This window comes from Actinomyces sp. B33 (assembly GCF_028437565.1).
Classification (GTDB): Bacteria; Actinomycetota; Actinomycetes; order Actinomycetales; family Actinomycetaceae; genus Pauljensenia.
Window position 1 is genome coordinate 288,358 of the sequence record NZ_JAMRYR010000003.1, and the last position, 57,671, is coordinate 346,028.

The following is a 57,671-nucleotide window of genomic DNA, read 5'->3' on the forward strand; positions in this document are numbered from 1 at the left end:
TCCAAGTCCTGCGCCCCCTCGACGAGGACGCGATCCGAGCGCTCCTCGACCGGGCGGTCGTTGATCCGCGAGGACTCGACGGGGACTACGGGCTCGCCGACGACGCGCGCGACGCCCTCGTGCGACTGGCCGGATCCGACGCGCGCAAGTCCCTCACGCTCCTCGAGGCCGCCGCCGGGGCCGCCGCGCAAGCCGGTGACGCCCTCATCGGTGTCGATCACGTCGAGACCGCCGCCAATCAGGCGCTCGTCCGGTGGGATCAGGACCAGCACTACGACGTCGCCTCCGCCTTCATCAAGTCGATGCGCGGCTCCGACGTCGACGCCGCCCTCCACTACCTCGCCCGGATGATCGAGGCCGGCGAGGACCCGCGCTTCATCGCCCGCCGGGTGATGATCAGCGCCGCGGAGGACGTGGGGATGGCCGCCCCCGAGGTCCTCGCGACGACCGTCGCCGCGGCGCAGGGCGTCGCGATGATCGGGATGCCCGAGGCCCGGATCCTCCTCGCCGAGGCCGTCGTCGCGGTCGCCACGGCGCCCAAGTCCAACGCCGTCTACCTGGGCGTCGACGCCGCCCTCTCCGACCTGCGCGCCGGCAAGGGCGGGCCGGTTCCGATGCACCTGCGCGACGCCCACTACTCAGGCGCCAAGGACCTCGGGCACGGCGCCGACTACATCTACGCCCACGACGCCCCCCACCACGTCGCCGCCCAGCAGTACCTGCCCGACGACCTCGTCGGCACGCGCTACTACGAGCCCACTTCCAACGGGAATGAGGCGATGCTCACCAAGCGTCTCGCCGCGCTCAGAGACCTCCTCGGCATGCGCTAGGCTGTACGGGCCGTCGAGTGACGGCGCCTGGGGTCCTAGCCGAAGGACGCGAGTCCGGGAGTCGACCCCATGCCCGCAGCGCCGTTGCGGGCATGACACGAGCAACAGGAAAGAAGAGCACAGAGCATGGCTCAGAACCGTTCCCGCAAGCAGGTGCGCGAATCGCGCGCCCTCGGCCTGGCCCTGACCCCCAAGGCCGTCCGCTACTTCGAGAAGCGCCCCTACGGCCCCGGCGAGCACGGCCGCTCGCGCCGCCGCCAGGAATCCGACTACGCCGTCCGACTCAAGGAGAAGCAGCGCCTGCGCGCCCAGTACGGCATCCGCGAGGCCCAGATGCGCCGCGCCTTCGAGGAGGCCCGCCGTATCGAGGGCCTGACCGGTGAGAACCTCGTCGAGCTCCTCGAGATGCGCCTCGACGCCCTCGTCCTGCGCGCCGGCTTCGCCCGCACGATCCAGCAGGCCCGCCAGTTCGTCGTCCACCGCCACATCCTCGTCGACGGTAAGATCGTCGACCGCCCCTCCTTCCGCGTCAAGCCGGGCCAAACCCTCCAGGTCAAGCCCAAGTCGCAGACCACCGTCCCCTTCGAGATCGCCGCGCAGGGGATCCATCGCGATGTCCTGCCCGCCGTCCCGGAATACCTCGACGTCGACCTCGAGCGCCTCAAGGCGACCCTGGTCCGCCGTCCCAAGCGCGCCGAGGTCCCCGTGACCTGCGACGTGCAGATGGTCGTCGAGCACTACTCGCGCTGACCCCTCAGCGACGCCCCGGAAGCCGAGGACTTCCGGGGCGTCGCCGTCTCCGCCCCCGCCTTCGGGCGCGATGTGCTTTCGCCCCCGGGGCCCGACTACGATGAGGCCTCATGCGTACCTCTGAGATCCGCTCCCGCTGGCTCGACTACTTCGCCTCGAAGGATCACGAGATCCGTCCCTCGGTCTCCCTGATCTCCCCCGAGCCGTCGATCCTCTTCACCGTCGCGGGAATGGTCCCCTTCATCCCCTACATCCTGGGGACCGAGCCCGCCCCGTGGCCCAGGGCCGCATCGGTGCAGAAGTGCATTCGCACCAACGACATCGACAACGTCGGCAAGACCACCCGGCACGGGACGTTCTTCCAGATGAACGGCAACTTCTCCTTCGGCGACTACTTCAAGGAGGGGGCCATCGGATACGCATGGGAGCTGCTGACCTCCCCTCAGGCCGACGGCGGCTACGGCTTGGACGGGGACCGCCTGTGGATGACGATCTGGGAGAACGACCAGGTGTCCTGGGACCACTTGACCCGAGTCATCGGCGTCCCCCCCGAGCACGTCCAGAAGCTCCCCTTCGCCGAGATCTCCTGGTCGACCGGGCAGCCCGGTCCGGCCGGGTCGTGCTGCGAGATCCACTACGACCGGGGCCCCGACTACGGCCCGGACGGCGGCCCCGTCGTCGACGTCCGGGGCGACCGCTTCCTCGAGATCTGGAACCTCGTGTTCGACGAGTTCGTCCGCGGAGAGGGCGAGGGCCACGACTTCGAACTCATCGGCACCCTCGACCAGACCGCGATCGACACCGGTGCCGGCCTCGAGCGCCTCGCGTTCGTCATGCAGGACAAGCCGAACATGTACGAGATCGACGAGGTCTACCCCGTGATCGCCGCCGCCCAGGAGATGAGCGGCAAGACCTACGGACTGGGCGCCGCCGGCCCCTCGGCCGGTGACGCCTACATGGACGACGTGCGCATGCGCGTCGTCGCCGACCACGTCCGCTCGGCCCTCATGCTCATCGGCGACGGCGTGCGCCCCGGCAACGACGGGCGGGGCTACGTCCTGCGCCGTCTGATCCGCAGGGCCGTCCGCTCGATGCGCCTCCTCGGCGTCGACGAGGCCACCCTACCGACGCTGCTCACCGCCTCCAAGGAGTCGATGAAGCTCTCCTACCCCGAGCTCGAAACCGCGTGGCCGACCATCAGCGATGTCGCCTTCGCCGAGGAGGACGCCTTCCGGCGCACCCTGAGCTCGGGGACGACGATCCTCGACGCGGCCGTCGCCAAGGCCAAGGAGTCCGGAGCCCCCGTCCTGCCCGGTGCCTCGGCGTTCTCCCTGCATGACACCTACGGGTTCCCCATCGACCTCACCCTCGAGATGGCCGCCGAGCAGGGCGTCAGCGTCGACGAGGAGGGCTTCCGCGCCCTCATGCAGGAGCAGAAGGACCGGGCCCGCGCCGACGCCCGGGCCAAGAAGAGCGGGCACACCGACGTGCGCGTCTTCCAGGAGATCGAGAAGCAGGCGGGCGCGGGAACGGACTTCCTCGGGTACACCGAGACCGCCGCCGAGGCCAGCGTCGTCGGCCTCCTCGTCGACTCCTCCTCCGTCCCGGCGGCCAGTGCCCCCGCCGAGGTCGAGATCATCCTCGACCGGACCCCGTTCTACGCCGAGATGGGCGGACAGCTCGCCGACCACGGGACCATCCGCCTGGCCGACGGCGGGGTCGTCGAGGTCCACGACGTCCAGGCGCCGATCAAGGGCCTGTTCGTCCACCGCGGGACTCTCACCGAGGGGACGGTGACCCTCGGATCCAAGGCCTACGCCGAGATCGACTCCGAGCGGCGGCTCGCCATCGCCCGGGCCCACACCGCCACCCACATGGTCTACGCGGGCCTGCGCCGCATCGTCTCGCCCGATTCCGACCAGGCGGGCTCGGAGAACTCCCCGTCGCGCCTGCGCTTCGACTTCACCCACGGGCAGGCCCTCGCGTCCTCCCAGCTCAGCGACATCGAGGCCCTCGTCAATGAGAAGCTCGCCGAGGACCTGGCGGTCACCACCGAGATCATGTCGCTCGACGAGGCGCGCGCCAGTGGCGCTATCGCCCTCTTCGGCGAGAAGTACGGCTCCAGGGTCCGCGTCGTCACCATCGGCGACGGGTTCGACAGGGAGCTGTGCGGCGGCACCCACGTGCCGACCACCGGTCACATCGGCCGCATCGCGATCCTCGGAGAGGGGTCCATCGGCTCGGGCGTGCGCCGTATCGACGCCCTCGTCGGCGACGGCGCCTACGAGTTCCAGGCCAAGGAGCACGCCCTCGTCTCCCAGCTGTCGACGATGATCGGCGGCCGCCCCGAGGATCTGCCCGCCCGCATCGAGGCGCTGATGACGAGGCTGCGCGACTCGGAGAAGGAGCTCGAGAAGATCCGCACCGAGGTCGCCCTGTCCCAGGCCTCCGACCTCGCCGCGCGGGCCGTGCGCCTCGGGCCCGCCCTCGTCGTCGCCGCCCCCGTCGGCGCGATGCCGTCGGCCGACGCCCTGCGCACCCTCGCCCTCGAGATCCGCGACCGGCTCGGGCCCGACCAGCCGGTCGTCGTCGCCCTCGTCGGACTCGTCTCCGGCAAGCCGTCGATCGTCTCGGCGACGAACGAGGCGGCCCGCGACCGCTCCCTCAAGGCCGGCGCGCTCGTGCGCCTCGTCGCCCAGCGCCTCGGCGGGGGCGGCGGCGGGCGCGACGACATCGCCCAGGGCGGGGGGAGCGACCCCTCCGGGATCGACGCTGCCCTAGAGGCCGTGCGACAGGAGATCGACTCGCTGTGAGCCCGCGCCGAGGAGTCCGCATCGGCGTGGACGTCGGAACGGTCCGCGTCGGGATCGCCCGATGCGACCCCGACGCCATCATGACGTTCCCCGTCGTCACTCTGCGCCGGCGCGACGACTGGTCCGACGTCGACGAGCTCGCGCGGATCATCGACGAGCACGAGGCCATCGAGGTCGTCGTCGGCCTGCCCCGGCACCTGCGCGGCGCGGAGGGCGTGTCCGCCAAGGGGGCGCGCCGTTACGCGCGGCGCATCAAGGACTTGCGCCCCCACATCCGCGTCGCGATGGTCGACGAGCGCCTAAGCTCGACTCAGGCCCATCAGCGCCTGCGGGAATCCGGAGTGGCCGAGCGGGATCACCGCGCGGTCATCGACCAGGTCGCCGCCCAGGTCATCCTCGAGCACGCCCTCGAACTCGAGAGGATCGGCGGGCGCCCGCCCGGATCCACGATCGACGCCACCGACCGGAAGGACAGCCAGTGAGTGGTTCCGCCCACCAGCCGCCCAGGCGCCCCCGACACGGAGCCCCTCGCGGAGGCGACCGCACCCGCGTCGCCGGACGCTCCTCCGTTCATATGCTCCCCGGCTCCGCGCCGGAGACCTCGGGGATGAGGGCGCGCCGTCTGGCCCACGAGCGCCGGCGCGCCCGCAAGCGGCGCTTCTGGAAGCGCGTGCGGGCCTTCATCGTCCTCCTCCTCGTCCTCGGGCTCGTCGGCTCGGCGGCGTGGTTCGCGTGGACCCAACTGACCGGGGACCAGACGCAGAGCGCCCAGAGCAGTGACGACTACCCGGGGCCGGGCGTCGATCCCGTGGACGTGACGATCGAGCAGGGCCAGTCCGGCGCCGATATGGGGCAGATCCTCGTCGATGCCGGCGTCGTCAAATCCGTCGACGCCTTCATCCGCGCATTCCAGGCGAATAAGGCGGCCTCGTCGATCCGGCCGGGCACCTACACCCTCAAGACGCAGATGAGCGCCTCCCAGGCGGTCGCGGCCCTTCTCGACGAGGCGAACCGCTCAGACAACACGGTGACGGTCGTCCCCGGTCAGACCGCCGAGCAGGTGGCCGACAGGATCGCGCAGGTCACGGGGATCTCCGCGGCGGACATCGCTGCCGCCATGGCGGACACCGCGTCCCTGGGCCTGCCCGAGGAGGCGGGCGGCGTCCTCGAGGGGTGGCTGGCCCCCGGCTCGTACGAGGTCGGCTCGGCCGATACGCCGACGAGCCTGCTCTCCCAGATGGTGGCCGGCACCGTGGCCGAGCTCGACCGGCTCGGCGTGGCGGCCGCGGACCGCCAGACCGTCCTCATCAAGGCGTCGATCCTCGAGCGCGAGGTCAACATCGACGAGTACCTGCCGATGGTCGCCCGCGTCATCGAGAACCGGTTGACCAAGCCCGACGCCGAGACGCGCGGACTGCTCAACATGGACTCCTCGGTCCTCTACGGCGTCGGCAAGACCGGCGGGGTGCCCACGGTCGACGACACCGAGGACGACAACCCCTACAACTCCTACCTCTACCCGGGGCTGCCGCCGACGCCGATCGCCCAGCCCTCCGTCGAGGCCATCGAGGCGGTGCTCCACCCGGCGGACGGGGAGTGGCTCTACTACGTGACGATCGACCTCGACACGGGCGAGACCCTCTTCGCGACGACGCTGAGCGAGCAGGAGGCGAACGTCCAGAAGTTCCGGGACTACTGCTCGGCGAACCCGGGGAAGTGCTGAGACCGTGCCCTGGGCAGCGGTGATCGGCTCGCCGATCGAGCACTCCCTCTCCCCGGTCCTCCACCGCGCCGCGTGGGACTCCCTCGGCCTGGACGGGCGCTGGGAGTACCGGAGGATCCGGGTCGAGGCCGCCGACGCCGCCGAGCTCCTCGCCGGGCTCGACGACGAATGCCGTGGGCTGTCGGTGACGATGCCGTGCAAGCAGGCGGTGATCCCCGCGCTGACGGCGCTCGACCCGCTGGCCCGCGCCGTGGGGGCCGTCAACACGGTGATCCCCTCGGCGGGGATCCTCACGGGGTTCAACACCGACGTCCACGGGATCGTCGAGTCGATCCGAGCGGCCCGCCGGGCCCGGGGTCTCCCCCCGGCCCGCTCGGCCCTCGTCCTCGGCGCCGGGGCGACTGCTTCATCGGCGCTGGCGGCCCTGGGGACGCTCGGGATCACCCGGTCGACCGTGGCGGCCAGGCGCTTCGCCGGCCACGGCTCGGTCGTCGCCGCCGCCATGAGGCTGGGCGTCGGGATCGACCAGGTCGCGTGGGCGGATCTGCCGGCGGTCGCGCGGGCCGCCGAGGAGGCCGACGTCGTCGTGTCCACCGTGCCCGCGGGGGTCGCCGACGTCCTCGTCGACCGGTGGCGGCCGCGGGAGGATCAGGCGGTCCTCGACGTCGTCTACTCCCCGCGAGACACTCCGATGCGGCGCGCCTGCGAGGAGGCCGGAGCCTGCGTCGTCGACGGGACGCAGATGCTCGTCCACCAGGCGGCCCTCCAGGTCCGGCTGATGACGGGCGCTGACCCGGACGTCGACGCGATGCAGTCGGCCCTGGCCGAGGCGCGGGGATGATCCGCGACCTCCTCCCGGCGTCGATCTCCGAGGACGCCCAGCTCATCGCCGGCCTCGTCACCTGGGCGTCGATCCTCCTGTGGATGTACCTCTCCGGCTGGAGGATCCAGCGCCGCTACTTCATCGAGGCGACCCGCGCCCCGCTGCGCCGCAACGGGATCGTCTGGGCCTGCGCGATCATCGGCGCCGTGATCGTCGTCGCCGCCCAGGAGCGCCCCGCGGCCCCCGCCGCGGTGTCCGTGTCGATGATCGGAGCGCTCTCGGCGTTCGTCGACGCGCGCACTCACCGCCTGCCCAACGGCTACACGTCGGCGATGGCGGTCGGCGTCGCTTTCGGCCTGGCGTGCGGACTCCTCGTCCACCCGGATCCGGTCGGCATGGGCGTCGGCGCCGCCGCCGGGGCTCTTATCTGGTTCTTCCCGGCCCTCCTGCTCAACCGGATTCGCGGGGGATTGGGGATGGGCGACGTCAAGCTCGCCCCGGTCCTCGGGACGGTCGTCGGAGCCGTCGGCGTCGACGCGGCCGTCGGGGGCTTCGTCCTCGCCTTCGTCGCGGCGGGCCTGGCCGCGCTGTGGAGGATCATCGTCGGCTCGGCGGGCACCGACTCGCGCATGCCGATGGGGCCGTGGCTCATCGGCGCCGCGATGAGCGCCCACCTCCTGTGGGGCGTCGTCCCCGACTGGCTCTGAGCCCCGTTCGCACGACGGGAGGACGACGAGTCGGCGCCCCGGGACTGGCACAATACCGGCATGAGCCTCGATCCCGCGATCGCCGCGCGTCTGACGCGCAACCAGGACGGCCTCGTCGCAGCCGTCGTCCAGCAGTACGACACGCGTGAGGTCCTCATGGTCGCGTGGATGGACGACGAGGCGCTCGCCCGGACCCTGACCGAGGGGCGCGTGACCTTCTGGTCGCGCTCGCGCCGGGAGTACTGGCGCAAGGGGGACACGTCGGGGCACGCCCAGTACGTCAAGTCGGTGGCCGTCGACTGCGACGGGGACGCCCTCCTCGTCCTCGTCGACCAGGTGGGGGCGGCCTGCCACACCGGGCTGCGGACGTGCTTCGCGGCCGGGGGAGATCTGGGGGCGGCGGTGGGGGAGCGGCCGCCCGGAGGCGGAGCCGGGCCCCGGGACGCCGATCCTGCCGATTGTGAGCCGTCGCCGACGGGCGTATAGCATCGACGAGTCGCAGGAACGAGGAGGTGGCTGAGATGACGGTGCTCGACGTCATGATCGCGGGGGTCCTCGCCGACCTGGAGGCCCGCCAAGCCGCCGTTCCGATGGACGAGGTCAAGCGCTCGGCCCTGCGCGCCTCCGACGCCCTCGACGCGTGCGCGGCCCTGCGGTCGCTTCCTGGCGCCGTCAAGATCATCGCCGAGGTCAAGCGGGCCTCCCCGGTCAACGGGACGCTGGCCCCGATCCGCGACCCGGGGGAGCTGGCCGCCAGGTACGAGGAGGGGGGCGCGGCGATCGTCTCGGTGTTCACGGAGCCGCGCGCGTTCCTCGGCGCCCTGAGCGACCTCGATGCGGTTCGCGCGAGCGTGGACGTGCCGGTCCTGCGCAAGGACTTCATCCTCACGCCCTATCAGATCCACGAGTCCCGCGCTCACGGCGCGGACCTGGTCCTGCTGACTGCGGCCGTCCTCGAGCAGCCGGCGCTCGTCTCGCTCCTCGAGAGAGTCCACTCCCTCGGGATGGAGGCGATCGTCGAGGCCCATTCGCGACTCGAGGCGCTGCGCGCGGTCGATGCGGGGGCGCGGGTCATCGGCGTCAACGCGTGCGACCTGACGACGTTGGAGATCGATCGCGACGTCGTCGAGCAGGTCATCGACGTGATCCCCGAGGACGTCATCGCCGTCGCCGAATCCGGGGTGCGAGGGCCCCACGACGTGTTCGAGTACGCCAAGTCCGGGGCGGACGCGGTCCTCGTCGGCTCTGCTCTGGTCACGTCGGCGACGCCCCGCCAGTGCGTCGCCGACATGGTGGCGGCCGGCCAGCACCCGGCGCTCCTGTCCGACCGCAAGGCCCGGGTCCGGGCGGCGCACCGGGTCGGCTGAGGGGTATGATCCCGGTGCCCGCCGCCTCAACGCCCCTCTGAAGGGAGTCCCCGTGCTCGTCGCATCGATCCCCTCGCCCGATCAGGGCGTGTGGTACATCGGACCCGTGCCGCTGCGCGCCTACGGCATTCTCATCGTCGTGGCGATGATCGTCGCCGTCCGGTGGACGTCCAGGCGCTACGCCCGCAGGGGCGGGGATCCCGATCTCATGTACGACGTCGCCCTGTGGGCGATCCCCCTGGGCATCGTCGGCGCGCGCCTCTACCATGTGGTGACCTCTCCGGGCGCCTACTTCGGCGAGGGCGGCGACCCGCTGCTCGCCCTGCAGATCTGGCGAGGGGGATTGGGGATCTGGGGGGGTGTCGCCCTGGGGGCCGTCGGCGCGTGGATCGCCGTGCGCCGAGCGGGGCAGAGGCTCGGGCCGATCGCCGATTCCCTGGCGCCGGCGCTCCTCGTCGCCCAGGCCATCGGCCGGTGGGGGAACTGGTTCAATCAGGAGCTCTTCGGCTCGGCGACGACGCTGCCGTGGGGCCTGGAGATCGACGACGCCCACCTGCCCCCCGGATTCGCCTCCGGGACCCTGTTCCACCCGACGTTCCTCTACGAGTGCTTGTGGAATCTGGCGATGGCGGCGCTCATCGTCGTCGTCGATCGCCGGTTCCGCCTGCGAACCGGTCAGGTCTTCGCCCTCTACCTCATGGCGTACACGGCGGGGCGGGCGTGGATCGAGGCTCTGCGCATCGACGAGGCCCAGCTCATCGCGGGCCTGAGGCTCAACGTGTGGACCTCGCTGGCGATCTTCGCCCTGGGGGCCGTCGTCTTCGTCGTCGCCGGGCGCCTCGGGCGCTCAACCCGGGTCGAGGCGGGCGAGCGCGCCGCGGAGCCGGAGGAGTCGGTTCTCACACGGGGGCCGCGGGCCGATCGTGTTCTCGCAGATGCGGGAGAACCCCATGGGCTTGATCACGTCGCGGACGACGAGAAGATCAGGGAATAAGGTCCCGGCTCGCGGTAGAATCTCAGGCATGCGCCGAGCAAAGATCGTCTGCACCATCGGACCCGCGACAGCCTCGTCCGAGCAAATCCAAGCCCTTGTCGACGCCGGAATGGACGTTGCGCGGATCAACCGCTCCCACGGCTCGACCTCGGAGCACGAAGCGGTCATCGACAAAGTGCGTAAGGCCTCGACGACGTCCGGCCGCGCCGTCGCGATCCTCGTCGATCTCCAGGGCCCGAAGATCCGCCTGGAGACCTTCGCCGAGGGCCCCCAGATGCTCCAGATCGGCGACACGTTCACCATCACCACGCGCGACGTGCCCGGGGACAGCGAAATCGTCGGGACGACCTTTAAGGGCCTACCGGGCGACTGCGCCCCGGGGGACCGCCTCCTCATCGACGACGGCAACGTCGCGGTGCGCGTCATCGAGGTCACCGATACCGATGTCGTCACGCGCGTCGAGGTGCCGGGCGTCGTCTCTGACCACAAGGGCCTCAATCTGCCCGGCGTCGCCGTGTCGGTCCCCGCGCTGTCGGAGAAGGACAAGGAGGACCTGCGGTGGGCGATCCGCCAGCAGGCCGACTTCATCGCCCTGTCCTTCGTGCGCAACGCCGCCGACATCGAGGACGTGCACGCGGTCATGGACGAGGAGGGCAAACGGATCCCCGTCATCGCGAAGATCGAGAAGCCCCAGGCGGTCGAGGCGCTGACCGAGATCGTCGACGCCTTCGACGCGATCATGGTGGCCCGCGGGGATCTGGGCGTCGAGATGCCGTTGGAGTCGGTGCCGCTCGTTCAGAAGAGGGCGATCGAGTTGGCCAGGCGAGCCGCCAAGCCGGTGATCGTCGCCACTCAGGTGATGGATTCGATGATTAAGAATCCGCGGCCGACGCGCGCCGAGGCCTCGGACTGCGCGAACGCGATCCTCGACGGGGCCGATGCGGTGATGCTGTCGGGGGAGACTTCCGTTGGGGCCTTCCCGATCGAGGCGGTTCGGACGATGGCGCGGATCGTCGAGTCGACGGAGGAGAACGGCGGGGAGCGGATCGCCGCGCTGCCGGGTTTCTTCGTCTCGGATCGCGCCGGCGTGATCTGCGAGGCGGCGGGATCGATCGCCGAGCACATCGACGCCAAGTACCTCGTGACCTTCACCCAGTCGGGTCAATCGGCGCGACTGATGTCGCGGCTGCGCCGCCCGATCCCGATGCTCGCTTTCACCCCTCTTGAGGCGACGAGGCGCAGGCTCGCCCTGACCTGGGGCATCCAGACATACCGGGTCCCCCAGGTGCAGCACACCGACGACATGGTCTGGCAGGTGGATCAGGTCGTCCAGAACACGCGCCTGGCCGAGATCGGCGACGACCTCGTCATCGTCGCCGGCATGCCCCCGGGGACGGCGGGCTCGTCGAATATGCTGCGCATCCACGAGGTCGGGGACGAGGTCGACTACTCCATCGGGGGAGCCTCGAACCGCTGATCCGGATGACGCGAGCGATGGCGCCGGCCCGTGGGGTCGGCGCCGCTCCTTTTGCGCGGTCCCGTCGATCGTGGAATAATAGGTCGAATGCGGCGTTGAGACGTCCGTGAGGGAGGCGGTGTCCCGCCGGCCCGACGACCAGCCGCACGCAGACGTGCGCCACTCGGATTGCCTGTGCTACCCGTGCACATATCCGTGGGCGCGTTGAAGAAGAAGGAATGATGGAGAAACAGATGAATACCACCACTCGGACCGTGTCGGTCCATGACACCCTGTTCGGCCGTCAGGCGAACAATCTCGATGTCGCCCAGCTCTCCGAGGCCGTCAAGCCCTGGTACGCGGACTGCGCCGACTCGAAGATCGCCCAGGCGATCGAGGATCTGCGGGCCCCCGAGCTGCGCGGCGACGCCGCGCGTTTCCTCGGCCTGGAAGTGATCCCGGTCGCCTGAGACGAGAATCCACGCGGCGGGGGCGCAGGATCCTTCGATCCTGCGCCCCCGCCGCGTGGTGCGTCGCACCGGCGACTCGCGCCGCCGCGTCCGGCGTGGGCCCTCGTCGGCGCTAGAATCGGCGTGAAGAGCCGACTGGCGGTACCCCGAGTGGGATTCGAACCCACAACAAGCCGGGTTTGAGCCGACCGCCTCTGCCAGTTGGGCTATCGGGGCTAAGCGCCGGGCGCTCACCCACAATAGGATAGGCCCTCATAAGCCACCAAACCGAGGACGGGAAACATGACTGCAGAAGCAACGACCGAGCCGCGCCGCGTGCTCGTCGCCGAGGACGAGGGACTGATCCGTCTGGACATCGTCGAGACGCTGACGTCAGCCGGCTTCGAGGTCATCGGGGAGGCCGCCGATGGCGAGGAGGCCGTCCAGCTGGCCCTCGAGCTCGAGCCCGACCTGTGCGTCATGGACGTCAAGATGCCGAAGATGGATGGGATCACCGCTGCGGAGAAGATCCTCCAGGAGCTGTCCTGCGCCGTCGTCATGCTCACCGCCTTCAGCCAGACCGAGCTCGTCGAGCGCGCCCGCGACGCCGGCGCGATGGCCTACGTCGTCAAGCCCTTCAGCCCCGCCGACCTGATCCCCGCCGTCGAGATCGCCTTCTCGCGCCACCAGGAGATCGAGTCCCTCGAAGAGGAGATCGCCGACCTGTCGGACCGCTTCGAGACCCGCAAGCTCGTCGACCGCGCCAAGGGCCTGCTGATGAAGAACATGGGGATGACCGAGCCCGAGGCCTTCCGCTGGATCCAGAAGACCTCGATGGATCGGCGCCTGTCGATGCGCGAGGTCGCCGACGCCGTCATCGACCAGGTCGAGGACTGAGTCTCCTCGCCGTCGAGCAGGCAGGGCCCCGATCCGGCGCGACAGCCGATCGGGGCCCTCGCCGTCCGGCGCGGGGCCGGACTTATCCCCGGCGGCGCCGGAGGACCCGGTTGGTGACGCGGCCCGTCGCGATGAGGCGGCCGTTGTCGTCGACGACCTCGACGAGATGGACCGTCTGACCGCGCCCCAGGCGCACGGCCCTCGCCCGGGCGGTCACCGACCCGGAATCCACCGATTCCAGGTGGGATACCGACAGCTCGGTGCCGACGGCGAACCCGTCGTCGGCGCCGTGGACATCCCGCGCGTGGAGCTGAGCGGCGAAGGAGGCCGCGGTCTCGACGAGGGCTCCGGTCGCCCCGCCGTGGAGGATCCCCGCCGACTGGCGGTTGCCGTCGACGGGCATCGTGATCTCGGTGAGGGAGGCGCTGTGGGCGATCACCTCCATGCCCATGCGCTCCATGAGGGAGCCGGGCCAGTGCTTGCCGACGAAGCCGCCGGGGGCCGTCGGATCGTGGAGGGGGGAGCGCCGGGGGGTCATCGGGTCGTCGTGGCTCATGGGATCTAGGGTGTCATGTGTGAGTGAGACCCTGCTGATCATCGACGGCCATTCGATGGCGTTCCGCGCCTTCTACGCCCTGCCCGCTGAGAACTTCACGACCTCGACGGGCCAGTGCACGAACGCGGTCTACGGATTCACGACGATGCTGATCCGCCTCCTGGAGACCGAGCGCCCGACCCATGTGGCCGCCGCTTTCGACGTCTCGAGGCACTCGTTCCGAACAGACGAGTACCCCGAGTACAAGGGGACGCGCGACGCCACGCCCGAGGAGTTCATCGGCCAGGTGGAGCTGATCCGCCAGGTCCTCGATGCCATGGGGATCGTGTCCTTGACGAAGGACGGTTACGAGGCCGACGACATCCTCGCCACCCTCGCGCACCGGGGCGCCCGGGCCGGTCAGCGAGTCCTCGTCGTCTCCGGGGACCGAGACTCGTTCCAGACCGTCACCGACTCCGTCACCGTCCTCTACCCGGGCACCGGCCCCGGGGACCTGCGGCGGATGACGCCCGAGGCCGTCGAGGCCAAGTACGGGGTCGTCCCCTCCCGCTACCCGGAGGTCGCCGCCCTCGTCGGAGAGGCCAGCGACAACCTGCCGGGGGTCCCCGGCGTCGGCCCGAAGACCGCCGCCCAGTGGATCGCCGCATTCGACGGCCTCGACAACCTCCTGAGCAGGGCCGACGAGGTCCGCGGCAAACGGGGGGAGGCCCTGCGCGCCCATATCGACGACGTGCGCCGCAACCGCCGCCTCAACCGGCTCGTCACCGACCTCGACGTCGGCGTCGGGATCGACGACCTGCGCCGCCGCCCGACTGACGTCGCCGCCGTCGACGCCCTCTTCGACGCGCTCGAGTTCTCCTCGCTGCGCTCGCGCGTGCGCGGCGCCGCGCAAATCGGGTTGGAAGAGGACGAGGCCGGGGCCTCCGCAGGCCCGGCCGTCTCCTCGGACGAAGTCGATCTCGTCGTCGCGGACTCCGACACCGACCTCGCCGCCTGGGCGTCCGACGGGTTCGAGGCCCTGTGGATCGACGGCGTGGGACGGGCTGGGCGCGCGAGGATCGACCTCCTCGCCCTGGGGGCCGCCGGGCGGGCCCTCGTCGTCGACCCCTCCCTCCTGACCCCCGAGCAGGAGTCGGCGCTCGCCGGCCTCCTGGCCGAGACCGCCGTGACCGTTCACGACTCCAAGGGCTGCGCCCACGCGCTGGCCGCCCACGGGTGGGGGGCGCCGACGATCGGCTTCGACGTCCAGCTCGGCGCCTACCTCGCCCGGCCCGACCAGCGGTCGTACGAGATCGCCGACCTCGTGCGCCGCTACCTCGGCGAGGACCTCGATGCCCCGAGGACGGACGGCGACTCCGACGCCCTCTTCGACCTCGACGCCCCCGAGACCGGGCCGACCCCGACTCAGCTCCGAGCCGGGCGGATCGCGACCCTCCTGATGCCCGTGCGCGCCGCCGTCGAGTCCGAGCTCGCCGCCTCCGAGGAGCTCGAACTCCTCCTCGCCGTCGAGCAGCCCGTCGCCCGGACCCTCGCGCGTATGGAGGGCATCGGCATCGCCGTCGACTCCGCCGTCCTCGATGCCCTGTCCGACGAGCTCGGCGCCGATGTCGAGGCCGCGAGGGACGCCGCCTACGCGGCCCTCGGACACGAGGTCAACCTGTCGAGCCCCAAGCAGCTCCAGCACGTCCTCTTCGAGGAGCTCGGCCTGCCGACGACCAAGCGGACGAAGACGGGGTACACGACGAACGCCGAGGCCCTCGAGGGGCTGTGGATCGCGACCTCGGCCCGCGGCGGCGCGGGCCACGAGTTCCTCGGGCACCTCCTGGCCCATCGCGACCGGATCAAGCTCAAGCAGATGGTCGAGACGCTGCGCGGCGCGGTCATGGACGACGGGCGGATCCGCACGACCTTCTCGCAGGTGGCCGCCGCGACCGGGCGGCTGGCCTCGTCCGACCCGAACCTGCAGAACATCCCGGCGCGCAGCCCCGACGGGATGAGGATCCGGGAGGCATTCGTCGCCGGACCCGGCTTCGAGGCGCTGATGAGCGTCGACTACTCCCAGATCGAGATGCGGATCATGGCCCACCTGTCGCGCGACGCAGGGCTCATCGAGGCCTTCGACACGGGGGAGGACCTCCACCGGACGATGGCCGCGATGGTGTTCGACACGCCGCTCGACGCGGTGACCGGCGAGCAGCGATCCCGGATCAAGGCGACCTCCTACGGCCTGGCCTACGGCCTGAGCGCCTTCGGCCTCTCGCGCCAGCTGTCGATCCCGGTGCCCGAGGCGTCGGCCCTGCGGGACCGCTACTTCGAGCGCTTCGGCGGTGTGCGCGACTACCTCGAATCCCTCGTCGAGGGTGCGCGCCGGGACGGCTACACGCAGACGATGCTCGGCAGGCGCCGCTACCTGCCGGATCTGCGCTCGGACAACCGCCAACGCCGGGAGATGGCCGAGCGCGCCGCCCTCAACGCGCCGATCCAGGGGTCGGCGGCCGACATCATCAAGATCGCGATGGTCGACGTCGTCGAGGCGCTCGACGCGGCGGGACTGTCCTCCCGGGTCCTCGTCCAGATCCACGACGAGCTCCTCGTCGAGGTCGCGCCGGGGGAGCGGGAGGAGGTCGAGCGGATCGTCCGGGCGAAGATGGCCTCGCCGATCCCCCTCGACGTCCCCCTCGACGTGGCCGTGGGCGTGGGGCGCTCGTGGAAGGACGCCGCCCACTGAGAACGGGCCCCGGGATCGCGGGCCGTCCGTCGTCGGACGGCTCCCGGGAACCGGGGTTCAAGGAGGGGGCGAAGACTGGTAGGCTATTCCGCGGTGAAGTGGATCCGGCGCGCCCACGGGAGCGCCCCGCCTCGCCGAGCACTGTCCACCTACTATCCAGTCCGTTTCGGAGAACACACCTACATGACCACCAACACGCCGCAGGTCGCGGTCAACGACATCGGGACCGAAGAAGACCTGCTCGCCGCCATCGACGCCACCATCAAGTACTTCAACGATGGCGACATCGTCGAGGGCACCGTCGTCAAGGTCGACCACGATGAGGTCCTCCTCGACATCGGCTACAAGACCGAGGGCGTCATCCTCTCGCGCGAGCTCTCGATCAAGCACGACGTCAACCCCGACGACGTCGTCGCCGTCGGCGACAAGATCGAGGCCCTCGTCCTGCAGAAGGAGGACAAGGAAGGCCGTCTCCTCCTGAGCAAGAAGCGCGCCCAGTACGAGCGCGCCTGGGGCCAGATCGAGAAGGTCAAGGAGGAAGAGGGCGTCGTCACCGGCACCGTCATCGAGGTCGTCAAGGGCGGCCTGATTATCGACATCGGCCTACGCGGCTTCCTGCCGGCGTCCCTCGTCGAGATGCGCCGCGTCCGCGACCTCCAGCCCTACATCGGTCGCGAGCTCGAGGCCAAGATCATCGAGCTCGACAAGAACCGCAACAACGTGGTCCTCTCCCGGCGCGCCTGGCTCGAGCAGACCCAGTCCGAGGTCCGCACGAACTTCCTGCACACCCTGCAGAAGGGCCAGGTCCGCACCGGCAACGTGTCCTCCATCGTCAACTTCGGCGCCTTCGTCGACCTGGGCGGTGTGGACGGCCTCGTGCACGTCTCCGAACTGTCCTGGAAGCATATCGACCACCCGTCCGAGGTCGTCGAGGTCGGCCAGGAGGTCACCGTCGAGGTCCTCGACGTCGACATGGATCGCGAGCGCGTGTCCCTGTCGCTCAAGGCCACCCAGGAAGACCCGTGGCAGGCCTTCGCGCGGACGCACGCCATCGGCCAGGTCGTCCCCGGCAAGGTCACCAAGCTCGTCCCCTTCGGCGCGTTCGTCCGCGTCGAGGACGGCATCGAGGGCCTCGTCCACATCTCCGAGCTGGCCCAGCGCCACGTCGAGCTGCCCGAGCAGGTCGTCAAGGTCGGCGACGACGCGTTCGTCAAGGTCATCGACATCGACCTGGAGCGCCGCCGCATCTCCCTGTCGCTCAAGCAGGCGAACGAGGGCGTCGACCCGACGTCGGAGGAGTTCGACCCGTCGCTGTACGGCATGGCCACCGAGTACGACGAGGACGGCAACTACAAGTACCCCGAGGGCTTCGATCCGCAGACCCAGGAGTGGATGGAGGGCTTCGAGGCCCAGCGTGAGGCCTGGGAGGCGCAGTACGCCGAGGCCCAGGCCCGGTGGGAGGCCCACAAGGCCCAGGTCGCCAAGGCCCAGGAGGAGGACGCCGAGTCCGTTCCGTCGGTCGAGGAGCAGGCCTCCTACTCGACGCCGGTCGACTCCGAGGGCACCCTCGCCTCCGATGAGGCGCTGGCCGCTCTGCGCGAGAAGCTGACGAACAACAACTGAGCCGGTTCGCCGGGAGCACCCGGAGGACCGTTCATCGGGCGGGGCCCGCAGGAGTCTCCTGCGGGCCCCGTTCGTGTCGTCGGCGGAGTGCTCGCGCGCCCCGGAACGCGGAGGCGCGGGCGCGTCGGCACTTGGTGTTCATCGAGGGGGAACTGCCCGCGCGCGGGTCCGCCCGTACACGCGCGAGGCCCCTGGGCGACGACCCGGGTGCCGCCGATGCCTCCGGTCCATCGGTGCGCGCGGGGGCGTCAAGGTCTACGGTGGCGGCGTCGATGAGCCTTCGGGTCCGTCCGTGCGCGCGGGGGTTCGCCTGCGATGGGGACGGACGGGCTCTCAGCGACGGCGCCCTCGTTCGGCCGGGGACGCCCCATCCTGGATGGGAGAACGCGCGGAACAACGTTGAGCCGATCCGCGGCGTCGACGGCGGGGGAGAGGGCGTGTGCCTGGTCTTAGCGCCGCCTGCGCCCGACGGTCAGGTCGATGAGCAGGCCGACGGCCGCGGCCACGAGGGTGGGCGCGATCCACCCGAGGCCGAATCGCTGCCCGGGCGACCAGGAGAGGAGCGCCGTGAAAATGTCCGTCCCCCATCCCAGGCCGTAGACCGTGTCGCACGCCGACCAGATCGCCGCGGTCCACGCGCTCAAGCGGAAGGTCCACGTGCACGGTGAGGTCAGGCGCAGGGGGTGGCCGATGAGAGTCGTGAAGATGATGGTGATCGCGATGGGGTAGAGGAACCCGATGATCGGGCCGGCGACCGCCAGGACCTGGCTGAGCCCGGCCGAGGCCAGGGCGAAGGAGATCGCCGCGAACGCCACGAGCCACGTCCGGTAGGCGATCGAGGGGAGGAGCCGCTGGAAGAACTCGCTCGTCGCCGCGAGGAGCCCCACGGCGGTCGTCATGCAGGCCGTCAGGACGATGAGTCCGAAGGCCCCCTGCCCGATCCTGCCCATCGTCAGGTGCGAGGCGTCGGCCAGGAGCAGCGCCCCGTCCTCGTACCCCTGCCCTTCGGGGATCAGCCGGCCGACGAGGCCCAGCCCGATGTAGACGACCGCGAGGAGGGCGCCCGCGATCGTGGCGGCGGCGGCCGTCCGGCGGACGGTCTTCGCGCCGACGACGCCTCCGGCACGCCCCAGCGAGGTGACGACGATGATGCCGAAGGCCAGGCCCGCGATCGAGTCCATCGTCATGTACCCGGCGAGGAGCCCGCCCGTCAGGGGATGGTCCTCGTAGGGGCCGACGGGCGCTCCCGGAGCGCCGTCGAGGGTCGTCAGGGACAGGGCGACGAGGAGTGCCAGGAGGCCCAGGAGGATCGGGGTGAGGATCTTGCCGAGCTTGTTGATGATGTCGCTGGGGTTCCACGCCAGGTACAGGGCCAGGCCGAAGAACGCGGCGTTGAAGAGGATCGAGGCGGTCGTCGAGTCCCAGCCGGTCAGCGGGACGACGGCCGTGGAGAAGCTCACCGCGCCGGTGCGCGGCAGGGCGTAGAACGCGCCGATCGACAGGTACGCCAGGCAGGAGAAGACGACGCCGAACACCCGGCCCGGGCGGCTGGCCAGGTCGCGCAGATCGGTGCCCGACAGGGCGACCGCGATGATGGCGACGACGGGCAGGACGACGGCCCCGATGAGGAAGCCGATGATGGCCGGGGTGAAGCTGGTCCCCGCCTGGGCGCCCATGATCGGCGGGAAGATCAGGTTGCCCGCCCCGAAGAACATGGAGAAGAGGGTGAGCGAGGTCGCGATGAGCAGGCCCGTCGAGGAGGGGCGGCCGGTGGAGGGGACGTGGGACGGGTTCACGTGGCGTCGATTCGTTCGTCGGAGGGTGGTAACGGTGGATCATCCCATGTCGGATCCATCGATTCCAAACGCCGGGCGGATGACTGCCCCGTGGATCGTCTAGTGTCGCATCGTGGACAGGATGATGATCGAGGGCGGCGCGCGGGCGCGGCTCCTCCAACGGATCCGTCGACGCCCCGATGGGCGGGGCCCGCGGCTCGTCGTCGCCGTCACGGGCGGCATCGGCTCGGGCAAGTCGACCGTGACCCGGGGCCTCGCGCGCGCGGGGGCCGTGGTCGCCGACGCCGACGCCATCGCCCGCGAGGTCGTCGAGCCGGGGACCGAGGGTCTGGCGGCCGTCGTCGAGCGCTTCGGGGACTCGGTCCTCGATGCTCGCGGAGGACTCGACCGAGGGCGCCTCGCGGACCTCGTCTTCTCCGAGGCCGGGGCCCGAGCCGACCTCGACGCGATCCTCCATCCGCTCATCGCCGAACGGGCCTGGACGATCCTCGACGCGGCCCCGGAGGGCTCCCTCGCGGTCTACGACATCCCCCTCCTCGTCGAGACGGACTCCGCCGCCCTGTTCGACGCGGTGATCGTCGTCGACGCCCCCGACGACGCGCGGATCGAGAGGCTCGCCGCCCGGGGCGTCGATCGCGCCGACGCCCGGCGTCGGATCGGCGCTCAGGCGGACCGGGACCAGCGGCTCGCGATCGCCTCGATATGGATCGACAACGAGGGCAGCATCGCCGACCTCGACGCCCTCACGGGGAGGATCATCGCCTCCTGGCTCGTGTGAGCACGGGGAGCGCGCGCGTCCCCGCAGTCGGCCCGCGAGCGGAGTCGCCGTCCCCGTGGCCGCGGGCTCGTTCCGGGCGGTCTTCGGGGACGCCGGGCGGCGAGCGATCGAGTCGACCGGGGAGCTCCGCGAGTATCCGGGACGGGCCGAGGCGGATTCTGCGCGGGGCACCCGTCGATGAGGCTTACCCCTGGCTCTTCGGATTGATCGCGAGTCCCTGGACGGACATGTCGTATTCCCTGAGGACTCCGGCGTCTTCGATCGTGAGGACCTCGTCGCGGGCGCCCGTGGCGAATGAATAGCGCGACAGAGCGAAGGCGGGGCCTTCTTCACCGTCCCCCTGGTTGAGGATGTACGCGTAGTCGTCGGTCATGGCGAAGACATCGATATGCCCTTCCCCGTCCGTGCGATCGACGACGAGATCGCATTCGGTGACGCCGGTGGCCAGTTCGGTCGAGCAGATCGAACGGGTCTGGCGGGTGATGAACACGTACCGACCGTTGACGAATCTCCCCATTGGCACGGTGAAGTCGTCCTCCGTCAGGTCGAGGAAGCCCCCCTCGGGGGTGACCAGATCGATCACTGTCGCGGTTCCGTCGGTCGTGTTCCACGCCTGCAGGGCAGCGTGGCCCGCTTTCGCATCGAGTCCGGAGTCCTTGTCGACGTGCGCATGGTCCCTGAGGAAGATCGGGCGGTAGATCACGCCCTCGGCGCAGGGCATGTCCTGGTTGCCCCCCGTCACTCTTTCGTCTTCGCGAGCAAGGCCGACGATGCTCGGGTAGTGACTCGTCGTCTCGGGGTAGACGCGGACGAGCACCTCCTGCGCGGGCATCGTCGCTCGATTCGGCAGTGCGGTTCCCCTGTCCCGGGCGAAGCTCGTGACGTCGTCGAGGATTCCGGGAGTCAGGCGCGTGCTCGTGATGGCGTAGGCGCTCTCCTCGCACATCCCCATGTCCATGTACTGGCCGTGGACGTCGATCTCCCGGACGCCGTCGGCGTTGCCCAGGGTGAGGCGCTGGAGGATCTCCCCGTCGACGAAGCCGTAGCTCGAGAAGGAGAGGAAGCCGTTGACGTCGGGCAGGGGCCAGCGCATCAACTCGTGGGCGACGGGGTTGGGGCGGGGCAGGCGGGTCAGGCCGTCGTCGGTGACGAGCATCTCCTCATCCGTCGCCGAGAAGAACAGGCCGTCCTCGGTCCACACGGGCGTGGCGCCGACGTTGGGGCCGACTTCCATCGCGATCCCCGTCCCGTCCTCGCGCACGGCCGCGATGTACCCGCGGTTCTTATAGCCGGCGTTGTAGGGCGGAGAGCTCACCTGGAATGCGGCGACTGCGCCCGCGGTGGTGAATTCCTCCGTGCTGACGACCCGGATGGAGGACGGGTGCGGAGCGATCATGGCGCATGCGGCTGCGAGAGGGGCGGTTAGCAGGGCCGCGGCGAGGCCTGCGAGTCGCCGGCTCTTCCCGCGCGGGGATCGTGAAGGCTGCGGTATGGTCGTCCCCTCCCGGCCGGGTGGTCGCCCTATACGGCGCGCACGTGAGTGTTCCTTCGCTGATGAACGGCCACCGCTTGTGATGAAGGTCATGATACCTGTGCGGGGGAGGCGGATCCACGGGGCTCTGGCCAATGCGGAGGAAACGTCTGCGGAAGGAGGAGCCGCGCGCTCCTCGTACGGGCAGCAGCCCATCCCCGAGGCGGCTCGGGAGACTGGGCTCAGGCGGGAGCGCAGGCGATGGGAGGGCCGTTCGCCGGGTGCCTCGGCGGTCCTGTCGGGGGCGAGGGGCTCGGGAGGATCGGGGGAGAGGGCCTGAGACGCAGACGCCCGCGGGGGCGGCTACCGTAGGAGGGTGAGCGAACGTCCCGTCCTGCGCCAGGAGAACCCCTTCGAGGTGATCTCCGAGTACACGCCCTCCGGCGACCAGCCGAAAGCCATTCGCGAGCTCGCCGAGCGCATCCGCGACGGGGAGCAGGACGTCGTCCTCATGGGCGCGACGGGCACCGGCAAGTCCGCGACGACCGCGTGGCTCATCGAGGAGCTTCAACGCCCGGCCCTCGTCATCGAGCCGAACAAGACCCTCGCCGCCCAGCTCGCCGCCGAATTCCGCCAGCTCCTGCCCAACAACGCCGTCGAGTACTTCGTCTCCTACTACGACTACTACCAGCCCGAGGCCTACATCCCCCAGACGGATACCTTCATCGAGAAGGACTCGTCGATCAACGACGAGGTCGAGCGCTTGCGCCACAGCGCGACGAACAACCTCCTGACGCGCCGCGACACCGTGGTCGTCGCCTCCGTGTCGTGCATCTACGGCCTGGGCACGCCAGAGGAGTACGTCGCCCGGATGGTCGAGCTCTCCCGCGGCCAGCGCATCGACCGCGACGACCTCCTGCGCGCCTTCGTCGCGATGCAGTACGTCCGCAACGACATGGCGTTCACCCGTGGGACCTTCCGCGTGCGCGGCGACACCATCGAGATCATCCCCGTCTACGAGGAGCTGGCGATCCGCATCGAGATGTTCGGCGATGAGATCGACGCCCTGGCGGTCCTCCACCCGCTGACCGGCGACGTCATCGACGAGGTCGACCACACCTACCTCTTCCCGGCCAGCCACTACGTCGCCGGGCGCGAGCGCATGACCCGCGCCCTGGCCTCGATCGAGGAGGAGCTCGACGAGAGGGTCTCCTGGTTCGAGTCCCAGGGGAAGCTCCTGGAGGCCCAGCGCCTGCGGATGCGCACGACCTTCGACCTGGAGATGCTCCGCGAGATCGGCTCGTGCGCCGGCGTCGAGAACTACTCGCGCCACATCGACGGGCGCGGGCCCGGGACGCCCCCGCACACCCTCCTCGATTACTTCGCCGACGACTTCCTCCTGATCATCGACGAGTCACACGTCACCGTCCCCCAGATCGGCGCGATGTTCGAGGGCGACATGTCGCGCAAGCGCACCCTCGTCGACCACGGGTTCCGGCTGCCGTCGGCGATGGACAACCGGCCGTTGACCTGGGACGAGTTCACCGAGCGCATCGGGCAGACCGTCTACCTGTCCGCCACGCCCGGCCCCTACGAACTCGACCGATGCGACGGCGTCGTCGAGCAGATCATCCGCCCGACCGGCCTCGTCGATCCGCTGGTCATCGTCAAGCCCACCCACGGGCAGATTGACGACCTCCTCGAGCAGGTTCGCGTGCGCGTCGAGAGGGATGAGCGCGTGCTCGTGACGACCCTGACGAAGAAGATGGCCGAGGACCTGACCACCTACCTCGCCGAACGGGGCATCCGCGTCGAATACCTCCACTCCGACGTCGACACCCTGCGGCGCGTCGAACTCCTGCGGGAGCTGCGCACGGGGGCCTTCGACGTCCTCGTCGGCATCAACCTCCTGCGCGAAGGACTCGACCTGCCGGAGGTCTCCCTCGTGTCGATCCTCGACGCCGACAAGGAGGGGTTCCTGCGCTCGACCCGCTCCCTCATCCAGACGATCGGCCGCGCCGCCCGCAACGTGTCCGGCGAAGTCCACATGTACGCCGACGCCGTCACCGACTCGATGCAGGCCGCGATCTCGGAGACGATGCGCCGCCGCGAGATCCAGATCGCCTACAACCGCGACCACGGGATCGATCCGCAGCCGCTGCGCAAGAAGATCTCCGACGTCACCGAGATGCTCGCCCGCGAGCAGGTGGACACGCAGACGCTCCTCGAGGGCGGCTACCGCAAGGAGACTCCCGCCTCCCAACGGGCCCGCAGCGGATCGGGCTCGCCGGGAGCGCGGGCCGAGGCCGACCTCGCCGCCCTCATCGAGGAGCTCTCCTCGCAGATGATGACCGCCGCCGAGCGCCTCCAGTTCGAGGTCGCCGCGCGCCTGCGCGACGAGATCGAGGACCTGAAGAAAGAACTGCGGCAGATGCAGCGCGCCCATTGACGCGTCGAGCGCCCGCCTCCCCTCGGCGCGGTCGAGGAGGAGGGCGGGCTGAGGGACGAACACCACAGCGCCGGGGCCGGCCCGCGCGGCGACCCGGGGCCTCCACCCGATAGACTACAAGGGTCCAGTCGGAGGGGAGTACTCCCACCAACGGCGGCGTCGTCATCACGGCGGAGGGTCTCGACCAGCCTCCGGCGCCGCAGGCCATGAGCGCGACGACCGGCGGCCGGAAGGCCCGGTCCGGCTCACGGCGGGAGGAGACCTCCGGTACCCCGAGCACCCGTACCGGAGGAACAGCCCGTGGATGTCCACGCCCTCGGATGGATCGCGCTTGCCGCCATCATCCTGACGATGATCACCATCGACATCGTCGGCCACGTCAAAACCCCGCACGAACCGACGATAAAGGAAGCGGCCTGGTGGTCCATCGCCTACATCGCGATGGCCGTCGTCTTCGGCCTCATCGTCTGGTGGATCTGGGGAGGCCACTACGGCCAGCAGTACTTCGCCGGCTACATCACCGAGAAGGCCCTGTCGATCGACAACCTCTTCGTGTTCGTCATCATGATCGCCGCCTTCCGGGTCCCCCGGAAGTACCAGCAGGAGGTCCTCCTCGCCGGCATCGTCATCGCCCTCGTCCTGCGCCTCGTCTTCATCCTCGCCGGAGCGGCCCTCATCGAGAACTTCTCCTGGATCTTCTACCTCTTCGGCGGTTGGCTCCTGTGGACCGCGATCTCGCAGGCCCGAGAAGGCATCGAGACGCCCGACGAACACGACGCCGAGGAGTACCGGCCCTCCGGTTTCGTCAAGCTCGTCGCCCGCATCATCCCCATGACCGACGGCTTCATCGGCGGCAAGGTCCTCCACCGCCACGGCGGCAAGACCTACATCACCCCGATGCTCCTGTGCATCATCGCCATCGGGACCGCGGACGTCATGTTCGCCGTCGATTCGATCCCCGCGATCTACTCGCTGACCTCCGAGCCCTACCTCGTCTTCGCCGCCAACGCCTTCTCCCTCCTGGGCCTGCGCCAGCTCTACTTCCTCATCGACGGCCTCCTCGACCGCCTGATCTACCTCCACTACGGGCTCGCCGCGATCCTCGGGTTCATCGGCTTCAAACTCATCAACCACGCGCTGCACACCAACGAACTGCCCTTCATCAACGGCGGGCACCCGTGGGAGCTCATCCCCGAGCCGACGATCAGCGCCTCCTTGGGATTCATCGTCGTGACGATCCTCATCACGGTCATCGCCTCGGTCCTCGCATCCCGTAGGATGGCGCGGGACGGCGCCAACGGCGCCCACGACGACTCCCTCGACGCACCGCGAGACGAGATCAGCGACCCCGCCTGAACCCGATCACGCCCGTTGAGGAAGGACGAGAATGACGACTCTCGCCGCCCACCCGCTCGGTCTGACCGCCGACGAAGTCGCCCAGCGCGTCGCCCTCGGACAGACCAACGCCGTCGAGCAGCGCTCCTCGCGCTCCCTCGGGTCGATCATCCGCGAGAACGTCCTCACCCTGTTCAACGCGATCCTCATCGGCGCGATGGTCCTCGTCCTCGTCTTCGGCCACTGGCAGGACGCCGTCTTCGGCGGCGTGATGATCATCAACGCGATCGTCGGGATCGTCGCCGAATGGCGCGCGAAGAGAACGCTCGACGCCCTCGCGATCGTCGACGCGCCCCACGCCGAGGCTCGCCGCGACGGCCAGCGCGTGCGGATCGGGGTCGACGAGGTCGTCCTCGACGACGTCCTCGACCTGCGGCTCGGCGACCAGATCTGCGTCGACGGCGACGTCCTCGACTCCACGGGCCTGGAGGTCGACGAATCGCTCCTCACCGGCGAATCCCGGCCGGTGCGCAAGAACCCCGGCGACCGGGTGCTCGCCGGCACCTCCGTCGTCGCCGGATCGGGCGTCATGCGGGCCACCGCCGTCGGGCAGGACGTCTACGCCCAGGGGATCTCCCGCGCCGCCCGGGTCTTCCAACGGACCCGCTCAGAGATCCACGTGTCCATCAACAAGGTCCTGCGCGTCGTCCTCGCCCTCCTGATCCCCACGATCGCCCTCACCATCTGGTCCCAGACCCGTCTGGCCGCCGACGACGCCACATGGCAGCACGCGATCGTCCTGGCCGTCGCCTCCGTCGTCGGCATGATCCCCCAGGGGCTGATCCTCCTGACCTCGATGAACTTCGCCCTCGGATCGGCGACACTGGCCCGACGCGGCGTCCTCGTCCAGGAGCTGCCCGCCGTCGAGGTCCTCGCGCGCGTCGACGCGCTGTGCGTCGACAAGACCGGGACGCTGACCACCGGCGGCATCCGCGTCCGCCGGATCATCCCCCTCGACGGGGCCGGGCCCTCCGCCGTCGACCGGGCCCTCGCCGCCCTGACCGCCGACCGGGCCAACGCCACGGCGGACGCCATCGCCTCCGCCCTCGCCGACGAGGACGCGCCCGCCCGAGCGACGGCCCCCGAATGGTCGATCCCCTTCTCCTCGGCGCGCAAATGGGCCGCGTGCGGGGACGCCGCGAACGCCTGGATCCTCGGCGCCCCCGAGATCGTCCTCGACGCATCCACCCCCCCGGGGGGCCAGGCACTGGCACGCGCCCAGGAGGAGGCATCCTCCGGCGCGCGCGTCGTCGCCCTCGCCCACACACCCCACGCCCCACACGAGGACCGGCCCATCACGGGGACCCGGCCCATGGCCCTCGTCGTCCTCGAGGAGGACCTGCGCGACGACGCCGCCCAGACCGTCGACTACTTCCGCCGACAGGGCGTGCGCGTGCGCGTGATCTCCGGCGACAACCCGGCGACCGTCGGCGCCCTCGCCGCGCAGGTCGGTCTTCACGGACCCGACGGCGCCGCCCCCGCCGTGTGCGACGCCCGCCTGCTGCCCGACGACCTCCTCTCCGACGAGTTCCAGGCCGCCGTCCTCGCCCACGACGTCTTCGGGCGCGTCACCCCCGAGCAGAAGCGGGCGATGGTCCAAGCGCTCCAAGCCGCAGGCCACTGCGTCGCGATGACCGGCGACGGCGTCAACGACGCCCTCGCCCTCAAGGACGCCGACCTGGGCATCGCCATGGGCAACGGGGCCCCGGCCACGAAGGCCCTCGCCCAGGTCGTCCTCGTCGACTCGAAGTTCTCCGTCCTGCCCGGCGTCCTCGCCGAAGGCCGCAGGATCATCGCGAACATGGAGCGCGTCTCCGCCCTCTTCCTCGCCAAGACGACGTACGCGGCGATCATGGTCCTCGTCTGCGCCGGCGCCGGATGGGCCTACCCGTTCCTGCCCCGCCACTTCACCTACGTCGACGTCCTGACGATCGGCATCCCCGGGTTCTTCATCGCGATGGCGCCCAACGCCCGCCGCTACGTCCCCGGATTCCTCCGGCGCACGCTATCGCTGGCGATGCCCGCCGGAACGGCCCTCGCGGCCGCCTGCCTGACGGCCTACGCGCTCGTCGGCATCGGGAGCACCCCCGGGCGCACCGCGGCCGTCCTCGCCCTGACCGCCGGGGCCCTGTGGCTCCTGTCGATCACCGCGCGCCCCCTCGTCGGCTGGCGCATCGGCCTCATCGCCGTCATGGCGTCCGGCGCGGTCCTCGGCGTCTTCGTCCCCGTGATCCGCGAGTTCTTCGCCCTCGCGTGGCCGGCCCCGGAGCAGTGGCCGCTGATCGTCGGCATCGGCGCGTCCGCCTGCCTCCTCATCGAGGGGGCCCATCGCGGCCTCCACCTGCGCGGCCTGCGCGCCGCCGAAGCGATGGCCGCGACCGGCCCGGAGGAGGGCGGGCCGCGGCCGTAAGAGGGCGGGGCGATACGCCGGAAATGCACTGGCACACCGTCCCGTTGCGCTGGTGCTTCTCAGGGGAACGATGGATAGATGTCGATGACGGAGCCCGCTTCGGCAACGGTGTTATCACCGCTTTGCCAGGTGGAGTCGTTGACGAGTGCTTTGAGATTGATGGGGGTTCCCGCCGGGATCCTTTCGGTCTCATAAACCCACACATCGCCTTCGGTCCAGCGCGCCGCCCGGCCCGAAGACCAGGTGAAGGGGTACGCATCGCCGCGGATCGCAATGGCGTTGCCGTAGCCAACATTGGCATGGACGCGCACGGTGGTCACAGTATCGTGGCTCGGCGAGTATGCGTCGATTGTTCCGATGGGCGAATAGATCGCCGTGTCATGCCCGTCGACGGTCACCGTGATCTGGCGTCCGGTGGCGCCACCTTTTTCGATCGTCGCCTTTTGATCGGTGTTCATGGCGTTGACCAGGACTGTTCCGACGGGTAGGGAACTCTCCGATCGGATGGGGATCGTCCTCGTTTGAGGATTCCAGGAATTGGTCGATACGATGACTGCCTCATCGCCGCTGGCGTCATCCCTGCGGGAGAAGGAGTAGACGGTGGGATCGCTCCACATCTCTCGTTGCGTTCCGGTCTTGAGCGCGGGCACGGAGTCGCGCACGCTCGTCACACGTTGGATATGGCGATAGATGGTGGCGTCGGTGTCGAAGGACGGCATGTCCTTGCGGTTGTCCTTATTCGCGATCGGCACCTCGTTGCCGTTACCGTTGCCGTCGTCTGCTTGTTCGGTCCCGTAGTAGATCACTGGGACGCCGCGCGAGGAGAGCAGGAACGTCAGGGCGGAGCGCAGCCGTTGATAGTCGTCATTCGCCCACGTCAGGAAGCGCGCGCGATCATGGTTGTCGATGAATGTTTCGAGGCGATTGGCGTTGACGTACGCGGAGTCCTGATCGAAGAGGGTCTTCAAGGCGCGCATGTCTGTATCAGCTGAGAACACTTCTCGAACGGTGAAGAAGTAGGGGAAGTCCAGTTCGCCCCATTGATAGTTCTGATAGTCGGCGACGTAGTCGACGTCTCCAACGAAGATCTCGCCGAAGGATGGGACTCCCAGTCCCTCTTCGAATTTCTTCAGCCAGGGCTTGGGAACCGAGCGGGCGGCATCTACGCGAACGCCGTCAAAGCCCATGTCCACCCAGTCCCTATAGGTGGTTATCAGGTAGTCGGAAACGGCGGGATTGGACTGGTCGAGATCGTCGAGGCCACCTAGATCGCAATTCTCGATTTGCTCCTGCGATTGTGTCCCGTCGAATGCGCAGTCGCCATTGTGATGGTAGTAATTCGCATCGTTCAGTGGCGGTGCCGGCTGGTAGGCGGCTGAGGTGTACGATGTCGCTCCCGCGTCGAGATAATCGGCGGTGTGATTCGGAACGACGTCGAGGATCATCTTCAGTCCCTTGGAATGGGCGGTGTCGATGAGTGTTTGCAACTCCGTCGCGGAGCCGAAGTGAGAGTTGGGAGTCGCGAAGTCGCGAGTGAAATAGCCGTGGTAGCTCCCTTCTTTTCCGTCCTTTGAAACGGGTTGCTGTTCGGAGACCGGGGAGAGCCAGATTGCCGTGACGCCCAAGCCTGAGATGTAGTCGAGCTTGTCGGTCAGCCCCTTCCAGTCCCCTCCGTGGTAGAAACCGAGATCCTGGGGGTCGTACTCCCCGTTGCCGGTGTCGTTGTTGGAGGAGTCGCCGTCGGCGAAGCGGTCGACGACGACTTGATAGATGACGTCGCCCTCGGCGAGCGGGCCTGGGGAGGATGCTGGAGCGGGGGAGGGGGCAGGGTCGGCCGCGGATGGCGAAGGTGATGCGGTGCTGAGCAAGGCCGATAGGGCGACGACTGCTACCGCACCGGGTAGGAAAACGCGCGGGGGTGTGGATCTCATAGGGGTGACCTCCTTGTCATGAAATGGGTGACGTCGACAGAGGCCGACGTGATGTGTACAATAGTAAAACGATGCAACATGGACAAGTGTCCCTGCGACCGTCCTGATGAGGCATCGCGATACGACGACGCAACAAAGGAGTTGGCGACATGAAGAAACACACCCTTCTCGTTTCGTGCGCTGCGGTTCTGAGCGCGACGCTGCTCGGGGCCTGCGTTCCCGGCGCCTCACCGCGCTCTTCCTCCACTGGATCGCAGGACCGCTCGTCGGAAGTGACGATCTGGCATTACTGGGACGGTGCGAACGCAGATGCTTTCGACGCTGCTGTTTCCGCCTATCAGGAGCAGCATCCCGATGTGAAGATCTCAGCTGTCACCGTGCCCAATTCGGAGCTGCTCACCAAGATCCAGACGGCAGCGCAGACCGACACTCTTCCCACAATGGTGATCGGAGACCTGGTGTGGGCACCGAGGATCGTCGCGACCGGCAAAACCGCTGACCTGTCCCACCTGCTTCCCGACCAGACCGTGGAAGCTCTGTATGACAACCTGCGAACTTACGGGACGGACGCGAACGGCGCGCTTCGATCGGTCCCCGTATCGGCGAACAACCTCGGCTTCCTCTACAACAAGGATCTGTACGCGCAAGCAGGGGTAACCTCGGCCCCTGACACGTGGGAGGAACTCATCAGCCAGGGTAGGACGATTCTCGAGAAAACGGGAAAGCCTCCATACGAGCTGTACACACGAGCAGGAGACACTGGCGAGGGGTTGACCTGGAACTTCCAAGTCAACCTGTGGCAGGCCGGCGGGGAGTTCCTCAATACCGACAACACGTCGGCCGCATTCAACACGGAAGCGGGAAGACGGGCCCTTGACTTCTGGATCGACCTGCTCGACGAAGGACTGGTGCCCTCGGCCACGACATCATGGGGAGAATTCGAGAAAGGCTCGGCGGCAGCCGCCCAGGAAGGCTCGTGGATGGTTGGCATATGGCAGAACGACCCTCCCTTCCCCTTTGAATCGGCGCAAGCGCCCCACCCCGCCTCGGGCACGGCCGCGACGAATCTCGGCGGGGAACAGGCGCTCGTCTTCGACGGAGCGCAGGCTCCGGCTGCTGGAGATTTCCTCGCGTGGTTCCTCAGCGAGGAGCAGGTTCTGGAATGGTGCCAGAAGACCGGGTTCCTCCCAGTGCGTGAAGACGTAGCGGTATCGGCCGACTACACCGACTGGGTGGCTGATACCCAGCCGCTATTACGCCCCTACATCGATGCCATGCCCACGGCCCGCACCCGTCCGGCGACCCCCCTGTACCCGAAGATCTCTTACGCCTTCGCCACCGAGATCGAGAAGGCCCTCAACGGGACGACCACTGCCGCTGACGCCCTCGACGCGGCGGAAAGCGCCGTCAACAAGATCCTCATGAAAGGGGAGTGAGACAGATGCGCGGGGTCGCCCCAGCGGGACGAGCACGATCATCCACCGGGGTGGGCGACCGTGCGCTTCCCTCGTTCTTCTCGGATCCGAAACGCGTGGAACGGACGACAGCCGCGATCTTCCTCGCTCCAGCACTGCTGGTGCTCGCGGTCTTCGTCGTCTACCCGCTCATCTCGGCGGCCTACCTGTCGGCGACGAGCTGGGACGGATTCGGGACCGACCAAAGGTTCATCGGCCTGAACAACTACATCCGTCTCATCCACGATCCAGCGGTGGCGAACTCCCTACTCGTCACTGTTCTGTACGCGGCCGGAGTCGCACTGCTGTCCGTCGCCTCAGGGATGACCATCGCCCTCCTGCTCGACGCCCCCATTCGAGGTCGGACCCTGTACCGCGGAATCTACTTCCTCCCCACCGTCACCTCCTCCGTGGCCGCCGCCATCATCTGGAAGTATGTTCTCGACCCTTCCGGAATCCTCAACACCCTGCTCGATCGGATCGGGATCGGCGGATTCGACTGGCTCGGCGATCGGTGGACGGCACTGGGCGCGTTAACCGCCTTGACGGTTTGGAAGAACCTGGGATTCAACGCGATCATGTATCTATCCGCCCTTCAGGCGCTTCCGGTCTCGTGCTACGAAGCCGCCGCCCTCGACGGGGCCGACACCTGGCAGCGCATACGCCACGTCACCATCCCATTACTGCGGCCGATGACGTTCGTCGTCGTCGTCCAGGCCCTGATCACGGCCTTCCAGTCCTTCGACCTCGTATACGTGCTCACCGGAGGAGGGCCCACGGGCGGGACCGATGTCCTCGGGATGCTGATGTACCGAACGTCGTTCCGCCTCGGGGAGTACGGCTACGGCTCCTCCATCGCCTTCGTCTGCCTTGCCCTCGTCCTCGCAGTGACCGCGGTGCAGTGGAAATGGTCGGGTTCGGGCGAATCCGACCTGGCCTAGAAGAACGGAGGAACCATGAACGCACATCACCGCGCATGGCCGCGCCACCTGCTGCTCAGCGCCGGCTCTCTCACCGTGCTGGCCCCCTTCGCCTGGATGCTCCTCACGAGTGTGAAGAGCCGAAGCGAGGTCTTCACGACGATTCTGCCGACATCCTGGCACTGGGAGAATTACGCCCAGGCGTGGCAGGCCGCCCCCTTCACCCGTTACTACATCAACTCGATCATCATGACCGTCGCCATCGTCGCCGGACATCTGCTCTTGGACGCGATGGCTGCCTACGCTTTTGCCCGACTGGACTTCCCTGGCAAGAAAACGCTGTTCTTCGTGCTACTGGCCACGATGATGGTGCCCACTTTCGTCACGATCATCCCGGCGTTCGCCCTCATCACCGTCCTGGATTGGATCGACTCCTACGCCGCGCTCATCGTGCCGCGCCTGGCCGATGTGTTCGGAATCGTCTTGCTGCGTCAATACATCGCCACCATCCCGCGAGAGCTTGAAGATGCGGCGCGCATCGACGGGTGCACGCGCTTCGGGGTCTTCGTCCGCATCGTCCTCCCGCTCGCGCGCCCGGCACTGGCCACCCTGGCCGTCTTCTCGATGCTCTTCGCCTGGAACGACTTTCTCTGGCCCCTACTCGTCACCAACGATGACGGCATGCGCACCATCCAAGTCGGATTATCTGTCTTCCAGGGCAGGTATGGCACCTCCTGGCACTTGCTCATGGCCGGTACTCTCACCGCGACCGCGCCCACCGTTCTCATGTTCCTCATCTTTCAACGATCTCTCATCCGCGGCCTGACCGCCGGCGGAGTCAAGGAGTAACCATGTCGATGCATACCGCTACCCCCGCATCCCGCGCTCGTCTCTCACCGCTGGTGCCGCAATGGCTGACCGATGCCGTTTTCTACCAGATCTTTCCCGAGAGATTCCGCAACGGCGACCGCACGATCGACCCCGATGAGGTTCAACCCTGGGGAGCCGTACCTACCCGCGACAACTTCTGCGGCGGAGACCTGTGGGGCATCATCGAGGGGTTGGATCATATTGCCTCCATAGGCGCCAATACGCTCTACCTCACCCCCGTCTTCACGGCCACCACCAATCATCGCTACGACGGCATCGACTACTTCTCCATCGACCCGCTCCTCGGCGGCGACGCCGCCTTCGATGCCCTCATCAACGCCTGTCACGCGCGCGGCATGCGAGTAGTCCTCGACGGGGTCTTCAACCACTGTGGCTCGGACCACCCGTACTTCCAGGACGTCATCGCCCATGAAGCCTCTTCTCCCTACGTCAACTGGTACATGGTCGACGACTTCCCCGTGCGCACGGTCCCCGAGCCCAATTTCAAGACCTGCTCGGGATGCGTCTACATGCCCAAATGGAACACCCACAATCCCGACGTACGCGATCATCATCTGCGCGTCGCCGTGCACTGGTTGGAACGAGGAGCCGACGGATGGCGCCTGGACGTGCCCTGGTTCATCAATAAGAACTTCTGGCGCCTGTTCCGCACGACCGTCAAAGAGCGCTTCCCCCAGGCCTGCCTCATCGGCGAGGAATGGAAGACTCCCACCCACTGGCTGCACGGAGACACCTTCGACGGCACGATGAACTACGGTCTGCGCGATCTCGCCCTCGACTTCACAGCGCGCCGGATAGCGGACGGCGCCGCCACTGCCGATGCCGCACTCGCCCTTCAACGTTCCATCCCCCCGTCTGCTGCGCCCGCGATGATGAATCTTCTCGGCAGCCACGACACTGACCGCGTGCGCACCGTGCATTCGGAGAACACGGCCGCCCAAGCCCAGGCCCTCGCCATTCTCTTCGCCTATCCCGGGGCCCCCATGATCTATTACGGGGACGAGATCGGCGTCACCGGCGAGGACGACCCCGGCTGCCGGGCCTGCATGCCGTGGGATGAGAGCACCTGGAATCGTCAACTACTCGACATCGTCACCGCATTGGCAGCCGCTCGACGCGACTGCCCAGCTTATGGCCGGGGCAGTCTGGACACGCCCTTCGCCGCCGGCGATGTCCTCATCCTGCGCACTACCCGCACGATCGGCGCCGCCGCCTGCTCGTCGACCACGGTGATCAACCGCTCCCCATCCCACACCGCGATTCCGCGTACCGCGATTCCCGTCGATGGACGCATACTGGTGAGTGTGAACGATGGACGCCTGAGCACGAATGAGGCCCTGAGTATCGAGGGCGAATGGGTCGTCGTCCCCGGACTCTCGGTCCTCGTCATGGAGGGGTCCTGATGGCCCGCGCGCGAAACCGGGCGACGATGAAGGATGTCGCTCGACGGGCGGGAGTGTCCGTCTCGGCCGTCTCATTCGCGTACAACAACCCGGCGCGTCTCTCCGATGAAACCGTCAAGGTCATTCAAGAAGCTGCCGAAGAGCTGGGTTACGTGCGCGACCCCGCCGCCCGTACGCTGCGCACCGGAACGACCCACAATCTCGGCCTTCTCCTCCCGCAATCCATCGGAGCAGTCTTCTCCAACCCCTACTATTCCGAACTTGTGTCCGGCATCGGGCAAACGTGCACGCGCGAGGGACTGTTCCTCCTCCTCATCCCGCCGCTTAAAGGCTCCATGGCGAAAGCCGTCCCCGTATCGACCGTTGACGGATTCCTCGTCGTCGGGCTCGAATCGGACCGCTCCGAGATCAAGGCCATTCGCCGCCAGCACACCCCATTCATCGTCATCGACGGAGACCCCCAACCCGGCATCCCCACAGTCGGCCTCGACGAGGAAAGGGCAATGGGCGAAGTCGTCGAGCACCTTCTCGCCCTCGGTCATCGTCGGCTCTTGCTTCTCGCCTTCGAATCGGGTCACGACCGCGGGGTCGACGCCTGGCACGGCTCCCTGAGGCGGCGGTACCAGGGGGTCATCGCCGCTATCGAGGCCCGTGGTCTTATCGACAATGTCCGGCTCGAGATCGCTGAGATCCCCTTGACGAAATCAGCCGCCCATCGTGAGATCGTCCGCCGATGGACGAGTAGAGGCCCCCATCCCACCGCTGTCGTCTGCTTCTCAGACATCCTCGCCCTTGGCGCCATCGGAGCGTTCACCAGCATGGGAATCGCGATTCCCGACCAGGTCTCCGTCACCGGTTTCGACGACATCCCCGAGTCCGAATGGGCGCGCCCTGCTCTGACCACCGTGCGCCAATCCATCCGGAGCAAGGGCAGAATCGCCGCCGACCGCCTCGTCGAGGCGATCCTCGCACAGCGCGGCGAATCGTCCTTCGAGGAGTCTGAGCACCACGAAGTCCCCGGCGTTCTCATCGTTCGAGACTCCACCGGTCGCTCCCGCCGATCAGCGGCCGGCCCGGAGGAGGGCGGGCCGCGGCCGTGAGAGGGCGGGGGAGCAGCGGTCAGAACGAGCGGATCACCGGATCCCACTGGCGGATCGGGCGATCGAGGATCACGCCCGCCGTGTAGAACGGGTCCTCGTCGAGGACCGAGAAGACATCCTCGACACTATCCGCCTGGACGACGATGAGCGCGCGGCCGGCCCCGACGAGGGGCCCGGAAGCGACGACCAGTCCCCGATCCCTGCACGAAGCGAGGAACGCCCGATGGTCGGGGCGCAGCCGATCCATGAGCTCGGACTGATCGGTGTCGTACACGTACTCGAGTGCGAAATATGCCATGCCCCCACGGTAGAGCCTCGCCCGGGCTGAGGAAAGCCCCGACGGGTAGGATCGGGAAGGTGCACGAACATCTGATCATCAACGGGGCCCGGGAGCACAACCTCAAGGACGTCGACCTCGATCTGCCGCGCGACGCGATGATCGTCTTCACCGGCCTATCCGGGTCCGGCAAGTCCTCCCTGGCGTTCGACACGATCTTCGCCGAGGGGCAGCGCCGGTACGTCGAATCCCTGTCCTCCTACGCCCGTCAGTTCCTCGGCCAGATGGACAAGCCCGACGTCGACTTCATCGAAGGGCTGTCGCCCGCCGTGTCCATCGATCAGAAGTCCACATCGCGCAACCCCCGCTCGACCGTCGGCACGATCACCGAGATCCACGACTACCTGCGCCTCCTGTACGCCCGCGCCGGCACCGCCCACTGCCCCGAATGCGGCGCCCGGATCCAGGCCCAGACCGCCCAGCAGATCGTCGACCGGGTCCGCGCCATGGACGAGGGCACGAAGTTCCAAGTGCTCTCGCCCGTCGTCAGGGGCCGCAAGGGCGAGTACCAGGACCTCATCGACGAGCTCAAGACCTCCGGCTACACGCGCGCGATCATCGACGGACAGGCGGTCCGCCTCGACTCCGCGCCCGTCCTGGAGAAGAAGCTGCGCCACACCATCGAGGTCGTCGTCGACCGCCTCGTCGTCCGGGAGGGGATGCGCCAACGCCTGACGGACTCCGTCGAGACCGCCCTGCGCCTGTCCGACGGCCTCGTCGTCATCGACTGCGTCGACCTCGACGAGGACGATCCCGAGAGGCGCCGCCGCTACTCGGAGAAGCGGGCGTGCCCGAACGACCACGTCCTCGCCCTGGAGGAGATCGAGCCGCGCACCTTCTCCTTCAACGCCCCCTACGGGGCCTGCCCCGACTGCTCGGGGCTCGGCTCGCGCCTGGAGGTCGACCCGGACCTCGTCGTTCCCGACGAGGAGCTCACCCTCGCCGAGGGGGCGGTCATCCCGTGGAACTCGAACTTCAAGTACCACAAGCGGCTCCTCGCCTCCCTCGGGAAAGAACTCGGATTCACCGTCGACACCCCGTGGAAGGACCTGCCCGACGAGGCGCGCGACGCGATCCTCTTCGGCAAGGACTACGAGGTCCAAGTCAAATTCCGCAACCGCTGGGGGCGCGAGCGCTCGTACACCACGGGCTTCGAAGGAGTCGTCACCTACATCCAGCGCAAGAAGGAGGAGACCGAGTCGCAGACCGTCGTCGAGCGCATGGACGGCTACATGCGAGAGGTCCCATGCCCCACGTGCCTCGGGGCGCGCCTGCGCCCCGAGGTCCTCGCCGTCACCATCGGGTCCCTGTCGATCGCCGAACTGTCCGACCTGTCGATCACCGACGCCCGCGACCACCTCGTCGACCTCGACCTCGACGTCCGCTCCGCGTCGATCGCCGCGCCCATCCTCACCGAGATCCGCGCGCGCCTCGACTTCCTCGTCGATGTCGGCCTGTCCTACCTCACGCTGTCGCGGGGCGCGGGAACCCTGTCGGGGGGCGAGGCCCAGCGCATCCGCCTGGCCACCCAGATCGGCTCGGGACTCGTCGGCGTCCTCTACGTCCTCGACGAGCCGAGCATCGGACTCCACCAGCGCGACAACCGCAAGCTCATCTCGACCCTCCAGCGGTTGCGAGACCTGGGCAACACCCTCATCGTCGTCGAGCACGACGAGGAGACGATGGAGGCCGCCGACTGGATCGTCGACATCGGCCCGGGCGCCGGCGAGGCCGGTGGGTGGATCGTCCACTCGGGGACCCTCGACGAGCTGCGCGCCAACCCGAAGTCCCTGACCGGCCAGTACCTGTCCGGCAGGCGGACGATCCGCGTGCCCGCGACGCGCCGGAGCGTCGACCCCGACCGGGTCATCACCGTCAAGGGCGCCCGCGAGCACAACCTCAAGGACGTCACCGTCGAGTTCCCCCTCGGGTGCTTCGTCGCCGTCACCGGCGTCTCCGGATCCGGCAAGTCGACCCTCGTCAACCAGATCCTCTACCGCTCCCTCGCCTCGCGCCTCAACGGCGCGCGCCTCGTGCCCGGACGGCACCGCTCGATCACGGGCACCGCCGACCTGGAGAAGGTCGTCCACGTCGACCAGTCGCCCATCGGCCGCACCCCCCGGTCCAACCCCGCGACGTACACGGGCGTGTGGGATCAGATCCGCAAGCTCTTCGCCGACACCCAGGAGGCGAAGGTCCGCGGTTACGGGCCGGGGCGCTTCTCCTTCAACGTCAAGGGCGGGCGCTGCGAGTCCTGCAAGGGCGACGGCACGTTGAAGATCGAGATGAACTTCCTGCCCGACGTCTACGTCCCCTGCGAGGTCTGCCACGGGGCCCGGTACAACCGCGAGACCCTCGAGGTCCTCTACAAGGGCAAGACCGTCGCCGACGTCCTCCACATGCCGATCGCCGAGGCCGCCGAGTTCTTCGCGCCGATCTCGCGGATCGCCCGCCACCTCAACACCCTCGTCGAGGTCGGGCTCGGCTACGTGCGCCTCGGGCAGAGCGCGACGACCCTGTCGGGCGGCGAGGCCCAGCGGGTCAAGCTCGCCTCCGAGCTTCAGCGCCGCTCGTCGGGGCGTACGGTCTACGTCCTCGACGAGCCGACGACGGGCCTGCACTCGGAGGACATCCGCAAGCTCCTCCTCGTCCTCCAGTCGCTGGCGGACAAGGGGAACACGGTGATCGTCATCGAGCACAACCTCGACGTCGTCAAGAGCGCCGACTGGGTCATCGATATGGGGCCCGAAGGGGGGTCGGGCGGCGGCACCGTCGTCGCCCAGGGGACTCCCGAGCAGTTGGCCGAGGTGGAGGAGTCCTTCACCGGCCGGTTCCTCAAGGACGTCCTCGCCAAGGACGCGGCCCGAGCCGAGCAGGCGGCGGGGGTGGCCTGAAGGGCGGCATCGGCCGAGTAGCACGGGCCCCTGCGGCCACCCGTCGACGACCAGGAGGAGCCGGCGGGCCCGGCGTTCCCGGGAGGCGGAGGAGGGACCGTCAGCCCCTCTGCTCGCTCGTCCTCATGTGGACCTCGTCGACGTTCGTCGTCGAGGGCATGTCGAGGGCCAAACGGATCGAGCGGGCGACGTCGGCGGCGGACATGTGCTGCGCGGGGTCGTACGGGAGCCCGGAGGCGGCGACGAGGTCGCGCTGCATATCGGTGTCGATGCGCCCCGGGTGGACCGAGACGACGCGCAGCGCCCCGCGCTCGGATTCGCGCAGGCAGTCGCCGAACGCCTTGAGCGCCCACTTCGACACCGTGTAAGCCGCGTCCTCGGGGTAGATGCGCACGCCGGCGCCCGAATTGATGAGGACGACGGTGCCGCGGTTGGCCCGTAGATGGGGCAGGAGCCGGGTCGTCAGGTCGGCGACCGCGACGACGTTGGTCGTGAGGATCTCCTCCCAGTCGTCGCGCGTCGTCCGCTCGATGGGCAGCCGCCTGGCGATGCCCGCGTTGTTGACGAGGACGCGCAGCGCGCCGAGTCTCCCTGAGGCGTCGGCGAGCGCCCGGTCGAGGGAGCCGGGGTCGGCGAGATCGGCGACGAAGGGCGAGGCGGACGGCAGTTCGGCGACGCGCCGCTCGACCGCACGGGGATCGCGTCCGCCGACGAGGACGTGGTGGTCGACGGCCAGAGCATCGGCGATCGCCGAGCCCAGGCCGCGCGTGGCGCCGGTGACGAGGGCGACGGGGAGCGCGGCGCTCATCCGCGCGTCCCGGACTGGGCGCCGTCGGCGTAGAGGGCGTCGACCTCGGCCGCGTAGTCGCGCAGGACGGCGCGGCGCCGGAGTTTGAGCGAGGGCGTGAGATAGCCGTTCTCGACGGTGAAGGCCGCGTTGATGATCCGGTAGCGGCGGATGGACTCGGCTCGCGAGACCCGCTGGTTGGCCCGGCCGATGGCCCTCTCGAGGGAGTGGCGGACCTCGGGCAGATCGGCGGCGCGCGCGGCGTCGACGATGGGCAGCCCGTGAGAGCGCAGCCAGTCGGGGAGCATGTCCGTATCGAGGGAGATCAGCGCCCCGATGTAGGGGCGGGCGTCGCCGACGACGATGACGTTGGCGATGAGCGGGTGGGTGGCGAGCGCGTCCTCAAGGACCTCGGGGGAGACGTTCTTGCCGCCCGCGGTGACGATGAGCTCCTTCTTGCGGCCCGTGATCCGCAGGTGCCCGGTGTCGTCGATGCTCGCCAGGTCGCCGGTGCGGAACCATCCGTCGACGAAGGACTCGGCGGTGGCCTCGGGGAGGTTGTGGTAGCCGGTGGTCACCGAGACGCCGCGGACGAGGAGCTCGGAGTCCTCGGCGAGCTTCATCCGGTTGCCGGGCCAGGGGAAGCCGACCGAGTCCGGCGGGTAGTCCTCGGGGGTCTCGACGGCGATGGGGCCGGTCGTCTCGGACAGGCCGTAGCCCTGGAGGAGGGTGACGCCCAGGCCCCGGTAGAAGTTCGCGAGGTCGGCGGCCAGGGGGGCTCCGCCGGAGATGATCGTGTGGAGGTTGGGCCCGAGGATCGCCTTGACCTTGTTGAGGACGAGGGCGTCGGCGACGCGCGCGCGGACTTTGAGCGCCAGGCTGGGCCCGGGCGAGGGGGTCGCGGTGATGTCGGGGACGGGCGTCGTGTCGGGCAGGGGCAGGTCGAGGTGCCCCTCGGGGGCGGGGGAGTCCGCGTAGGCGGTGGCGCGGGAGACCTGCCGGGCCTGGTTGGCGGCCCACGAGAACATCCGCCCCTTGAACCCGCCGCCGGCCTTCGCCGACGCCGCGTTGTAGACCTTTTCGAGGACGCGGGGGACGACGAGGAGCATCGTCGGCTTGAAGGTGGCGATGTCGGCGACGAGGTTGCTCGTGTCGGGGGCGAAGGCGACGACGCCCTGGCCCGACAGGAGCGCGTACATGACGAATCGGGCGAGGACGTGGGCGACGGGCAGGAAGAGGAGCGAGCGCGACTTCGGGTCGTTGATGAGGACGGGGAGGAAGTCGTAGGCCTGGAGGAAGGTCTCGATGAAGTTCGCGTGGGTGAGGACGACGCCCTTGGGCACTCCGGTGGTGCCGGAGGTGTAGATGATTGTCGCCTCGTCGTGGAGGCGAACGGCGTCGGTGCGCTCGTCGACGAGGGAGGCGTCGACGGCCAGGGCCGCCGACGCGACGACCCGTTCGGCGCCGCGGTCGAGGGACAGGACCATGCGCACGCCGGGGGTGCGGACGGATTCGACGAGGTCGGCCTGCTGGGAGGTCGCGGTGATGACGAGGCGGATGTCCGCGTCGGCGAGGATGTGCTCGATCTGAGTGGCCGAGTCGGTCTCGTAGATGGGCACGGTGATCGCGCCGCAGGACAGGGCGGCGTAGTCGAAGAGCGCCCACTCGTAGGAGGTGGGGGCGAGGATCGCGACGTGGTCCCCGGCTTCAATGCCCAGGCCGATGAGGCCGCGCGCGGTGGACATCACGTGGTCGCGGAACTGCTCGATGGTGACGGGGCGCCAGGTGCCCACGGAGTCGCGCCTCTCGATGGCGACCTGACCGGGGTGGGCCTGGGCGCGCCGCTGGAGCATCCGGGGGATGTTCATGCCCTCGGCGGCGTGCTGGGTCGCGGGGGACTCCCAGGATCCGTCGGCGAGTCTGCGTACCACCATGGTGTCGTGCCTTTCCTCGTGCGCGGCCCGTCGTGGCCGCCTCGTCGAGACTACTAGGGTTCGCCGTCAGCTCCGACGGGCTCCGCGGCCTTTCGGGTCCTCGGCGTAGAGGGCGTCGACCTCGTGGGCGTAGGCGGAGAGCACCGCGGAGCGACGCAGCTTCATCGAGGGCGTGACGAATCCGTTCTCGACGGTGAAGGAAGCGTCGATGATCCGGTAGCGGCGGATGGACTCGGCTCGCGAGACCTGCTTGTTGGCCCGGGCGATCGCGCGATCGAGGGAGTGGCGGACCTCTGGCAGATCGGCGGCGCGGGGGGCATCGACGATGGGCAGCCCGTGGCGGCGCAGCCAGTCGGGCAGGGCATCGCGATCGAGGACGATGAGGGCGCCGATGTAGGGGCGGGCATCGCCGACGACGACGATGGTGGCGATGAGCGGGTGGGTGGCGAGGGCCTCTTCGAGGATCCCGGGGGAGACGTTCTTGCCGCCCGCGGTGACGATGAGCTCCTTCTTGCGGCCCGTGATCCGCAACTGCCCCCTGCGGTCGATGGTGCCGAGGTCGCCGGTGCGCAGCCATCCGTCCGGCATGGCTTCGCGCGTCTGGTCGGGCAGGTGGTAGTAGCCGGTCATGACGGACACGCCGCGCACGAGGATCTCCCCGTCGGGGGCGATCTTGATCGAATTCCCCGGCAGGGGTGTGCCGACGGTACCGACGGGCCGGTGCTCGATGGTCTGGACGGCGATGGGACCGGTGGTCTCGGACAGGCCGTAGCCCTGGAGGAGGGTCAGGCCGGCGCCGGCGTAGAAGAGGGCGAGGTCGGGGGCCAGGGGGGCGCCGCCGGAGACGATGTACTTGATGTTGGGCCCGAGGACCTGGCGAACCTTGGCGAGGACGAGAGCGTCGGCCAGGCCGTGGCGGGCGCGCTGGAGGGGGCCGGGACCGAGCCTGGTGTCCCGGGCGCTCGCGTAGCGTCGGGCCTGCTTGGCGGACCAGGAGAAGAGCTTGCCCTTGAGGCCGCCCCCGGCCTTGGCGGAGGCCGCCGTGTAGACCTTCTCGAGGACGCGGGGGACGACGAGCAGGGCCGAGGGCTGGAAGGCCTGGATGTCGGGCAGGAGCGAGGAGATGTCGGGGGAGAACCCGAGCACCCCCCGGCCCGACAGGATGACGTGCATGACGAGGCGGGCGAGGACGTGGGCGACGGGCAGGAAGAGGAGGAGGCGGGTGTCGGGGGAGTCGATGACCTCGCCGAGGACTTGTCGGGCGCCCTGGATGGTGCCGACGAAGTTGCGGTGGGTGAGGACGACGCCCTTGGGGATTCCAGTGGTGCCGGAGGTGTAGATGATGGTGGCGATGTCGTCGGCGCGGATCGCCGACCGGCGGGTCTCCAGGTCGCGGGCCGGGATGGGGCGGGCGGCGCGGGAGAGGAGGTCGAGGGCGCCGCGGTCGAGCGCGTCGACGGCGCGCACCGCCGCGGTGGCGACGGATTCGACGAGGTCGGCCTGGGACGCGGTGGCGGTGAAGACGCGGACGACGCGGGCGTCGGCGAGGATGTGGGAGATCTGGGAGGCGGAGTCGGATTCGTAGATGGGCACGGTGACGCCCCCGACGCTGAGGATCGCGAGGTCGAGGAGAAGCCATTCGTAGCTGGTAGGGGCGAGGATCGCGACGGCGTCCCCGGGTTCGACGCCCAGGCCGATGAGCCCGCGGGCGGCGTCTTCGACCTGGGAGAGGAGCTCGGCGGCGGTGATGCCGCGCGAGGCCCCGATGCCGGTGCGCTGCTCGACGGCGATCTGGTCGGGGTGCGCGGCGGCGCGCGCCATGAGCATCGAGGGGATGGTGTCGGAGTCGTCGATCCGGTATTTCGGCTTGACCGTGTACGAGCCGTCGCGCAGGCGCTTCATGGGTCTCCCATCGCCGTATGATCTTCAACTCTTGAAAGGATATGGGGCGGAGCGGCGGATCGCGCAGAGAACCGCGCGCGCGTCGGCGATCCCGCTCAGGCGGGGATCGCCCGAGCGGTCGCCGTTCACATCACAGGTCGTAGTACAGCTGGTACTCGTAGGGGTGGGGGTACATCCGCATGGGCGCGACTTCGGTCGTCTCCTTATAGTCGAGCCAGGTCTCGATGAGATCGGGGGTGAAGACGTCGCCTTCGGTGAGGAAGTCGTGGTCGTCGCGCAGGGCCCCGAGGGCCGCCTCCAGGGACGAGGGGAGCTTGGCGATGTCGTGGTACTCCGCCGGCGGCAGCTCGTACAGGTCCTTGTCGATGGGGGCGGCGGGCTCGATCCGCCGGCGGATCCCGTCGATGCCGGCCATCAAGCAGGCCGAGAACGCGAGGTAGGGGTTCGCCGACGGGTCGGGGACACGGTATTCGACGCGCTTGGCCTTGGGGGAGGTGCCCGTCACGGGGATGCGGATGCAGGCGGAGCGGTTGCGGGCCGAGTAGACGAGGTTGATCGGCGCCTCGAAGCCGGGGACCAGACGGCGGAAGGAGTTGACCGATGGATTGGTGAAGGCCAGGAGCGCCGGCGCGTGGTCGAGGAGGCCCCCGATGAACCAGCGGGCCGTGTCCGACAGGGAGCCGTAGCCGCGCTCGTCGTAGAACAGGGGCTCCCCGTCCTTCCACAGGGAGATGTGGGTGTGCATACCCGAGCCGTTGTCGCCGAAGAGCGGCTTGGGCATGAAGGTCGCCGAATGGCCAAACTCGGTCGCCGTGTTCTTGATGACGTACTTGAACTTCATCATGTCGTCGGCCGCCCGCTGCAGGGTCGCGAAGCGGTAGTTGATCTCCTGCTGGCCGCCGGCGCCGACCTCGTGATGGGCGCGCTCGACGGTCAGGCCGACCTGGGAGAGCCTGCGGCACATCTCGTCGCGGACGTCGCAGTAGATGTCGTTGGGGGCGACCGGGAAGTACCCGCCCTTGAGGGGGACCTTGTACCCGAGGTTGCCGCCCTCCTCGCGCCGACCGGTGTTCCAGTACGCCTCGGGGGAGTCGACCGAGAAGAAGGTGCGCTGGGGCGACACCTCGTAGCGGACGTCGTCGAAGAGGTAGAACTCCGCCTCGGCGCCGATCGAGCACTCGTCGGCGATGCCCGTCGATCGCAGGTAGGCCTCGGCCTTGGCCGCCACCTGGCGGGGGTCGCGGGAGAAGGGCTCGTCGGTGAAGGGGTCGACGATCGAGAAGTTGACGACGAGGGTCGGGGCCGTGCGGAACGGGTCGACGAAGGCCGAGGAGACGTCGGGGACGAGCTTCATGTCGGATTCGTGGATCGCGGTGAACCCCCGGATCGAGGACCCGTCGAACATCAGCCCGTCGTCGAGGGCGCTCGAGCAGAACTCGGCGGCGGGGATCGTGAAGTGCTGCTGGACGCCGGGGACGTCGCAGAAACGGACGTCGACGAACTCGACCCCCCGCTCGGCGATGAAGGCGGCGGCTTCTTCGGTGGAGGTGAACATGAGCGCCCTTCCGGGAGATGACTGTCGACGGCCAGTCCCCACGGTCAAATCTTCTTCAACCGGTGACCAAAAGAAGTATAGGACCTGATCGCCTGGTCGCAGACGGGTCTGACACCCGTCGAGTCGACGGCCCCCATGACCCGCTAGGCTGGGGCGGTGGCTGATCCGGCGACCTACCGACCGCGCACCGGGGAGATCCCGACGTCCCCGGGCGTCTACAGGTTCTCCGACCCCCAGGGCCGCGTCGTCTACGTGGGCAAGGCGAAGAACCTGCGCAACCGCCTGACCAGCTACTTCCAGGACCCGGCGAACCTGCACCCCCGGACCCAGCAGATGCTCCAGTCGGCCGCGCGCGTCCAATGGACCGTCGTCAACACCGAGGTGGAGGCCCTCGCCCTCGAATTCACGTGGATCAAGGAATTCGACCCCCGTTTCAACGTGATGTTCAAGGACGACAAGTCCTACCCCTACCTCGCCGTCACCATGGGCGAGCGCTACCCCCGCGCCCACGTCACCCGTCAGGCCAAGCGCCCCGGCACCCGTTACTACGGGCCCTACACCCAGGTGTGGGCGATCCGCGAGACCATCGAGCAGCTCCTGCGGGTCTTCCCCGTGCGCACCTGCGCCCCCGGCGTGTTCCAACGGGCCCGCGCCCAGGGGCGCCCCTGCCTCCTCGGCTACATCGACCGGTGCTCGGCCCCTTGCGCCGACAGGATCGACGAGGCCGGCCACCGGGCCCTCGCCGAGGGGTTGTGCGACTTCATGGAGGGGCGCGCGGGCCCCTTCATCCGCGAGCTCGAGGAGAAGATGCGCGGCGCCTCCGCCTCCCTCGACTTCGAGGCAGCCGCCCGCTACCGCGACGACATCGCCGCCCTGCGCACCGTCCTCGAGCGCAACGCCGTCGTCCTCGACGACGGGACCGACGCCGACGTGTTCGCCCTCGTCGCCGGCGACCTCGATGCCGCCGTCCACGTCTTCCACGTCCGCGGCGGCCGCGTGCGAGGAACCCGCGGCTGGGTCGTCGACCGGGTCGACGACGCCGGGGAGCCGGAGCTCATGGCGCGCCTCCTCGAGCAGGTCTACTCCCAGATGCCGCCGCACCCCCACCCCCGGCGCGGACGCCCCCGGGACGACGAGCGCGCCCCCGCCGCATCAGTCGACGACGTCGCCCACACCCCAACCTCGGCGATCCCCCGCGAGATCCTCGTCTCCGTCGAGCCCGAGGACGCGCCGACCATCGCCCGCTGGCTCACCGGGCTGCGCGGAGCGGCCACCCGGATCCGCGTCCCCCGGCGCGGGGCCAAGGCCGCCCTCCTCGGGACCGTCGCCGAGAACGCCCGCCAGGCCCTCGCCCTCCACCAGACCAGGCGGGCCGGGGACCTCACCGAGCGCTCGAAGGCGCTCGAGCAGCTCGCCGAGGAACTCGACCTGCCCGCCCCGCCGCTGCGCATCGAGTGCTACGACGTCTCCCACACCGGCGGGGCCCTCCAAGTCGCCTCGATGGTCGTCTTCGAGGACGGAGCCCCGCGCAAGGACGCCTACCGCTCCTTCAACATCCGGGGAGTCGACGGGGCGGGGACTCCCGACGACACGAGCGCCATGACCGAGGTCCTGTGCCGGCGCTTCTCCCGGCTCCTCGCCGAGGAGGCGGGCCTCGACGGCGAGGACGAGGACGGGGTCGCCTACGACTCCGGCCCCGTCGACGCCTCCACCGGCAGGCCCCGGCGCTTCTCCTACCGGCCCGACCTCGTCGTCGTCGACGGCGGACTGCCGCAGGTCAACGCCGCCCGCGCCGCCCTCGACGACATCGGCGTCGACGTCCCCGTCGTCGGCCTGGCCAAAAGGCTCGAAGAGGTATGGATCCCCGCGGAGGAATTCCCGCTGATCCTGCCGCGAACCTCCGCCGCCCTCTACCTCCTCCAATACCTGCGCGACGAGTCCCACCGCTTCGCCATCACCAAGCACCGGACGCGCCGGGGCCGCGCCCAGACCAGATCCGCCCTCGACTCCGTTCCCGGACTGGGCCCCTCCCGGCAGGCCGCGCTCCTCAAACGATTCGGATCCGTTAAGCGCCTGCGCGAGGCCGACGCCGACGCCATCGCCCAGACCCCCGGCATCGGACCCGTCCTGGCCGCCCAGATCCACCAGTCGCTCCACCGCGACCCGTCCGACCCGCCGAACCCCGAGGAGGCCCCCGCATGAGCGCTTCGCCCCGAGTCCCCCTTCCCGCCCGCGTCCTCCTCCTCGGCTCCGGGGAGCTCGGCAAGGAGCTGACGATCTCCCTCCAGCGCCTCGGCTGCCACGTCGTCGCCGCCGACTCCTACCCGGGCGCCCCCGCCATGCAGGTCGCCGACGAGCAGCGAGTCCTCGACATGACCGACCCCAGGGCCCTCGACGCGCTCCTGGAGGAGTGCCGCGCCGACCTCGTCGTCCCCGAGGTTGAGGCGATCGCCACCGACCGGCTGGCCCGGGCCGAGGAGGAGGGCCTGCGGGTCGTCCCCAACGCCTTCGCCGTCCGGGCGACGATGGACCGCCAGCTGATCCGCTCCCTGGCGGCCCCCCTCGACGCCGTGCGCACCTCGGCCTTCCGATTCGCCTCCGGCGCCGACGAGATCCGCGCCGCCCTGGAGGTCACCGGCCTGCCCGCGTTCGTCAAGCCGACGATGTCGTCGTCGGGGCACGGGCAGACGCGCATCGACTCCGCCGACGAGGCCGAGCGCGCCTGGGAGCGGGCCGTCCGCGGGGCCCGCGCCGACACCGGCCGAGTCATCGTCGAGGAGGGCGTCGACTTCGACTGCGAGATCACCCTGCTGACGGTCCGCTCGTGGGACGAGGAGACCCGGCGGATCCGCACGTCCTTCTGCGAGCCCATCGGCCACCGGCAGAAGGACGGCGACTACGTCGAGTCGTGGCAGCCGGCCGACGTCAGCCCGGCGGCCCTCGACGCGTGCCGGCGGATGGCCCGGGCCGTCACCGACGCCCTGGCCGACGGGGGAGGGGGGAGCGCCCTGGGGCTCTTCGGCGTCGAGTTCTTCGTCGCGGGCGACGACGCGTGGTTCTCCGAGCTGTCGCCGCGCCCCCACGACACCGGCATGGTCACCCTGGCGACGCAGCGGCTCAGCGAGTTCGACCTCCATGCGCGGGCGATCCTCGGGCTGCCCGTCGACACCTCGCTCTCGCGCCCCGGGGCCTCCGCGGTCGTCAAGGCCCCGCGCCCCGTCGAGCGCGCCGTCTACGAGGGCGTGGGGGAGGCCATGGCCTCCGGAGCGGATGTGAGGATCTTCAACAAACCCGTCACCCGGACGGGCCGCCGCCTCGCCGTGTGCCTCGCCGACGGCGAGGACGCCCAGGCGGCGCGGCGCACGGCCCGAGGAGCCGCCTCCCTCATCCGCGTGATCGAGGACCCGCGCGGCGATGCCGCGGCCCCCGCCGTGGCATCCTTGGACCATGACTGACACTGCGATGAGCGAGCCGGGGCCGCAGACCGTCCCCGAGGGGATCCCGCTCCTCGACGCCCGAACGCCCCGGATCCCGCCCCCGGTCAACGAGATCCTCATCATCACCGGGCGCTCGGGGGCCGGACGGACGAATGCGGCGCGCGCCCTCGAGGACCTCGACTGGTACGTCGTCGACAACCTCCCCCCGTCGATGCTCCCGGCCCTCGTCGGGATGATGTCGCCGGAGGGCGGGGGCGTCCACCGCCTCGCCGTCGTCGTCGACGTCCGATCCCGCGCCTTCTTCGCCGACCTGTCGGCCGCCCTCGAGCAGCTCAAGTCCGCGGGAGCCTCGCACCGCGTGATCTTCCTGGACGCCGACCGGGAGACGATCATCCGCCGCTACGAGGCGAACCGCAGGCCCCACCCCCTTCAGGGCGCGGGCACGCTGATGGACGGGATCCTCGCCGAGGAGCGGATGACCGAGGCTCTGCGCAGGACCGCCGACGAGGTCATCGACACGTCGAAGATGAGCGTCCACGACCTGACGCGCCACATCCGCGACGTCGTCGCGGGCGAGGGCGACCGCCCCCTGCACCTGACCGTCGAGTCCTTCGGTTTCAAGTACGGGCTGCCGCTGGACGCCGACCACGTCCTCGACGTCCGCTTCCTCAAGAACCCGTACTGGGTCACCGAGCTGCGCCACCTGACCGGGCGCGACGAGCCGGTCGCCGCCTACGTCCTCGACCAGCCCGGCGCCCGCCAGTTCGCCCTCGACTACGCGGACCTGCTCGCGTCGATGCTGCACGGCTACCTCACCGAGCTCAAGCCCTTCGCGACGATCGCGGTCGGATGCACCGGAGGCAAGCACCGCTCGGTGGCCTGCACCGAGCTCATCGCCTCGCGCCTGCGCGAGCACGGGTACCTCACGCGCGTCGTCCACCGCGACATGGGGAGGGAGTGACCATGACGTATCTCGACGCCGCCGGCTGGACCCAGCGCGGCGAATCTGGGCAATCCGTCGTCGCCCTCGGCGGCGGCCACGGCCTATCGGCGACCCTGCGGGCCCTGCGCCACATCACCCGGGACCTCACCGGGGTCGTCACGGTCGCCGACGACGGGGGGTCGTCCGGGCGCCTGCGCCAGGAGATGGACGTCCTGCCCCCCGGGGACCTGCGGATGGCGCTGGCCAGTCTGTGCGAGGACACCGAATGGGGACTGACCTGGCGCGACGTCATGCAACTGCGCCTGAGAACCACGGGCCCGCTCGACGGGCACGCCCTGGGCAACCTTCTCATCACCGGCCTGTGGCAGCTCCTCGACGACCCGGTCGCCGGCCTCGACTGGGTCGGCAGGCTCCTCGGCGCCCAGGGGAGGGTCCTGCCGATGGCGGTCGACCCGATCGACATCGAGGCCGATCTGGAGGACGAGGGCCGGCGCTACACCGTGTCGGGCCAATCGAGGGTCGCCGTCGCCCCGGGCCGCGTCACCCACGTGCGGATCCACCCGGAGCGTCCCCGCGTCCCCGACGCCGTGACGACCGCGATCGACGGGGCCGACTGGGTCGTCCTCGGCCCGGGCTCGTGGTACACCTCGGTGATCCCCCACCTGCTCGTCCCCGACATCCACCGGGCGCTCGTGACGACGAACGCCCACAGGGCCCTGATCCTCAACCTGTCGCCCCAGCGCGGGGAGACCGACCGGATGACGACCGCGGACCACATCCGGGTCCTGCGCGAGCACGCCCCCGACCTCAAGCTCGACGTCGTCATCGCCGACCCCACCGCCACCGACGACATCGACGACCTGATCCTCGCCGCCGAGGAGCTCGGCGCCCGCGTCGTCCAGCGCCAGGTCCGCACCGGGGACGGCGCCCCCCACCACGACCCCCTCCGCCTGGCCGCGGCCCTGCGAGACGCCTTCGACGGGTTCCTCGGGGAAGTCGGGCGCGCGGAGTCCTGGCTGTGACGGATCATCGACTCGACTCAAGGGAGCTCCCGTGTCACTGACATCGGATATGAAGGACGAACTCGCGCGCACCGTCGTGACGACGCAGTCCGAGATGGCCGCCGAGGTCGCCACCGTCCTGCGCTTCGCCGGGGGACTCCACCTCGTGTCCGGCAGGATCCTCATCGAGGCCGAGCTCGACTCGCCCGTCGCCGCCCGCCGCCTCGTCGCCTACCTGCGCGCCCTGTACAACGCCGAGTCCTCGGTCGTCGTCGTCGCCGGGGGGTCGCTGCGCCGCGGCAAGCGCTACGTCGTGCGCGTCGTCCACAAGGCCGACGAGCTCGCGCGCCTGACCGGGCTGGTCGACGCCGCCCGGCGCCCGGTGCGCGGGCTGCCCGCGACGCTCGTCGCCTCGGGGGCCGCCGAGGCCGCGGCCATCTGGCGCGGGGCGTTCCTCGCCCGGGGGTCCCTCATGGAGCCCGGCCGCTCCTCGTCCCTGGAGATCACGTGTCCCGGCCCCGAGGTGGCCCTCGCGATGGTCGGGTGCGCGCGCAAGCTCGGCGCCGCGGCCCGGTCGAAGGAGGTGCGCGGCGCGGACCGGGTCTCGGTGCGGGACTCGGAGGCCATCGGCGTCCTCATCGCCGCGATGGGCGCCGAGGCGACCCACCGCGCCTGGCAGGAGCGCCGCGAACGGCGCGAGGCCCGCGGGTCGGCGAACCGCCTGGCGAACTTCGACGACGCGAACCTGCGCCGCTCCGCCCGGGCGGCCGTCGCCGCGGGCGCCAGGGTCGAGCGCGCCTTCGAGATCCTCGGCGACGACGTGCCCGAGCACCTCCTCGAGGCCGGGCGTCTGCGCCTGGAGCACAAGCAGGCGTCCCTCGAGGAGCTCGGCAAGCACACGAACCCGCCGCTGACCAAGGACGCGGTCGCCGGGCGCATCCGCCGTCTCCTCGCGATGGCCGACAAGGCCGCCCACGAGCGGGGGATCCCCGACACCGAGGCGGCCCTGACCCTCGACATGCTCGAGGAGGACTGAAGTCCCGAGGGGCCGGGGAGATTCTCCCCACGTCCTTCGAGACCCCCCGGCCGTGCCGCCGACGCCGTCCCGGGTGTAGATTGGCAGGGCTGGAACCGCAGAGACCTGCGGGCCGGGCTTGCACCCCGCAAGAGCCGGTTGCATCGAGAATCCGTGCCCCGCGTCGGGCACGAGCAGGAGGACAACAGTGACCACCCGCGTTGGCATCAACGGCTTCGGCCGCATCGGCCGCAATTTCTTCCGCGCCGCCCTCGAGCAGGGCGCGGACATCGAGATCGTCGCGGTCAACGACCTGACCGACAACAAGACGCTCGCCCACCTCCTCAAGTACGACTCGATCCTCGGCCGCTTCGGCGGCGAGGTCTCGTACGACGACGAGTCGATCATCGTCAACGGCAAGAAGATCACCGCCCTGGCCGAGCGCAACCCCGCCGACCTGCCCTGGGGCGACCTCGGCGTCGACGTCGTCGTCGAGTCCACCGGCTTCTTCACCGACGGCGAGAAGGCCAAGGCCCACATCGATGCCGGCGCCAAGAAGGTCGTCATCTCCGCCCCCGCGAAGAACGTCGACGGCACCTTCGTCATGGGCGTCAACGAGGCCGACTACGACAACGAGACGATGAACATCGTCTCCAACGCCTCGTGCACGACCAACTGCCTGGCCCCCCTCGCCAAGGTCCTCCACGCCGAGTTCGGCATCGTCCGCGGCATCATGACGACGATCCACTCCTACACGGGCGACCAGCGCGTCCTCGACGCCCCTCACTCGGACCTGCGTCGCGCCCGCGCCGCCGCCCTCAACATGATCCCGACCAAGACCGGCGCCGCCCAGGCCGTCGCCCTGGTCCTGCCCGAGCTCAAGGGCAAGTTCGACGGCCTCGCCGTCCGCGTGCCCACCCCGACCGGCTCCCTGACCGACCTGACCTTCCAGGCCGAGAAGGAGGTCACCGTCGAGGCGATCAACGCCGCCGTCAAGGCCGCCGCCGAGGGCGAGCTCAAGGGCATCCTCGAGTACACCGAGGACCCGATCGTCTCCACCGACATCGTCGGCGATCCGCACTCCTCGATCTTCGACGCCTCCGAGACCAAGGTCATCGGCGACCTCGTCAAGGTCCTGTCCTGGTACGACAACGAGTGGGGCTACTCCAACCGCCTCGTCCAGCTGACCGCCCTGGTCGGCTCCAAGCTCGCCTGAACCCGTCACTGATCCAGTGATCGGCTCACGGCGGACGCCCGCGCATGTCGATGCGCGGGCGTCCGCCGCATCTTCCGAAGGAACGGGCGGCCACCGCCCCCATCCCCGAAAGGCTGGTTCCATGAGGACCATCGAATCCCTGGGCGACCTGCGCGGCACGCGCGTCCTCGTCCGCTCCGACTTCAACGTCCCGCTCAAGGACGGCCAGATCACCGACGACGGCCGCATCCGAGCGGCGCTTCCGACCCTGAAGACCCTCGTCGACGCCGGGGCCCGCGTCGTCGTCATGGCCCACCTGGGCCGCCCCAAGGGCCAGGTCGACCCCGCGTTCTCCCTCGCCCCCGTCGCCGCCCGCCTCGGCGAGCTCATCGACGCCCCCGTCGCCTTGGCCGAGGACGTCGTCGGGGAGTCCGCCAAGTCCGTCGTCGCCGGGCTCGAGGACGGCCAGATCGCCCTGCTCGAGAACGTCCGCTTCGACCCGCGCGAGACCTCGAAGGTCGACGAGGAGCGCCAGGAGCTCGCCCGCGCCTACGCCGAGCTCGGCGACGCTTTCGTCTCCGACGGCTTCGGCGTCGTCCACCGCAAGCAGGCCTCCGTCTACGACATCGCCCAGCTCGTCCCCTCGGCGGCCGGCCTCCTCGTCTTCAAGGAGATCGACTCGCTGTCGCGGGCCACCGACGACCCCGAGCGCCCCTACGGCGTCGTCCTGGGGGGCTCGAAGGTCTCCGACAAGCTCGGCGTCATCGCCAACCTGCTGAAGAAGGCCGACATGCTCTTCATCGGCGGCGGCATGGCCTTCACCTTCCTCGCGGCCCAGGGCCATTCGGTCGGCACGTCCCTCCTCGAGGAGGATCAGATCGAGGCCGTCAAGGGGTACCTCGCCGAGGCCGCCGAGCGCGGCGTCGACCTCGTCCTGCCCGTCGACGTCGTCGTCGCCCCCCGGTTCGCCGCCGACGCGCCCGCGACCGTCGTCCCCGTCGACGCCATCCCGGACGACCAGATGGGCCTCGACATCGGGCCCGAGTCCCAGCGGCTCTTCGCCGAGAAGATCGCGGCGGCCAAGACCGTCGCGTGGAACGGCCCCATGGGCGTCTTCGAGTTCCCGGCCTTCGCCGGCGGGACCGCCGCCGTCGCCCGGGCCCTGTCCGAGGGCGACATGTTCTCGGTGATCGGCGGCGGCGACTCGGCCGCGGCCGTGCGCACCCTCGGCTTCGACGAGGAAACCTTCTCCCACATTTCCACCGGCGGCGGCGCCTCCCTCGAACTCCTCGAGGGCAAGGTCCTGCCCGGCATCGCAGTTCTGGAGGACTGATCGACATGACACGCACCCCCCTGATGGCCGGCAACTGGAAGATGAACCTCGACCACCTCGAGGCCAACCATCTCGTCCAGGGCATCGCCATGGAGCTCAAGGACCATCACCACGACTACGACCGGTGCGAAGTCGTCGTCTTCCCGCCGTTCACCGACATCCGCACCGTCCAGACGATCGTCGACGCCGACGAGCTCGGGATCAAGTACGGCGCCCAGGACGTGTCGATTCACGACAACGGCGCCTACACCGGCGAGATCTCCACGGCGATGCTCGACAAGCTCGGCTGCTCGTACGTCATCATGGGCCACTCGGAGCGCCGCGAGTACCACGGCGAATCCGATGAGCTCGTCGGCGCCAAGGCCCGCAAGGCCCTCGACGCGGGCTTCACCCCGGTCCTGTGCTGCGGCGAGGCGCTCGAGGTCCGCAAGGCCGGGACCCACGTCGAGTTCGTCCTGGGCCAGATCCGCGCGGCCCTGGCCGGATGGTCGGCCGAGGACGTCGCGGCGATCGTCGTCGCCTACGAGCCGATCTGGGCGATCGGCACCGGCGAGACCGCGACCTCGCAGGACGCCCAGGAGGTCTGCGGGGCGATCCGTCAGGCCCTGCGCGAGGACTTCGGGGACGCCACCGCCGACGCGACGCGGATCCTGTACGGCGGCTCGGCCAACCCGGGCAACATCAAGGAGCTCATGGCCCAGGCCGATATCGACGGCGCCCTCATCGGCGGCGCGTCGCTCAAGGCCGAGTCCTTCGCCGAGATGGCCCGCTTCTACGCCTGATGCTCGGACGAGTCCGAGGGGGCCGACCGGTGCGCCGGTTGGCCCCCATCGGCTCCCACCCACTAGACTCTGCGAAGACCGATCAGATGTCGCGCTCCATCCGGTGCACCGACACGATCACCGCTAGGAATCGGATACACAGTGACTGCCCTGAAGATCACCCTCATCGTGCTCATCGTCATCACGAGCATTCTGCTGACCCTCACCGTCCTCATGCACAAGGGGCGCGGCGGCGGCCTGTCCGACATGTTCGGCGGCGGCATCTCCTCGACGGCGGGCTCGTCCGGGGTCGCCGAGCGCAACCTCAACCGGATCACCCTCGGCGTCCTGCTGATCTGGGCCGTGTCGATCGTCGGCTACGGCCTCCTGCAGAAGTGGGTGTTCTGAGCCCCGCCGCTCACGTGATCCCGCCCCGATCCTGACGGATCGGGGCGTCATCGTCTCAGAGGAGCCTCACGAGGGTCGTTCGTTCCCCCGCTCGGCGACCGTGAGCAGCTCCCGGGCCGCCTGGGCGTCGAGGACCGCCTCGGCGCCCGCATCGAGGAGCGCAGCCGCGGGGCACTCCTGCGGGTGCGCCCCGCCGTAAGCCCGCGACAGGGCCCGGGCCTTCGAGGAACCGCACGCCCCCAGGAGGATCCGCCGGGCCGACGTCAGCACCGGCATCGACAGGCTGATCCGATTCGGCGGGGGCTTGGGGGACCGGCGCACGGCCACGACGTCCGGCCCCGACTCCATCGACCACGGGAAACCCGGGAAGAGGCTCGCGACATGGCCGTCGGGCCCCATGCCGGCGACGACGAGGTCGAGGCGGCGCCCCGCCATCTCCCGCGCCCACGTCCCCCCGAACTCCCGGACCGCCTCGTCGAGCCCCTGCGAACGGTCCGCCGGCATCCGCATCAGGCGGGCCCCGGGGACCTCGTCGAAGAAGGACGCGATGGCCGCCAGGTCGTTGCGGTCCGGGTCGTCGGCGGCGACGAAGCGCTCGTCGACCCACCACACGCGCACGCGCGACCACTCGACCTCGTTCGCGCGCGCCCGCATCGCCGGCAGCACCCGTTCGCAGACGAACCCGCCGGCGATGGCCGCGTCGACGCGCCCGCCCGAGGCGCAGGCCCCGGCGAGCGCGTCGATCGCCAGGTCCGCGAGGCGGGCGGCGGCCTCGTCCGCGGTGGGGACGACCACCGGCCGGCGCATCAACGGCCTCCTCCGGGAGCGAACGCCGCGAGGTCCTCGGTGATGAGGCTCCCGTAGTAGACGTCCGGGTCGAGGCGGCGCAGCTCCTCCATCAGGCAGTCCTGGACACGGCGGCGCGGGAGGTTGACCGACGCGGGGTCCAAGCCCTCCCGGTGGACGAAGGCGACCGAGGAGTCGGCATCGCGCTCGAGACGGACCCGCGAACCGTCCTCCAGGTCGAAGGACACCCGGGTGAGGGTCTGGGCGCTCGGGTCGGTCTCGCGCTCGACGGGGACGCCGAGCTCCCGGCGCAGCCATGCGGCGATGAGGAACGACGAGGGGTGGGTCGCATGCCCGTGGACCCTCGCCGACACGGGAGCAGAGCCGAAGTCGGCGACGAGGGCCGCCAGGAGCGCCCGCCACAGCGTGACCCCCGACCAGCCGAGGTCCGTATCGCCCGGCGCGTAGGAGCGGGCCAGGTCGAGGAGGGTGGACACGGGGCACTCGCTCCCGCGCGAGTCGGTGATCCGGCGGATGGCGATCCTGCCGAGGGGGTGCTGGCCGGGGCTCGGCGGCGGCATCCCCGGCCAGTAGGCGACGACCGGCGTGTCCGACAGGAGCAGCGGGGCGACGAGGAGGTCGAGGTCGTCGGCGTCCAGACCCGAGGGGACGAGGACGACGACATCGGAGGGGCCGGCCGCATCCCCGACCCTCAGCTCGGCGTCGAGGCGGGGCTCGATGGAGCCGGAGGGGGAGGGGCCGGTCGCGGGGGAGTCGACGACGACGATGACGCGGCACGGGTGCTCGCGCGAGGCCGCGTCGCAGATCGCGATCGCGTCCTCGACCTCGTCCGCGGAGGGCACGACGACGAGGAGGGTCATCACCCGCCCGAGGGCGGACGCCCCCTGCTGGTCGCGCAGGGAGACGAGGCGCGCGGCGATCCGCGAGGACGTCGTGTCCTTCAGGGGAATGATCATGGGAGCCTCCAGGCGCGCCCGTCGCGGGCCATCATCTCGTGGGCGGACGCAGGGCCCCAGGAGCCCGGCCGGTACGGGTCGGGCGCCCCCTGGGACGCCCAGAAGTCGAGGACGGGGTCGAGGATCCGCCACGACAGCTCGACCTCGCGCTGGTGGGGGAAGAGCGGGGCGGCCCCGGCGAGGGCGTCGAGGATCAGCCGCTCGTACGCCTCCGGGGAGTCCTCCGTGAAGGCGTGGCCGTAGCCGAAGTCCATCGTCACGTCGCGGACCTGCATCTCCGTGCCCGGCACCTTCGCGCCGAACTTGATCGTCATCCCCTCGTCGGGCTGGACGCGGATCACGAGGACGTTCTGCCCGGACTCGGCGACGTCGGAGTTGTCGAAGGGCACGTGCGCGGACTTCTTGAAGACGACGGCGATCTCGGTGACCCGCTTGCCCAGGCGCTTGCCGGCGCGCAGGTAGAAGGGGACGCCGGCCCAGCGGCGCGTGTCGACGAAGAGGGTGATCGCCGCGAAGGTCTCGGTCGTCGAGTCGGCGCCGATCCCGTCCTCGTCGAGGAACCCCTTGACGGGGCCCCCGCCCTGGACGCCCCGCGAGTACTGGCCCCGGGCCGTGGACGACGCGAGGTCGTCGGGCAGGCGCACCGCCGACAGGACCTTCTCCTTCTCGGCGCGCATCTGCTCCTGGTCGAA

At 69.6% G+C, this 57,671-nt stretch carries 45 protein-coding genes, 1 tRNA gene and 1 pseudogene (2 of these 47 only partly in view); 34 read left to right on the plus strand and 13 right to left on the minus strand.

All coding sequences use genetic code 11. The annotated features are described in order from the left end of the window. The 12 genes and pseudogenes from M3T53_RS05865 to M3T53_RS05920 form a co-directional block, all read left to right on the plus strand. Nucleotides 1-830, plus strand: partial view of a replication-associated recombination protein A gene (locus M3T53_RS05865; protein WP_272433539.1) — the 3' portion only. The gene continues 514 nt to the left of window position 1, outside the view; 830 of the gene's 1,344 nt are visible here — the last part of the coding sequence; its start codon lies off the left edge, out of view; it ends in the stop codon at nucleotides 828-830. A 126-nt stretch (nucleotides 831-956) separates the two neighbouring features. Further along, nucleotides 957-1,580, plus strand: coding sequence for a 30S ribosomal protein S4 (gene rpsD / locus M3T53_RS05870; protein ID WP_272433540.1), 624 nt, complete (start codon nucleotides 957-959; stop codon nucleotides 1,578-1,580). Between the two features lie 110 nt (nucleotides 1,581-1,690). Then, nucleotides 1,691-4,393 carry an alanine--tRNA ligase gene (alaS, locus tag M3T53_RS05875; RefSeq protein ID WP_272433541.1) on the plus strand — a complete coding sequence of 901 codons (2,703 nt, stop codon included), beginning with the start codon at nucleotides 1,691-1,693 and terminating at the stop codon, nucleotides 4,391-4,393. Continuing rightward, nucleotides 4,390-4,875 (plus strand): Holliday junction resolvase RuvX, encoded by a 486-nt coding sequence (ruvX, locus tag M3T53_RS05880; RefSeq protein WP_272433542.1) that lies wholly within the window; start codon nucleotides 4,390-4,392, stop codon nucleotides 4,873-4,875. Before alaS ends, ruvX begins: the two co-directional genes overlap by 4 nt. Nucleotides 4,876-5,000: 125 nt before the next feature. Further along, nucleotides 5,001-6,116 carry an endolytic transglycosylase MltG gene (gene mltG, locus M3T53_RS05885; RefSeq protein ID WP_272433543.1) on the plus strand — a complete coding sequence of 372 codons (1,116 nt, stop codon included), beginning with the start codon at nucleotides 5,001-5,003 and terminating at the stop codon, nucleotides 6,114-6,116. Between the two features lie 4 nt (nucleotides 6,117-6,120). Continuing rightward, nucleotides 6,121-6,957, plus strand: a complete 837-nt coding sequence (locus M3T53_RS05890; protein WP_272433544.1) for a shikimate dehydrogenase — start codon at nucleotides 6,121-6,123, stop codon at nucleotides 6,955-6,957. Beyond that, entirely contained in the window at nucleotides 6,954-7,646 is a 693-nt protein-coding gene (locus M3T53_RS05895) for a prepilin peptidase (protein WP_272433545.1), read from the plus strand. Before M3T53_RS05890 ends, M3T53_RS05895 begins: the two co-directional genes overlap by 4 nt. A 60-nt stretch (nucleotides 7,647-7,706) precedes the next feature. Continuing rightward, nucleotides 7,707-8,063, plus strand: a pseudogene (gene hisI, locus M3T53_RS05900) (phosphoribosyl-AMP cyclohydrolase); the annotation flags it as partial. Nucleotides 8,064-8,167: 104 nt separating this feature from the next. Next, on the plus strand, nucleotides 8,168-9,013 hold the full coding sequence (trpC, locus tag M3T53_RS05905) for an indole-3-glycerol phosphate synthase TrpC (protein WP_272433714.1): 846 nt from the start codon (nucleotides 8,168-8,170) through the stop codon (nucleotides 9,011-9,013). A 52-nt stretch (nucleotides 9,014-9,065) separates the two neighbouring features. Continuing rightward, complete coding sequence (lgt, locus tag M3T53_RS05910; RefSeq protein WP_272433546.1) at nucleotides 9,066-10,007, plus strand: prolipoprotein diacylglyceryl transferase; 942 nt, start codon at nucleotides 9,066-9,068, stop codon at nucleotides 10,005-10,007. Nucleotides 10,008-10,035: 28 nt separating this feature from the next. After that, the gene (pyk, locus tag M3T53_RS05915; protein WP_272433547.1) at nucleotides 10,036-11,484 is read left to right on the plus strand and encodes a pyruvate kinase; all 1,449 of its coding nucleotides are present in this window, start codon (nucleotides 10,036-10,038) and stop codon (nucleotides 11,482-11,484) included. Nucleotides 11,485-11,717: 233 nt separating this feature from the next. After that, nucleotides 11,718-11,933, plus strand: a complete 216-nt coding sequence (locus M3T53_RS05920) for a hypothetical protein (protein ID WP_272433548.1) — start codon at nucleotides 11,718-11,720, stop codon at nucleotides 11,931-11,933. A gap of 142 nt (nucleotides 11,934-12,075) precedes the next feature. On the opposite strand, the gene M3T53_RS05925 is transcribed toward M3T53_RS05920, so the two are convergent. Further along, a tRNA-Leu gene (locus M3T53_RS05925) sits at nucleotides 12,076-12,149 on the minus strand. Nucleotides 12,150-12,215: 66 nt separating this feature from the next. Here M3T53_RS05925 and M3T53_RS05930 point away from each other — a divergent pair. Further along, nucleotides 12,216-12,809: an ANTAR domain-containing response regulator gene (locus M3T53_RS05930; protein WP_272433549.1), complete on the plus strand. Its 594-nt coding sequence runs from the start codon at nucleotides 12,216-12,218 to the stop codon at nucleotides 12,807-12,809. A gap of 82 nt (nucleotides 12,810-12,891) precedes the next feature. Here M3T53_RS05930 and M3T53_RS05935 read toward each other — a convergent pair whose 3' ends face one another. Beyond that, a complete protein-coding gene (locus tag M3T53_RS05935) occupies nucleotides 12,892-13,365 on the minus strand; it encodes a PaaI family thioesterase (RefSeq protein ID WP_272433550.1) in 474 nt (157 codons plus the stop codon). On the opposite strand from M3T53_RS05935, the gene polA reads away from it, so the two are divergent. Further along, complete coding sequence (gene polA / locus M3T53_RS05940; RefSeq protein ID WP_272433551.1) at nucleotides 13,364-16,093, plus strand: DNA polymerase I; 2,730 nt, start codon at nucleotides 13,364-13,366, stop codon at nucleotides 16,091-16,093. The two genes, M3T53_RS05935 and polA, sit on opposite strands and share 2 nt — an antisense overlap. 183 nt (nucleotides 16,094-16,276) lie before the next feature. Then, entirely contained in the window at nucleotides 16,277-17,716 is a 1,440-nt protein-coding gene (gene rpsA, locus M3T53_RS05945; RefSeq protein WP_272433552.1) for a 30S ribosomal protein S1, read from the plus strand. 449 nt (nucleotides 17,717-18,165) lie between these two features. Here the strand turns inward: rpsA and brnQ are convergent, their stop codons facing one another. Continuing rightward, entirely contained in the window at nucleotides 18,166-19,512 is a 1,347-nt protein-coding gene (gene brnQ, locus M3T53_RS05950) for a branched-chain amino acid transport system II carrier protein (protein ID WP_272433553.1), read from the minus strand. 121 nt (nucleotides 19,513-19,633) lie between these two features. On the opposite strand from brnQ, the gene coaE reads away from it, so the two are divergent. Beyond that, a complete protein-coding gene (gene coaE, locus M3T53_RS05955; protein ID WP_334540474.1) occupies nucleotides 19,634-20,290 on the plus strand; it encodes a dephospho-CoA kinase in 657 nt (218 codons plus the stop codon). 184 nt (nucleotides 20,291-20,474) lie between these two features. On the opposite strand, the gene M3T53_RS05960 is transcribed toward coaE, so the two are convergent. Beyond that, nucleotides 20,475-21,686 carry a hypothetical protein gene (locus M3T53_RS05960; RefSeq protein WP_272433555.1) on the minus strand — a complete coding sequence of 404 codons (1,212 nt, stop codon included), beginning with the start codon at nucleotides 21,684-21,686 and terminating at the stop codon, nucleotides 20,475-20,477. 451 nt (nucleotides 21,687-22,137) lie between these two features. On the opposite strand from M3T53_RS05960, the gene uvrB reads away from it, so the two are divergent. The 3 genes from uvrB (at nucleotide 22,138) to M3T53_RS05975 (ending at nucleotide 28,015) form a co-directional block, all read left to right on the plus strand. Then, the gene (gene uvrB, locus M3T53_RS05965) at nucleotides 22,138-24,210 is read left to right on the plus strand and encodes an excinuclease ABC subunit UvrB (RefSeq protein WP_272433556.1); all 2,073 of its coding nucleotides are present in this window, start codon (nucleotides 22,138-22,140) and stop codon (nucleotides 24,208-24,210) included. A 300-nt stretch (nucleotides 24,211-24,510) separates the two neighbouring features. After that, nucleotides 24,511-25,566 (plus strand): TerC family protein, encoded by a 1,056-nt coding sequence (locus tag M3T53_RS05970; protein WP_272433557.1) that lies wholly within the window; start codon nucleotides 24,511-24,513, stop codon nucleotides 25,564-25,566. A 31-nt stretch (nucleotides 25,567-25,597) separates the two neighbouring features. Then, nucleotides 25,598-28,015 (plus strand): HAD-IC family P-type ATPase, encoded by a 2,418-nt coding sequence (locus M3T53_RS05975; RefSeq protein ID WP_272433558.1) that lies wholly within the window; start codon nucleotides 25,598-25,600, stop codon nucleotides 28,013-28,015. Nucleotides 28,016-28,074: 59 nt separating this feature from the next. Here M3T53_RS05975 and M3T53_RS05980 read toward each other — a convergent pair whose 3' ends face one another. Further along, nucleotides 28,075-29,946, minus strand: a complete 1,872-nt coding sequence (locus tag M3T53_RS05980) for an alpha-amylase family glycosyl hydrolase (RefSeq protein ID WP_272433559.1) — start codon at nucleotides 29,944-29,946, stop codon at nucleotides 28,075-28,077. A gap of 149 nt (nucleotides 29,947-30,095) precedes the next feature. Between M3T53_RS05980 and M3T53_RS05985 the strand changes: the two genes are divergently transcribed. The 5 genes from M3T53_RS05985 to M3T53_RS06005 all read left to right on the plus strand — a co-directional run bounded on the left by M3T53_RS05985 (nucleotide 30,096) and on the right by M3T53_RS06005 (nucleotide 35,714). Then, nucleotides 30,096-31,382, plus strand: coding sequence for an extracellular solute-binding protein (locus M3T53_RS05985; protein WP_272433560.1), 1,287 nt, complete (start codon nucleotides 30,096-30,098; stop codon nucleotides 31,380-31,382). 95 nt (nucleotides 31,383-31,477) lie between these two features. After that, nucleotides 31,478-32,341: a carbohydrate ABC transporter permease gene (locus M3T53_RS05990; RefSeq protein ID WP_272433561.1), complete on the plus strand. Its 864-nt coding sequence runs from the start codon at nucleotides 31,478-31,480 to the stop codon at nucleotides 32,339-32,341. Nucleotides 32,342-32,356: 15 nt separating this feature from the next. Continuing rightward, entirely contained in the window at nucleotides 32,357-33,169 is an 813-nt protein-coding gene (locus M3T53_RS05995) for a carbohydrate ABC transporter permease (RefSeq protein ID WP_272433562.1), read from the plus strand. 2 nt (nucleotides 33,170-33,171) lie between these two features. Continuing rightward, complete coding sequence (locus M3T53_RS06000; RefSeq protein ID WP_272433563.1) at nucleotides 33,172-34,614, plus strand: glycoside hydrolase family 13 protein; 1,443 nt, start codon at nucleotides 33,172-33,174, stop codon at nucleotides 34,612-34,614. Next, the gene (locus tag M3T53_RS06005; RefSeq protein WP_272433564.1) at nucleotides 34,614-35,714 is read left to right on the plus strand and encodes a LacI family DNA-binding transcriptional regulator; all 1,101 of its coding nucleotides are present in this window, start codon (nucleotides 34,614-34,616) and stop codon (nucleotides 35,712-35,714) included. Before M3T53_RS06000 ends, M3T53_RS06005 begins: the two co-directional genes overlap by 1 nt. 19 nt (nucleotides 35,715-35,733) lie before the next feature. Here M3T53_RS06005 and M3T53_RS06010 read toward each other — a convergent pair whose 3' ends face one another. Continuing rightward, nucleotides 35,734-36,012, minus strand: coding sequence for a YciI family protein (locus M3T53_RS06010; protein ID WP_272433565.1), 279 nt, complete (start codon nucleotides 36,010-36,012; stop codon nucleotides 35,734-35,736). Between the two features lie 59 nt (nucleotides 36,013-36,071). Between M3T53_RS06010 and uvrA the strand changes: the two genes are divergently transcribed. Beyond that, a complete protein-coding gene (gene uvrA / locus M3T53_RS06015) occupies nucleotides 36,072-38,945 on the plus strand; it encodes an excinuclease ABC subunit UvrA (protein ID WP_272433566.1) in 2,874 nt (957 codons plus the stop codon). 100 nt (nucleotides 38,946-39,045) lie between these two features. On the opposite strand, the gene M3T53_RS06020 is transcribed toward uvrA, so the two are convergent. From M3T53_RS06020 to glnA, 4 genes are all read right to left on the minus strand, one after another. Then, entirely contained in the window at nucleotides 39,046-39,753 is a 708-nt protein-coding gene (locus M3T53_RS06020; RefSeq protein WP_272433567.1) for an SDR family oxidoreductase, read from the minus strand. After that, on the minus strand, nucleotides 39,750-41,666 hold the full coding sequence (locus M3T53_RS06025; RefSeq protein ID WP_272433569.1) for an AMP-dependent synthetase/ligase: 1,917 nt from the start codon (nucleotides 41,664-41,666) through the stop codon (nucleotides 39,750-39,752). The genes M3T53_RS06020 and M3T53_RS06025 overlap by 4 nt, the downstream gene beginning before the upstream one ends. A gap of 66 nt (nucleotides 41,667-41,732) precedes the next feature. Continuing rightward, a complete protein-coding gene (locus M3T53_RS06030; protein WP_272433570.1) occupies nucleotides 41,733-43,568 on the minus strand; it encodes an AMP-dependent synthetase/ligase in 1,836 nt (611 codons plus the stop codon). A gap of 130 nt (nucleotides 43,569-43,698) precedes the next feature. Beyond that, the gene (gene glnA, locus M3T53_RS06035; RefSeq protein WP_272433571.1) at nucleotides 43,699-45,123 is read right to left on the minus strand and encodes a type I glutamate--ammonia ligase; all 1,425 of its coding nucleotides are present in this window, start codon (nucleotides 45,121-45,123) and stop codon (nucleotides 43,699-43,701) included. A gap of 156 nt (nucleotides 45,124-45,279) precedes the next feature. On the opposite strand from glnA, the gene uvrC reads away from it, so the two are divergent. The 9 genes from uvrC to secG all read left to right on the plus strand — a co-directional run bounded on the left by uvrC (nucleotide 45,280) and on the right by secG (nucleotide 55,216). Beyond that, nucleotides 45,280-47,325 carry an excinuclease ABC subunit UvrC gene (gene uvrC, locus M3T53_RS06040; RefSeq protein ID WP_272433572.1) on the plus strand — a complete coding sequence of 682 codons (2,046 nt, stop codon included), beginning with the start codon at nucleotides 45,280-45,282 and terminating at the stop codon, nucleotides 47,323-47,325. Then, nucleotides 47,322-48,578 (plus strand): formate-dependent phosphoribosylglycinamide formyltransferase, encoded by a 1,257-nt coding sequence (gene purT / locus M3T53_RS06045; RefSeq protein WP_272433573.1) that lies wholly within the window; start codon nucleotides 47,322-47,324, stop codon nucleotides 48,576-48,578. The genes uvrC and purT overlap by 4 nt, the downstream gene beginning before the upstream one ends. After that, the gene (rapZ, locus tag M3T53_RS06050) at nucleotides 48,571-49,521 is read left to right on the plus strand and encodes an RNase adapter RapZ (protein WP_272433574.1); all 951 of its coding nucleotides are present in this window, start codon (nucleotides 48,571-48,573) and stop codon (nucleotides 49,519-49,521) included. Before purT ends, rapZ begins: the two co-directional genes overlap by 8 nt. 2 nt (nucleotides 49,522-49,523) lie before the next feature. Then, the gene (locus tag M3T53_RS06055; protein ID WP_272433575.1) at nucleotides 49,524-50,525 is read left to right on the plus strand and encodes a gluconeogenesis factor YvcK family protein; all 1,002 of its coding nucleotides are present in this window, start codon (nucleotides 49,524-49,526) and stop codon (nucleotides 50,523-50,525) included. Nucleotides 50,526-50,556: 31 nt separating this feature from the next. Then, a complete protein-coding gene (gene whiA / locus M3T53_RS06060; RefSeq protein ID WP_272433576.1) occupies nucleotides 50,557-51,540 on the plus strand; it encodes a DNA-binding protein WhiA in 984 nt (327 codons plus the stop codon). 187 nt (nucleotides 51,541-51,727) lie between these two features. Continuing rightward, a complete protein-coding gene (gap, locus tag M3T53_RS06065) occupies nucleotides 51,728-52,735 on the plus strand; it encodes a type I glyceraldehyde-3-phosphate dehydrogenase (RefSeq protein WP_272433577.1) in 1,008 nt (335 codons plus the stop codon). A 121-nt stretch (nucleotides 52,736-52,856) separates the two neighbouring features. Beyond that, nucleotides 52,857-54,047: a phosphoglycerate kinase gene (locus tag M3T53_RS06070; protein WP_272433578.1), complete on the plus strand. Its 1,191-nt coding sequence runs from the start codon at nucleotides 52,857-52,859 to the stop codon at nucleotides 54,045-54,047. A gap of 5 nt (nucleotides 54,048-54,052) precedes the next feature. Beyond that, entirely contained in the window at nucleotides 54,053-54,829 is a 777-nt protein-coding gene (gene tpiA, locus M3T53_RS06075; protein WP_272433579.1) for a triose-phosphate isomerase, read from the plus strand. 141 nt (nucleotides 54,830-54,970) lie between these two features. Then, nucleotides 54,971-55,216, plus strand: coding sequence for a preprotein translocase subunit SecG (secG, locus tag M3T53_RS06080; RefSeq protein ID WP_272433580.1), 246 nt, complete (start codon nucleotides 54,971-54,973; stop codon nucleotides 55,214-55,216). A gap of 66 nt (nucleotides 55,217-55,282) precedes the next feature. Here the strand turns inward: secG and pgl are convergent, their stop codons facing one another. The 3 genes in view from pgl to zwf are tightly spaced (each overlapping or abutting the next) and all read right to left on the minus strand, a layout consistent with a single transcriptional unit that may run on beyond the window. Continuing rightward, complete coding sequence (gene pgl / locus M3T53_RS06085; protein ID WP_272433581.1) at nucleotides 55,283-56,023, minus strand: 6-phosphogluconolactonase; 741 nt, start codon at nucleotides 56,021-56,023, stop codon at nucleotides 55,283-55,285. Continuing rightward, a complete protein-coding gene (locus M3T53_RS06090; protein WP_272433582.1) occupies nucleotides 56,023-56,979 on the minus strand; it encodes a glucose-6-phosphate dehydrogenase assembly protein OpcA in 957 nt (318 codons plus the stop codon). Before M3T53_RS06090 ends, pgl begins: the two co-directional genes overlap by 1 nt. Further along, nucleotides 56,976-57,671, minus strand: the final stretch of a protein-coding gene (gene zwf / locus M3T53_RS06095; protein WP_272433583.1) for a glucose-6-phosphate dehydrogenase. The gene runs 831 nt beyond the window's last position; the window shows 696 of its 1,527 coding nt (coding positions 832-1,527); the start codon falls outside the window, past its right edge; it ends in the stop codon at nucleotides 56,976-56,978. Before zwf ends, M3T53_RS06090 begins: the two co-directional genes overlap by 4 nt.

Coding starts and splice junctions, on each gene's coding strand:
- M3T53_RS06030 (WP_272433570.1), bottom strand. CDS start 43,568: ATGAAGCGCCTGCGCGACGGCTCGTACACGGTCAAGCCGAAATACCGG.
- mltG (WP_272433543.1), top strand. CDS start 5,001: ATGAGGGCGCGCCGTCTGGCCCACGAGCGCCGGCGCGCCCGCAAGCGG.
- M3T53_RS05920 (WP_272433548.1), top strand. CDS start 11,718: ATGAATACCACCACTCGGACCGTGTCGGTCCATGACACCCTGTTCGGC.
- M3T53_RS06020 (WP_272433567.1), bottom strand. CDS start 39,753: ATGAGCGCCGCGCTCCCCGTCGCCCTCGTCACCGGCGCCACGCGCGGC.
- glnA (WP_272433571.1), bottom strand. CDS start 45,123: ATGTTCACCTCCACCGAAGAAGCCGCCGCCTTCATCGCCGAGCGGGGG.
- M3T53_RS05960 (WP_272433555.1), bottom strand. CDS start 21,686: ATGATCGCTCCGCACCCGTCCTCCATCCGGGTCGTCAGCACGGAGGAA.
- M3T53_RS05930 (WP_272433549.1), top strand. CDS start 12,216: ATGACTGCAGAAGCAACGACCGAGCCGCGCCGCGTGCTCGTCGCCGAG.
- rpsA (WP_272433552.1), top strand. CDS start 16,277: ATGACCACCAACACGCCGCAGGTCGCGGTCAACGACATCGGGACCGAA.
- M3T53_RS05995 (WP_272433562.1), top strand. CDS start 32,357: ATGAACGCACATCACCGCGCATGGCCGCGCCACCTGCTGCTCAGCGCC.
- M3T53_RS05935 (WP_272433550.1), bottom strand. CDS start 13,365: ATGAGCCACGACGACCCGATGACCCCCCGGCGCTCCCCCCTCCACGAT.
- M3T53_RS05895 (WP_272433545.1), top strand. CDS start 6,954: ATGATCCGCGACCTCCTCCCGGCGTCGATCTCCGAGGACGCCCAGCTC.
- M3T53_RS06010 (WP_272433565.1), bottom strand. CDS start 36,012: ATGGCATATTTCGCACTCGAGTACGTGTACGACACCGATCAGTCCGAG.
- M3T53_RS05985 (WP_272433560.1), top strand. CDS start 30,096: ATGAAGAAACACACCCTTCTCGTTTCGTGCGCTGCGGTTCTGAGCGCG.
- pgl (WP_272433581.1), bottom strand. CDS start 56,023: ATGCGCCGGCCGGTGGTCGTCCCCACCGCGGACGAGGCCGCCGCCCGC.
- coaE (WP_334540474.1), top strand. CDS start 19,634: ATGATGATCGAGGGCGGCGCGCGGGCGCGGCTCCTCCAACGGATCCGT.
- pyk (WP_272433547.1), top strand. CDS start 10,036: ATGCGCCGAGCAAAGATCGTCTGCACCATCGGACCCGCGACAGCCTCG.
- M3T53_RS05975 (WP_272433558.1), top strand. CDS start 25,598: ATGACGACTCTCGCCGCCCACCCGCTCGGTCTGACCGCCGACGAAGTC.
- M3T53_RS05980 (WP_272433559.1), bottom strand. CDS start 29,946: ATGAGATCCACACCCCCGCGCGTTTTCCTACCCGGTGCGGTAGCAGTC.
- trpC (WP_272433714.1), top strand. CDS start 8,168: ATGACGGTGCTCGACGTCATGATCGCGGGGGTCCTCGCCGACCTGGAG.
- M3T53_RS06000 (WP_272433563.1), top strand. CDS start 33,172: ATGTCGATGCATACCGCTACCCCCGCATCCCGCGCTCGTCTCTCACCG.
- M3T53_RS06070 (WP_272433578.1), top strand. CDS start 52,857: ATGAGGACCATCGAATCCCTGGGCGACCTGCGCGGCACGCGCGTCCTC.
- rpsD (WP_272433540.1), top strand. CDS start 957: ATGGCTCAGAACCGTTCCCGCAAGCAGGTGCGCGAATCGCGCGCCCTC.
- M3T53_RS06005 (WP_272433564.1), top strand. CDS start 34,614: ATGGCCCGCGCGCGAAACCGGGCGACGATGAAGGATGTCGCTCGACGG.
- alaS (WP_272433541.1), top strand. CDS start 1,691: ATGCGTACCTCTGAGATCCGCTCCCGCTGGCTCGACTACTTCGCCTCG.
- M3T53_RS06090 (WP_272433582.1), bottom strand. CDS start 56,979: ATGATCATTCCCCTGAAGGACACGACGTCCTCGCGGATCGCCGCGCGC.
- rapZ (WP_272433574.1), top strand. CDS start 48,571: ATGACTGACACTGCGATGAGCGAGCCGGGGCCGCAGACCGTCCCCGAG.
- tpiA (WP_272433579.1), top strand. CDS start 54,053: ATGACACGCACCCCCCTGATGGCCGGCAACTGGAAGATGAACCTCGAC.
- polA (WP_272433551.1), top strand. CDS start 13,364: ATGGGATCTAGGGTGTCATGTGTGAGTGAGACCCTGCTGATCATCGAC.
- purT (WP_272433573.1), top strand. CDS start 47,322: ATGAGCGCTTCGCCCCGAGTCCCCCTTCCCGCCCGCGTCCTCCTCCTC.
- M3T53_RS06025 (WP_272433569.1), bottom strand. CDS start 41,666: ATGGTGGTACGCAGACTCGCCGACGGATCCTGGGAGTCCCCCGCGACC.
- M3T53_RS06055 (WP_272433575.1), top strand. CDS start 49,524: ATGACGTATCTCGACGCCGCCGGCTGGACCCAGCGCGGCGAATCTGGG.